Annotated in this window: 46 protein-coding genes (2 of these 46 running past the window's edge); 22 read left to right on the top strand and 24 right to left on the bottom strand. The window is 39.8% G+C overall.

What is annotated here, in order from left to right; genetic code table 11:
* The 3 genes in view from ftsH to PREBIDRAFT_RS07425 are tightly spaced (at most 56 nt apart) and all read left to right on the top strand, a layout consistent with a single transcriptional unit that may run on beyond the window.
* A protein-coding gene (gene ftsH / locus PREBIDRAFT_RS07435) for an ATP-dependent zinc metalloprotease FtsH (RefSeq protein WP_004337102.1) crosses the window boundary here: on the top strand, positions 1-1229 show its 3' portion. The gene continues 895 nt to the left of window position 1, outside the view; only the last 1229 of its 2124 coding nucleotides appear in the window; its start codon lies off the left edge, out of view; its stop codon occupies positions 1227-1229.
* 5 nt (positions 1230-1234) lie between these two features.
* On the top strand, positions 1235-2101 hold the full coding sequence (locus tag PREBIDRAFT_RS07430; protein WP_036875652.1) for a phosphatidate cytidylyltransferase: 867 nt from the start codon (positions 1235-1237) through the stop codon (positions 2099-2101).
* A 56-nt stretch (positions 2102-2157) separates the two neighbouring features.
* On the top strand, positions 2158-2805 hold the full coding sequence (locus PREBIDRAFT_RS07425; RefSeq protein ID WP_004339577.1) for a SprT-like domain-containing protein: 648 nt from the start codon (positions 2158-2160) through the stop codon (positions 2803-2805).
* 175 nt (positions 2806-2980) lie between these two features.
* Here the strand turns inward: PREBIDRAFT_RS07425 and alaS are convergent, their stop codons facing one another.
* Complete coding sequence (alaS, locus tag PREBIDRAFT_RS07420) at positions 2981-5638, bottom strand: alanine--tRNA ligase (protein WP_004337105.1); 2658 nt, start codon at positions 5636-5638, stop codon at positions 2981-2983.
* Positions 5639-5820: 182 nt separating this feature from the next.
* Between alaS and PREBIDRAFT_RS07415 the strand changes: the two genes are divergently transcribed.
* Entirely contained in the window at positions 5821-6159 is a 339-nt protein-coding gene (locus tag PREBIDRAFT_RS07415) for a MerR family transcriptional regulator (protein ID WP_004337106.1), read from the top strand.
* Between the two features lie 94 nt (positions 6160-6253).
* On the opposite strand, the gene rsmD is transcribed toward PREBIDRAFT_RS07415, so the two are convergent.
* Together rsmD and PREBIDRAFT_RS07405 are read right to left on the bottom strand one after the other, a co-directional pair.
* Positions 6254-6784: a 16S rRNA (guanine(966)-N(2))-methyltransferase RsmD gene (gene rsmD, locus PREBIDRAFT_RS07410; protein WP_004337107.1), complete on the bottom strand. Its 531-nt coding sequence runs from the start codon at positions 6782-6784 to the stop codon at positions 6254-6256.
* Between the two features lie 18 nt (positions 6785-6802).
* Positions 6803-7618, bottom strand: a complete 816-nt coding sequence (locus PREBIDRAFT_RS07405) for a DUF3822 family protein (protein WP_004337108.1) — start codon at positions 7616-7618, stop codon at positions 6803-6805.
* A 173-nt stretch (positions 7619-7791) separates the two neighbouring features.
* Here PREBIDRAFT_RS07405 and PREBIDRAFT_RS07400 point away from each other — a divergent pair, with 173 nt between their 5' ends.
* From PREBIDRAFT_RS07400 to PREBIDRAFT_RS07385, 4 genes are read left to right on the top strand one after another with little or no spacing between them, the layout of a single operon-like run.
* Positions 7792-8280, top strand: coding sequence for a CidA/LrgA family protein (locus tag PREBIDRAFT_RS07400; RefSeq protein WP_004337109.1), 489 nt, complete (start codon positions 7792-7794; stop codon positions 8278-8280).
* 21 nt (positions 8281-8301) lie between these two features.
* Positions 8302-9003, top strand: a complete 702-nt coding sequence (locus PREBIDRAFT_RS07395; protein ID WP_004337110.1) for an LrgB family protein — start codon at positions 8302-8304, stop codon at positions 9001-9003.
* A 14-nt stretch (positions 9004-9017) separates the two neighbouring features.
* Positions 9018-9875 carry a DNA/RNA non-specific endonuclease gene (locus tag PREBIDRAFT_RS07390; RefSeq protein WP_004337111.1) on the top strand — a complete coding sequence of 286 codons (858 nt, stop codon included), beginning with the start codon at positions 9018-9020 and terminating at the stop codon, positions 9873-9875.
* A 13-nt stretch (positions 9876-9888) separates the two neighbouring features.
* On the top strand, positions 9889-11340 hold the full coding sequence (locus tag PREBIDRAFT_RS07385) for an ATP-dependent DNA helicase (protein ID WP_004337112.1): 1452 nt from the start codon (positions 9889-9891) through the stop codon (positions 11338-11340).
* A gap of 341 nt (positions 11341-11681) precedes the next feature.
* On the opposite strand, the gene mfd is transcribed toward PREBIDRAFT_RS07385, so the two are convergent.
* The 6 genes from mfd to surE form a co-directional block, all read right to left on the bottom strand.
* Positions 11682-15191 (bottom strand): transcription-repair coupling factor, encoded by a 3510-nt coding sequence (gene mfd / locus PREBIDRAFT_RS07380; protein ID WP_004337113.1) that lies wholly within the window; start codon positions 15189-15191, stop codon positions 11682-11684.
* A 141-nt stretch (positions 15192-15332) separates the two neighbouring features.
* On the bottom strand, positions 15333-16076 hold the full coding sequence (locus PREBIDRAFT_RS07375) for a polyprenol monophosphomannose synthase (protein ID WP_004337114.1): 744 nt from the start codon (positions 16074-16076) through the stop codon (positions 15333-15335).
* Between the two features lie 58 nt (positions 16077-16134).
* On the bottom strand, positions 16135-17556 hold the full coding sequence (gene cls, locus PREBIDRAFT_RS07370; RefSeq protein ID WP_004337115.1) for a cardiolipin synthase: 1422 nt from the start codon (positions 17554-17556) through the stop codon (positions 16135-16137).
* Between the two features lie 13 nt (positions 17557-17569).
* The gene (gene dnaG / locus PREBIDRAFT_RS07365; protein ID WP_004337116.1) at positions 17570-19579 is read right to left on the bottom strand and encodes a DNA primase; all 2010 of its coding nucleotides are present in this window, start codon (positions 19577-19579) and stop codon (positions 17570-17572) included.
* A 153-nt stretch (positions 19580-19732) separates the two neighbouring features.
* On the bottom strand, positions 19733-20881 hold the full coding sequence (gene lpxB / locus PREBIDRAFT_RS07360) for a lipid-A-disaccharide synthase (RefSeq protein ID WP_004339574.1): 1149 nt from the start codon (positions 20879-20881) through the stop codon (positions 19733-19735).
* A gap of 56 nt (positions 20882-20937) precedes the next feature.
* Positions 20938-21708: a 5'/3'-nucleotidase SurE gene (gene surE / locus PREBIDRAFT_RS07355; protein WP_004337118.1), complete on the bottom strand. Its 771-nt coding sequence runs from the start codon at positions 21706-21708 to the stop codon at positions 20938-20940.
* 113 nt (positions 21709-21821) lie between these two features.
* On the opposite strand from surE, the gene PREBIDRAFT_RS07350 reads away from it, so the two are divergent.
* The 7 genes from PREBIDRAFT_RS07350 (at position 21822) to PREBIDRAFT_RS07320 (ending at position 32162) form a co-directional block, all read left to right on the top strand.
* The gene (locus tag PREBIDRAFT_RS07350; protein WP_004337119.1) at positions 21822-22586 is read left to right on the top strand and encodes a ParA family protein; all 765 of its coding nucleotides are present in this window, start codon (positions 21822-21824) and stop codon (positions 22584-22586) included.
* A 26-nt stretch (positions 22587-22612) separates the two neighbouring features.
* Complete coding sequence (locus PREBIDRAFT_RS07345) at positions 22613-23524, top strand: ParB/RepB/Spo0J family partition protein (protein WP_004337120.1); 912 nt, start codon at positions 22613-22615, stop codon at positions 23522-23524.
* Between the two features lie 59 nt (positions 23525-23583).
* Positions 23584-24405, top strand: coding sequence for a DUF5683 domain-containing protein (locus PREBIDRAFT_RS07340; protein WP_394330215.1), 822 nt, complete (start codon positions 23584-23586; stop codon positions 24403-24405).
* 47 nt (positions 24406-24452) lie between these two features.
* Positions 24453-26750 carry a RelA/SpoT family protein gene (locus PREBIDRAFT_RS07335; protein ID WP_004337122.1) on the top strand — a complete coding sequence of 766 codons (2298 nt, stop codon included), beginning with the start codon at positions 24453-24455 and terminating at the stop codon, positions 26748-26750.
* Positions 26751-27408: 658 nt separating this feature from the next.
* Positions 27409-29352: a 1-deoxy-D-xylulose-5-phosphate synthase gene (gene dxs / locus PREBIDRAFT_RS07330; protein ID WP_004337123.1), complete on the top strand. Its 1944-nt coding sequence runs from the start codon at positions 27409-27411 to the stop codon at positions 29350-29352.
* An 8-nt stretch (positions 29353-29360) separates the two neighbouring features.
* A complete protein-coding gene (trkA, locus tag PREBIDRAFT_RS07325) occupies positions 29361-30701 on the top strand; it encodes a Trk system potassium transporter TrkA (RefSeq protein ID WP_004337124.1) in 1341 nt (446 codons plus the stop codon).
* Positions 30702-30704: 3 nt separating this feature from the next.
* Positions 30705-32162, top strand: a complete 1458-nt coding sequence (locus PREBIDRAFT_RS07320) for a TrkH family potassium uptake protein (protein WP_004337126.1) — start codon at positions 30705-30707, stop codon at positions 32160-32162.
* Between the two features lie 173 nt (positions 32163-32335).
* On the opposite strand, the gene PREBIDRAFT_RS07315 is transcribed toward PREBIDRAFT_RS07320, so the two are convergent.
* Positions 32336-34123 (bottom strand): DNA polymerase III subunit gamma/tau, encoded by a 1788-nt coding sequence (locus PREBIDRAFT_RS07315; RefSeq protein ID WP_004337127.1) that lies wholly within the window; start codon positions 34121-34123, stop codon positions 32336-32338.
* 233 nt (positions 34124-34356) lie between these two features.
* Here PREBIDRAFT_RS07315 and PREBIDRAFT_RS07310 point away from each other — a divergent pair, with 233 nt between their 5' ends.
* From PREBIDRAFT_RS07310 to PREBIDRAFT_RS07285, 6 genes are all read left to right on the top strand, one after another.
* On the top strand, positions 34357-34686 hold the full coding sequence (locus tag PREBIDRAFT_RS07310; protein WP_004337128.1) for an FtsB family cell division protein: 330 nt from the start codon (positions 34357-34359) through the stop codon (positions 34684-34686).
* Positions 34687-34691: 5 nt separating this feature from the next.
* Entirely contained in the window at positions 34692-35114 is a 423-nt protein-coding gene (locus PREBIDRAFT_RS07305; RefSeq protein WP_004337130.1) for a hypothetical protein, read from the top strand.
* Positions 35115-35211: 97 nt separating this feature from the next.
* Positions 35212-36063, top strand: a complete 852-nt coding sequence (locus tag PREBIDRAFT_RS07300) for a DUF4369 domain-containing protein (RefSeq protein ID WP_004337131.1) — start codon at positions 35212-35214, stop codon at positions 36061-36063.
* A gap of 34 nt (positions 36064-36097) precedes the next feature.
* The gene (locus PREBIDRAFT_RS07295; RefSeq protein ID WP_004337132.1) at positions 36098-37441 is read left to right on the top strand and encodes a dihydroorotase; all 1344 of its coding nucleotides are present in this window, start codon (positions 36098-36100) and stop codon (positions 37439-37441) included.
* Positions 37442-37538: 97 nt separating this feature from the next.
* Positions 37539-38747: a metallophosphoesterase gene (locus PREBIDRAFT_RS07290; RefSeq protein WP_004337134.1), complete on the top strand. Its 1209-nt coding sequence runs from the start codon at positions 37539-37541 to the stop codon at positions 38745-38747.
* Between the two features lie 16 nt (positions 38748-38763).
* Positions 38764-39528, top strand: a complete 765-nt coding sequence (locus PREBIDRAFT_RS07285) for a lysophospholipid acyltransferase family protein (protein ID WP_004337136.1) — start codon at positions 38764-38766, stop codon at positions 39526-39528.
* 163 nt (positions 39529-39691) lie between these two features.
* Here the strand turns inward: PREBIDRAFT_RS07285 and PREBIDRAFT_RS07280 are convergent, their stop codons facing one another.
* From PREBIDRAFT_RS07280 to PREBIDRAFT_RS07230, 12 genes are all read right to left on the bottom strand, one after another.
* On the bottom strand, positions 39692-41959 hold the full coding sequence (locus PREBIDRAFT_RS07280) for a hypothetical protein (protein ID WP_004337137.1): 2268 nt from the start codon (positions 41957-41959) through the stop codon (positions 39692-39694).
* A 54-nt stretch (positions 41960-42013) separates the two neighbouring features.
* Positions 42014-42169 carry a hypothetical protein gene (locus tag PREBIDRAFT_RS11455; protein ID WP_155114392.1) on the bottom strand — a complete coding sequence of 52 codons (156 nt, stop codon included), beginning with the start codon at positions 42167-42169 and terminating at the stop codon, positions 42014-42016.
* Positions 42170-42974: 805 nt separating this feature from the next.
* Entirely contained in the window at positions 42975-44387 is a 1413-nt protein-coding gene (locus PREBIDRAFT_RS07275) for a tetratricopeptide repeat protein (RefSeq protein WP_004337139.1), read from the bottom strand.
* A gap of 80 nt (positions 44388-44467) precedes the next feature.
* A complete protein-coding gene (locus tag PREBIDRAFT_RS07270; RefSeq protein ID WP_004339570.1) occupies positions 44468-45436 on the bottom strand; it encodes a PstS family phosphate ABC transporter substrate-binding protein in 969 nt (322 codons plus the stop codon).
* A gap of 399 nt (positions 45437-45835) precedes the next feature.
* Complete coding sequence (locus tag PREBIDRAFT_RS07265) at positions 45836-46717, bottom strand: energy transducer TonB (protein WP_004337143.1); 882 nt, start codon at positions 46715-46717, stop codon at positions 45836-45838.
* A 35-nt stretch (positions 46718-46752) separates the two neighbouring features.
* Positions 46753-47445: an ExbD/TolR family protein gene (locus tag PREBIDRAFT_RS07260; protein ID WP_004337145.1), complete on the bottom strand. Its 693-nt coding sequence runs from the start codon at positions 47443-47445 to the stop codon at positions 46753-46755.
* 1 nt (position 47446) lies between these two features.
* Positions 47447-48100 (bottom strand): ExbD/TolR family protein, encoded by a 654-nt coding sequence (locus tag PREBIDRAFT_RS07255; RefSeq protein WP_004337147.1) that lies wholly within the window; start codon positions 48098-48100, stop codon positions 47447-47449.
* A 30-nt stretch (positions 48101-48130) separates the two neighbouring features.
* A complete protein-coding gene (locus PREBIDRAFT_RS07250) occupies positions 48131-48970 on the bottom strand; it encodes a MotA/TolQ/ExbB proton channel family protein (protein WP_004337149.1) in 840 nt (279 codons plus the stop codon).
* A gap of 1223 nt (positions 48971-50193) precedes the next feature.
* A complete protein-coding gene (locus PREBIDRAFT_RS07245) occupies positions 50194-54234 on the bottom strand; it encodes a glycoside hydrolase family 2 TIM barrel-domain containing protein (protein ID WP_004337154.1) in 4041 nt (1346 codons plus the stop codon).
* Positions 54235-54442: 208 nt separating this feature from the next.
* Positions 54443-54610 carry a DUF362 domain-containing protein gene (locus tag PREBIDRAFT_RS07240; RefSeq protein WP_004337156.1) on the bottom strand — a complete coding sequence of 56 codons (168 nt, stop codon included), beginning with the start codon at positions 54608-54610 and terminating at the stop codon, positions 54443-54445.
* Between the two features lie 283 nt (positions 54611-54893).
* On the bottom strand, positions 54894-55730 hold the full coding sequence (locus PREBIDRAFT_RS07235) for a bifunctional metallophosphatase/5'-nucleotidase (protein WP_004337158.1): 837 nt from the start codon (positions 55728-55730) through the stop codon (positions 54894-54896).
* A gap of 105 nt (positions 55731-55835) precedes the next feature.
* Positions 55836-56606, bottom strand: coding sequence for a 5'-nucleotidase C-terminal domain-containing protein (locus PREBIDRAFT_RS07230; RefSeq protein ID WP_004339567.1), 771 nt, complete (start codon positions 56604-56606; stop codon positions 55836-55838).
* Between the two features lie 220 nt (positions 56607-56826).
* On the opposite strand from PREBIDRAFT_RS07230, the gene rplS reads away from it, so the two are divergent.
* A complete protein-coding gene (gene rplS / locus PREBIDRAFT_RS07225; protein WP_004337162.1) occupies positions 56827-57186 on the top strand; it encodes a 50S ribosomal protein L19 in 360 nt (119 codons plus the stop codon).
* A gap of 57 nt (positions 57187-57243) precedes the next feature.
* Here the strand turns inward: rplS and PREBIDRAFT_RS07220 are convergent, their stop codons facing one another.
* On the bottom strand, positions 57244-57528 hold the full coding sequence (locus PREBIDRAFT_RS07220; protein WP_004337165.1) for a hypothetical protein: 285 nt from the start codon (positions 57526-57528) through the stop codon (positions 57244-57246).
* Positions 57529-57636: 108 nt separating this feature from the next.
* On the bottom strand, positions 57637-57671 hold the final stretch of the coding sequence (locus PREBIDRAFT_RS07215; RefSeq protein ID WP_004337167.1) for a RidA family protein. The gene runs 340 nt beyond the window's last position; only the last 35 of its 375 coding nucleotides appear in the window; its start codon lies beyond the right edge, outside the window — the gene reads right to left on this strand; the stop codon is at positions 57637-57639.

The raw sequence follows: 57671 nt of genomic DNA, 5'->3' as shown, positions 1-57671 counted from the left end.
CTGTGGGGCGCGCTCGCTCGAAAAACCCTTCTATGGGTGGTAATGACGAGCGTGAGAACACCTTGAACGCATTGCTAACAGAAATGGACGGCTTTGGGACTAACTCTGGTGTCATCGTTATGGCAGCTACCAACCGTGTAGATATGCTGGATAAAGCCTTGTTGCGTGCTGGCCGTTTCGATCGTCAGATCCATGTCGATTTACCCGACTTGCCAGAACGTAAGGCTATCTTTAAGGTACACATGGCTAAGCTGAAGCTAGATACAACAGTGGATATCGACTTGCTTTCTCGCCAAACACCGGGCTTCTCTGGTGCTGATATTGCCAACGTATGTAACGAAGCTGCGCTGATAGCAGCACGCCATAGTAGCAAGCAAATAGGCAAGCAAGATTTCCTTGATGCTATTGACCGTATCATTGGTGGATTAGAGAAGAAAACTAAGGTAATGACCGCTGCCGAAAAGCGTACAATTGCGTTACACGAAGCTGGTCATGCCACCATTAGCTGGTTCTGCGAACATGCGCATCCATTGATTAAGGTGAGCATTGTCCCTCGTGGTCAAGCATTGGGAGCTGCATGGTATTTACCAGAAGAGCGTCCTATCACCACCAAAGAGCAGATGTTAGACGAAATGTGTTCGTTGCTTGGTGGTCGTGCAGCCGAGGAATTGTTCACGGGACATATCTCTACTGGTGCTATAAACGACCTTGAACGTGCCACTAAGAGTGCTTTTGGTATGATAGCATACGCAGGTATGAGCGATCGTTTACCAAACGTTTGCTATTATAACAATGACGAATATGGCTTCCAAAAACCTTACTCAGAAACCACAGCAAAGGTGATTGATGAAGAGGTTTTGAAGATGGTAAATAGTCAGTACGAGCGTGCAAAGCAGATATTGACTGAACACAAAGAAGGTCATAACCGTCTAGCACAGGTGCTAATAGAGCGTGAGGTTATTATGGTAGAGGACGTGGAAGAGATCTTTGGAAAGCGTCCTTGGATAAGCCGTTCGCAAGAAATTATGGATGCCGAAGATATGCGCCAACCTAAGTTAGAGGATATGCCAGAGGCTGTTAAGCTAGCACAGGCAGAACACGAGGCTGCAAAGAGAGCAGAGCTAGAAAGCAAAGTGGAAGATATTAATAACACTGCTGCTAACGAAGCGGCTTCACAAACACCAACTTCGGATACTCAAGCTACCGAAAACAACAATAAAACGGAATAAAGATGATGACTGAGAAACAAAGCAACTTTATCACACGTGCTATCTTTGGTATATTGTTCGTGGTGGTAATGGTGGGTAGTTTCACCCGTCCCGACTTTATGGTAGGACTCTTTGCTATCATTACGGGGCTTACAATATGGGAATATACAGGACTAGTAAATAGCATTAAAGGGGTGAGCGTGAACCGCCTTATTTCTACCATAGCAGGCATCTACTTCTTTTTGGCAGTAGCGGGTATAGAGTTAGGTATGGTTCGTGGGTTTGTAATCTTTGTGCCTTATATACTTTGTGTGGTCTATCTTTTAGTGGCAGAGCTATATCTCAAAAATGAAAATCCAATTCATTCATGGGCTTACACGATGTTGGGTCAGATGTATATCACGCTTCCTTTGTCATTGATCAATATCCTTGCCTTCGGAAGTGGAGACTCAGAAGCAATGGCGGAACCTAATATGCTTTTGCCCTTGAGTATTTTCATCTTGCTTTGGACAAATGATACTGGAGCATACTGCACAGGATCATTGTTTGGAAAACATAAACTTTTTCCACGTATCAGCCCTGGGAAGAGCTGGGAAGGCAGCATAGGTGGAGGTGTTTTAAGTCTTATCGTTGCTGGCTTAATAGGCTATTGGGCTAATAACAATGGAGAGGTGCAAAGTCTTAATATTCCTGTATGGATAGGTTTAGGTTTGGTTGTGGTAGTGTTTGGTACATGGGGCGACCTAGTGGAAAGTCTTTTTAAACGTACCATAGGCGTAAAAGACAGTGGTAAGATATTGCCGGGACATGGTGGAATGCTTGATCGTTTCGACTCTTCTCTACTAGCTATCCCAGCCGCAGTAGTATATATTTACACATTAAGTCAGTTCTAAAATAAAATTTTTAAAATAGCCATGCAGGAGAATACTTGCATGGCTATTTTCTTTATATGATCGTTACGCTACCCTATTTACAAGCAGCTTTTAAGCAATATAATCATCAAATTTTTGAAGATAAGTTGCCTACTCCCACATTAAAATTGTCGAGAGCTAGAACAAGGCTTGGGCAAATGGCTTACAAAAGAAAAACGAGTTGGGGACAAACAAAATACTACGACTTCACGATAGGTATCTCAACAGCTTTTGATCTATCACAAAAAGAGTTGGACGATGTGATTATTCATGAAATGATACACTACTATATTGCTTATACAGGATTAAAAGATAGCTCTGCGCACGGCAATATTTTTCGTAGTATGATGGAGACTATCAACCGACGACATAGCAGGAATATCACTATAACGGCTAAGCGAAAAGGCTTACAACAACCTTCAAACGATACTTCACCCTATCTAGTCCTTGCCCTCATCATGGAGGATGGGAAACATTTTCTTTCATCAGTAACCCCAGGGTCGGCACATAAAATAGCTAGTCAACTTGCAAAGGTGAAAGGAATAAAACAAAAGCAATGGTTTATCACTAATGATAATTTCTTCGCTAATATGCCTCGTGTTCGTACCTTACGAGGCAGGCTTGTTGAAAAAGAAGAATATCAAGAGATAACGAGTAAGCTAGAGCCTCTTACTGAATGCTTATAGCATTGCATTGTAAACGTATAACTCTAAGTTTTTACTGTATACACTTTGCAAAACTATCTATTACAGAAATGTTGTTAAACGAGTAAGCCCATTACTTTTAACAAGTAACGGGCTTATTATTATCTACAAAAACTTGTATAACATTCTCCTCATTGGAGAAGTTAAAGCATTGTTGTTATTTCAAAAGTTCGAGTGCTTTATCAACAGCAGCACTAAGGTTTGAAGCATCTTTACCACCTGCTTGCGCATAGTGGGGCTGACCTCCACCACCACCCTTGATGAGCTGTGCAGCCTCGCGAATTATCTTTCCTGCATTCTTTCCGCCTTCTTTCACCATATCATCACTAAGCATGATAGAAAGCTGAGGACGATTATCATTTACAGAACCGAGTACACAAACGAGCTTTTCGGTGATTGCTTCACGTACTTTAAAGACAATATCCTTAGCCGAAGCAGCATCAACATTGAGCACAGCTTTTACTATATTCAAGCCATCCACTTGTTCTACACCCTCTATTAAAGCCTTAGCATGACGCGCAACACCCTGCTGACGGGAGCTTTCCATTTCCTTTTTCATAGCCTCATGCTCATCAATATACTTCTGAACAACAGCCTTTAAGTCCTTTGGATTATTGAACATTGCCTTCAATTCGGTCAAAGTATCTTCTTGGTCATAGATAGCCTCTTCGCTATTAGCACCTGTAAGTGCTTCAATACGACGAATGCCAGCAGCAACACTGCTCTCTGATACGATCTTGAAAAAACCGATGCGACCTGTTGATGTAGCATGAATACCACCACAGAACTCACAACTTGGACCAAATTTCACTACTCGAACCTTATCACCATACTTCTCACCAAAGAGGGCAACTGCTCCCATCTTCTTTGCTTCATCTATTGGAGTATTGCGATGCTCATCAAGAATATAATCTTCACGAATAAGCTCATTCACAAGACGCTCTACCTGACGAAGTTCTTCATCGGTAATCTTTTGAAAGTGAGACACATCAAAACGAAGCGTTGTAGGACTTACATACGAACCCTTTTGCTCTGCATGCTCACCAAGAACCTGCTTTAAAGCATAGTCAAGTAAGTGAGTTGCAGTGTGATTTGCAGCACTAGCATTACGCTTATCGGTATCAACACATGCCATAAAATCTGCCTCAATATCCTTTGGCATCTCCTTAACGATGTGTACACTTTGATTGTTTTCGCGTTTTGTATCAATCACTTCTATAGTCTCATCCTCACTAACCAAAACACCTTGGTCGCCTACCTGACCTCCCATCTCTCCATAGAAAGGTGTATAATCAAGCACTATCTCATAGAAACTATTTTTCTTTTGTGTTACCTTACGATAGCGAAGAATGTGGCATTCGTATTCCGTATAATCGTAACCAACGAACTCCTGCTCGCCATCTTTTACGATCATCCAATCGCCATTCTCAACAACAGCAGCATTACGAGCACGTGCTTTTTGTTGTGCCATTTCTTCATCAAACTGCTTTTCATCAACGGTGTAACCATTTTCACGACAGATAAGCTCTGTCAAGTCAAGTGGGAAACCGTATGTATCAAATAAACGAAAAGCCTCTTTGCCGTCAAGTTCAGTCTGGTTATGTGCCTTTAACTCATCCATAGCACCACTAAGAAGAGAAATACCCTTCTCTAAAGTGCGGAGGAATGAGTCTTCTTCTTCCTTAATAACACGCCCAATCAACTCCTGCTGAGCAGGTAATTCTGGGTAAGCACCACCCATTTCGCGTACCAATGTTGGCAAAAGCTTAAACATAAAAGCCTCACGCTGGTTTAAGAAAGTATAAGCATAGCGTACTGCACGACGCAAAATGCGGCGGATAACATAACCAGCCTTGGCATTGCTTGGTAACTGTCCATCGGCAATAGAGAAGGCAACGGCACGCAAATGGTCGGCAATAACACGCATAGCCACATCCACTTTTTCCTGATCATTAGCACATTCGCCATCCTTTCCTGAAGGAGTTGTAAAGCCATACTTAAAGTTGCTTATTGCTTCTATTTCTTTAATGATAGGCTGGAAAATATCGGTATCATAGTTAGAGTGTTTGCCTTGCAACATACGCACCAAACGTTCGAAGCCCATACCCGTATCAATTACGTTCATAGCAAGTGGTTCCAATGAACCATCAGCTTTACGATTGAACTGCATAAATACGTTATTCCATATCTCAATTACCTGTGGATCGTCTTTATTCACCAACTCACGCCCAGGAATACCGTTACGCTCGTTCTCAGGACGAGAGTCGATATGGATCTCTGTACATGGTCCGCAAGGTCCAATATCACCCATTTCCCAAAAATTATCGTGCTTGTTACCATCGATAATATGATCGGCTGGCAAGTGCTTTAGCCAATATTGAGCAGCTTCATCATCACGAGGAATGTTCTCTTCAGGACTACCTTCAAACACTGTAACATAAAGGTCTTTAGGATCAAGGTGGAGAACATCTACCAAATACTCCCACGCATAATCAATTGCCCCTTCTTTAAAATAGTCGCCAAAGCTCCAGTTGCCGAGCATTTCAAACATAGTATGGTGGTATGTATCATGCCCAACTTCCTCTAAGTCGTTATGCTTACCACTAACACGAAGACACTTCTGCGAGTCAGTACGGCGACGAGGCTCTGGATCTTTTGTACCAAGAATAATGTCTTTCCACTGATTCATACCCGCATTGGTAAACATCAGTGTAGGGTCGTCCTTAATTACCATCGGCGCAGATGGTACGATAACATGTCCTTTCGACTCAAAGAACTTTTTATACGAGTCGCGGATTTCATTAGCTGTCATCATCTTATTTTATGTTTTAAATCTATATTTTCAATCAAAAGTATTGCAAAGATACTGACTTTTCAGTATTTTTGCAAACAAATAAGAAGTCGAATACACAAAAACTTATCCCCCTTTCTACAGGCTAGTTTTTATTATATTCGATAACCTAACTTAGAATATTCTTGACAAAATAACATTCTGACATGGCAGAGAACTCACGCAAACTATATTATTCCATCAAAGAAGTGGCTCAACAACTTAATGTTTCCGAAAGCCTATTGCGCTATTGGGAAACAGAATTTCCACATCTTCGCCCTAAAACAACAGGCAATCGAGTTCGCCAATACACAGAAAAAGATATTGATCAAATAAAGGTTATCTACAACCTCGTGAAGGTGCGTGGTTTCAAAATAGCAGCCGCTCGCAAGTTCTTGAATGAGAATAGGACAGGAGCGGAAAAGAGTCAGCAGATTATGGAAACACTTACTTCTGTTCGAGACCAACTGAAAGAGCTGAAAAGAAAACTAGAGGGACTTGTTTAATCGAATATTATGGGGTGAAAATAGGAAACTTATAATGTACAAAAGAAAAAAATATAGCACTATAAATTTCCCATTTTCACCTCATATTTTTTTATTATCTAAACAACGAAAAGTTTACACTTCCATAGCTTCTATGCTCTACAAAGCGTGGATGTTGTGAGAAATCGTTTTGTTTACCATGCTCAAACACTAGCAAACCACCTTCTTTCAGCAGATCATTTGATAGAATAAGATCAGGAATAGTACCAAGTTCTTTCAACGCATAAGGAGGATCGGCAAAAATAAAGTCGAACTTTCGCTTACATGTTTTAATAAAGCGAAACACATCTCCACGTATCAAAATATCATTCTCAGCCTTTATTTTCTCGATACATTGTGCTATAAAGCGCGCATGATCACGATCCATTTCCACCGAAACAACCTCTGCGCAACCACGTGAAAGTAATTCCAAAGAAATACTTCCAGTACCTGCAAAAAGGTCAAGAGCCATAGTATCTTCCAGATCTATATACCCATTCACCACGTTAAAGATATTTTCTTTCGCAAAATCGGTCGTTGGACGTGCTTTGAAAGAGCGTGGAACATCGAAGTGTCTGCCCTTATACAATCCTGTAATAATTCGCATCTAATTTCTATTAAAGTGTTACACTTTGCTTAAATATAAAGCTTTCAAGTCGTAAGGAATATTTTTATGAAGTGCTACCTCCCCATTTCTAAATTCCTTCTCTGGTATTTCTACATATATTCTGTGTAGAAATTTCTTTAATTCCCCCTCTAACCATTCTTGCTCTACAGCTTTTCCCACAAGATGTAACTCATCTTTCTCAACATTCATACCTAGCTCTCTCCACACAAAGAGAAGATAATATAGCGCATCTTGAGCATGGGTGGCATCGAAGGCATTATTATATTTAAATCGGTTTTGCTGAAAACTTACCACTTCCATAGTATGTTCATGGAAATAAGCAAAGAGTTTTCGTCTTGGGTTTTGATACGAACGTTGATGCAAATGCACCCAAACTGGTTGCATCAATGGTTCTATGCGCACCTCTTTAAAATGATCATCTATTACTAACTTCAAGTCTTTACTAATCGTCATCACTGCCACCGCATTCAAATCGGGCAACACAGTTGTAACCACTTCTTCATTACCTTTTAGTGTAAATGACGATTTGTAAAGCACCTTAGCTTCATTTTCTTGAAACTCCTCGGTAGGAATAAGCATAACAGGGGTATCCACCAATATCAGTGTTCGTTTGTATCCGCTCTGTAACAACTCCGATACCGCAAAGGCTTTTCTCAGATTGGCAGCTATCGAAATGCCCTTATTCGTATTATAAGGTTCATAAACGATTTGGGCATTCTCCGTTGCCGAACCCACAGAGAAGCTTAAATCGTTCTGACTAACACGAATTGTCAGTCGAAGACGCATATCTATCACATTATTATCTGCTCCCATCTTAAAGTTATTACATTTAGCAATTTGCAAACTTACAATATTTTTTTTGATTACAATTTATTACGATTGACAAATATCATTAAACCGCTCTTTCTCACCAATTTCTAGTTTGCCAATTAATATAATTCAATTATTAGCCGTAACTTTGTCTGTAAGAATACAAAAATAATTGCATGGCAAGAGCTTTTTTTATTATCTTCGGGTGCTTAGGACTTGGAGAATTTATTGTTTGGGCAACAGGCGTGAAGTTGCCTTCTAGTATTATCGGTATGCTATTGCTTACCCTTTTTCTAAAGCTAGGATGGGTTAAGCTCAATTGGATTGAACGCATGTCGAAGTTTTTAATTGCAAATCTTGGATTCTTTTTCGTGCCGCCTGGTGTAGCTATTATGCTCTATCTTGATATTATCAAAGCACAATGGCTTCCCATCACCGTTGCTACACTCGTGAGTACCATTTTGGTTTTGATCGTTACAGGACACATGCACCAGTTTGTTATCAAGTGTGAACGTAAGATTGGTGGAATGGATTTGCTCCGTCGCCATTTAGATGACGAGGCGTTTTATGCTAATCGGCATCACCCCGACAAGCCTCAACATCTTAAAGAACAAGCTTCTACAACACAAACAGAGGAGATGTCTAACGAAGAAATTGATTATTAAAACCAGCTATAGAAAAGAACTATGATAGAAATTTTTGCTAATCAATATGTCATACTTGCCCTTACCTTCGGCATTTATTTCTTATGCAGATACATACAAGCACGTATGGGCTGGCTATTGCTCAATCCCATTTTGATCTCTATTATTTCGCTTATCATTTATTTAAAGGTTACCCAAGTTCCCTTTGCCGTATATAAACACAACTCCGAACTTATCGACTTTTGGTTGAAACCAGCCGTTGTAGCCCTCGGTGTTCCACTATACCTTCAACTCGATGCTATTAAGAAGCTATGGTTTCCTATCGTAATGTCCCAACTCGTTGGCTGCCTTGTTGGTATAGTTAGTGCCGTTGTGGTGGCAAAAGTGCTAGGTGCTCCCGAAGCTATTATTCTTTCTTTAGCTAGTAAGTCGGTTACTACCCCTATAGCTATGGAGGTTACTCAGAGCGTAGGTGGTATCCCATCGCTAACTGCAGCAGTCGTTGTGGTAACAGGAATACTTGGTGCATTGATTGGATTTAAAACTCTTGCAGTGGGCAGAATTAGCAGTCCGATAGCACAAGGCTTATCTATGGGAACGGCTTCCCATGCCGTTGGTGCTTCCACCGCTATGGGATATGGCACAAAATATGGTGCTTTTGCTAGCCTTGGTATCACATTGAATGGCATTTTTACTGCTCTTCTCACCCCGACCATTATACACTTAATAGAGGCACTCATCTAAAACATTATAAGAAGATGAAGCTTCCTAAACTACTCGTCCTCTCTATTCTCTTCCTATCGTTCTGTGCTTGCAATGCGGGCAAGGATAGACGAAGTCTTACAAAGCCTATTTTACAGAGCGAATATACAGATAATAAGGAAGAAACTGATGCGCCTATTGCCTATAATGACTATGAGCAGCAACATTCTGACGACTTCAATTATCTTCCCAAAGATGCTCAAGGCACGCCTGCTATTATCCTAAAACGAGAAGGGTATACAGCTTCTTACAACCCTACTACAAAACAACCCAATTGGGTGGCATGGCAACTATCACGAGAGCATACCACTGGTCCTGTAAAACGTAATGGGGTAAAGTTCCAACCCGACAATGAGGTAGATAACCCTGTAGATACCTACGACTATATGCAATCGGGCTTCGACCGAGGACACATGTGTCCAGCCGCTGATAACAAATGGAGTGAAACTGCTATGGAACAATGTTTCTTAATGACAAATATCTGTCCACAGCTCCACACGCTCAATAGTGGTTTATGGAATAGTCTTGAAAATCAATGCCGCAATTGGGCACGCAAGTATGGCAAAATATACATTGTTTCAGGTCCTATCTTTACACGTGGGCAACATCGTACCATAGGTAAACACAAAGTAATAGTACCCATAGCTTTCTTCAAAGTGGTGCTTTGTATGGAGGATACACCACGTGCCATTGGGTGGGTGGTAAAGAATACTGTTGAAAAAGGACATAAAAAAACAGAGTTTGTGAATACGATCGACCAAGTGGAACGTATCACGGGCATTGATTTCTTTCCTGAATTGCCTGACAATATAGAAAATAAAGTAGAGGGAGAAGCTAACTTCTCGCAATTTTAAAGACCCAAGAGCTATGCTGAAAGACGAATTTCTTTACCACCTAAAGAGCAATTTTCCCTTTCCTCCCACCACCGATCAAAATCACGCCCTGAATACTTTTTCCCATTTTGCTTTCTCCCAAGAAGAGCAATCGGTTATGGTAATACGTGGTAGTGCTGGTACAGGTAAAACCTTCTTAGCATCGGTCATTGTGAAAACGTTGCGCCAAATGAGGTACAACATCACACTCCTTGCACCCACAGGTAGAGCTGCAAAAGTGCTATCGGCTTACGCAGAGAGTCCTGCCTCTACGATCCACCGCTTCATTTATCGTGAACGTGCCTTTGTGGGAACCGATGGCGAGTTTAATCTTAATAACAACCTCTACCGAGATCGTTTCTTCCTCGTGGACGAAGCCTCTATGATCAATTATGCTGTGGGTAATAGTTCTTTCGGTAGTGGAAGCCTACTACAAGACCTTATCCGCTATGTTTACAATGGTAATAATTGCCGCTTGATCCTTATCGGGGATAATGCGCAGCTTCCTCCTGTAGGTGAGCAAGAGAGTGCTGCTTTGCGCAATGATGTACTAGAAAGTATGGGGCTGAAGGTTTTTGATGTGGATATTTTGGAAGTTCTCCGACAAAGCCTCGAGTCTGGCATCCTCTATAATGCTAACACTATTCGAGAAATGCTTTACAATAATATGGGAAGCGAATTGCCAAAGATTAGCCTTGCCCACTTTGCCGATGTTACCATAGTGCCAGGCGATGAACTCATTGATACGCTAGGATCGTCTTATTCCCAACAAGGACTAGACGAAACCATTATCATCACCCGATCGAATAAACGTGCCAACATCTTTAATCAAGGTGTGCGCAACATGATTCTTGATCGTGAGGAAGAACTTACCACAGGCGATCAACTCATGATCGTGCGCAATAAATATCTCAACCAAAGTAATAAAAGAGCGCAAGAAGAAAGTGGCAAGACTAGAAAATTAAACTTTATTGCCAATGGCGATCGTGCAGAGGTACGCCGCGTGCGTAACACTCGAGAATTGTTTGGTTTCCGTTTTGCCGATGTTATTTTGCGCTTCCCCGACTTCGATAACTATGAACTAGAAACCACCATTATCTTAGATGTACTTACGAGCGAAACACCCAACCTCACACGAGAGCAGAGCGAACTATTATTTAATAATGTAATGGCAGACTATGCCGACATTCCGCTCAAAGCCGATCGCATGAAACATCTGCGTGAGGATGCTTACTTCAATGCCCTTCAAGTAAAGTTTGGTTATGCCATCACCTGTCATAAGGCACAAGGTGGACAATGGGAAAATGTATTTATTGATCAAGGATATATGACAAAAGATATGCTCACGCCCGACTATTACCATTGGCTCTACACTGCTTTCACTCGTGCCACCAAACATTTATATTTGGTAAATTGGCCTCAAGAGCAAGTAACAGAAGAAGAATAATATCAAAAGATAGATAGAACACTATTACTGATATACTTCATTCATTCTAATTTTTCGTTTATCCAAAAATAGGCTTCCTATCATTTTTCAAAGTAAAAATAATTAACACAAAGCTAAAACATAACCTTTTACAACGTAATAGGTTATGTTTTACCTCGCAAAAGGTTACCTTTTACACGACAAAAGGTCATCTTTTGCTATGGAAAAGATGACCTTTTATTTATAACATTATAAGCTACTGATTTTCTTACTGTTACAAATATTATATTTCAGAAAAACAAACTTATAGTGTTGTGAAATATTTATACAAATAAAAAACTTCTTATAGTGAACACTTATGATTAACCTTCTATCTCTCGAAGGATGGCTATGGCATCAATACTCGATTTTACATGGCTAATAATCATCTGTCGTTTACCTTTTTTCTCTTTAAGATTGCAACGCCGAGGATTATTTCCAATGTAATTGAGCATTTTGTTGAACGTCTCGCTTTGGTAATAATAACTCTTAGGATTTGACACAAATTGTAGGTACATATTACCCTGTTTAAGCATAATTTTCTCACATCCTAAACGTTTACCAATGCGGCGGAGTGCCACTACGTGCATGAGTTCTTCGCCTTGTTGTGGCACTGGTCCGAAGCGATCCTCTAAGCGTTTGCGGTACTTATCAAGATCGTCCACTTCTTCAATACTATCTAGCTCTCGATAAAGTAACATACGCTCTGATGAGCCCGGCACATAATCATCGGGGAAATACATCTCAAGATCGCTATCAATAGCACAATCATCTACAAAGTCATCGCCTGAAAGTACCACTCCTTCTTCGGCTTGTTCGGCATAAAGATCTTGAAACTCGTCGTTTTTTAGTTCAGAAACAGCTTGCGAAAGAATCTTCTGATAAGTCTCATAACCTAGATCTTCCATAAACCCACTCTGCTCTGATCCTAACAAGTTGCCTGCTCCACGAATATCAAGATCTTGCATAGCAAGGCTGAAACCACTCCCTAGATCGGAGAAGGTTTCCAAGGCTTCTAGTCGGCGGCGTGCTTCGGTGGTGAGCGAAGCAAGCGGTGGTGCTACTAGATAGCAAAAAGCTTTCTTATTCGATCTGCCCACACGACCACGCATTTGATGCAAGTCGCTCAAGCCAAAACGATGGGCATCATTGATGATAATGGTGTTAGCATTTGAGATGTCAATACCATTTTCTACGATGGTGGTAGAGAGAAGTACATCGTAATCATAATTCATAAAACCTAGGAGGATTTCTTCTAGTTCTTCGGGCTTCATTTGTCCATGCCCTATTGCTACCCGACAATCGGGTACATACCTGCGAATCATTGCGGCTAGGTCTTGCAAATTGCCTATACGATCGTTTACAAAGAACACCTGACCGTTGCGACTCATCTCAAAATTAATGGCATCTGCGATAATTTCATGACTGAAATCTACTATTTCGGTCTGTATAGGATAGCGGTTAGGAGGAGGTGTTCGCATAATACTCATGTCGCGCGCTCCCATTAAAGAGAATTGCAAAGTGCGCGGAATAGGGGTTGCCGACATGGTTAGCGTGTCTACATTGGTTTTTATTTGTCTTAATTTCTCTTTCGTTGACACGCCAAATTTCTGCTCCTCGTCAATGATTAATAAGCCCAAATCTTGCCATTTTACCGACTTTCCAAGCAACTTGTGCGTACCCACTAGGATATTTATTTTACCCTCCGCAAGATCCTCCAATATCTGTTTTGTTTGTTTCGTAGATCGGGCACGCGAAAGATAGTCCACCCTCACTGGCATGTCTTTCAATCGACTTTGGAAAGACTTGTAGTGCTGGAAAGCCAAAACGGTGGTAGGAACGAGTACTGCCACCTGTTTATTATCGACAGCCGCTTTGAAGGCTGCACGTATAGCAACTTCCGTTTTACCAAAGCCCACATCGCCACATACAAGGCGATCCATAGGTCGTGCGCTCTCCATGTCTTGCTTTAAGTCCTGTGTTGCCTTGAGCTGGTCGGGTGTGTCCTCATAAAGGAACGAAGCCTCTAGCTCGTGCTGCATAAACGAGTCGGGCGAGAAAGCAAATCCTTTCTCATGACGACGCTTAGCATAGAGCTTTATTAAGTCGCGGGCAATATCCTTAATGCGTTTTTTAGCTTTCTCTTTAAGTCGATCCCATGCACCAGAGCCAAGCACGGAAAGGCGAGGCGGCTCGCCTGTGTCGGCACGTCGATATTTGCTTATCTTGTAAAGAGAATGGATAGAAACATCAACGATCACATTATTTTGATATATAAGGCGGATCATTTCTTGGTATGAATTCTGCATAGGAACACGCACGAGACCTGCAAACTTTCCGATACCAAAATCTACGTGAACGAGGAAGTCGCCAGGCTCCATTTCCTGTAATTCTTTCATAGTTAGCGCCATTTTCCCCTTTCGCGCCTTGTCCGATTTTAGGTTGTATTTGTGGAAACGATCGAATATTTGGTGATCAGTAAAGAAACAAACTTTCTTATTTTCGTCCACAAAACCTTCATGAAGCGTGTGGTTAACAGGCGTAAACATAATATGGCTAGCCACCGAAAGATTTTCGTTGTTAGCCGAAACGGTAAGTTCTGCTTCTTCCTCTGCTTTGCTATCGAATATATCTTTTAGACGAACTGTTTGCTTTTCACTATCGGCAAATATATAGAGTTTGTACCCCTTTAGGAGATAATCCTTTAAGGAAGTAATAAGTAAGTCGAAATTCTTGTGAAAAAGCGGTTGAGGGGTAGTGTGAAAAACTATCGTAGAGCGTTGTCGCTTATCAGCACTGATCATAGCCTCAGTGGTGCGAGATGCTCCAAATTCTATGCGCGGAAAATTGAGTGCATCTGTCATAAAAGCGCCTGTAGCAATGAGTTGCGACTCTCGCATATAGCGTTGTTGTATCTCGTATTGTTCTACTTCGGTTTTACCTTCGAGCTGCTCTGTAAGTACTTGTTGTGTGAAACCTTCTTTGTAAATTTGATCGATGGCATCACGAACGAAGAGGAAATCTTTAAAAACAAGCGTGGTATCTTGGGGTAAAAACTGAAGAAACGATACCTTTTCTTCAGTTAATGTGGCAAGTTCTGGTACAATATCCACCGATTTTTTTTTATCTACCGATAGCTGTGTCTCCACCTCAAAGGTGCGAATGGTATCTATGTCATCACCAAAAAAGTCGATACGATAGGGCATCTCACTAGAGAAGGAATACACATCAATGATACTTCCACGAATAGCAAATTGCCCCGGTTCATAGACATAATCGGTTTCTGAAAAACCAAATTCACGGAGTTTTTTGCCCACTTCTACAATATTGATATGCTGATCGACGGTCAGCGTAAGGCGTCGCTCGTCTAATTGACGTTGAGATACCACGAGTTCGGCAATAGCAGAGGGTTCGGAAACTATGAAAAGAGGTGTGAGTGGTTTTCCTTTCTCAAGATTAGTGCGGATAGCTGCTAGCTTTGTAAGCACCTCTGTTCGTAATATTTCATTGCCCGCATCGCATTGTCCATACTTGATAGCACGGCGGTAAGATGAGGGAAAGAAAAGCACATCGGCAAGTGGTTCGGCATCGTCTTCGGGGGCAAGCATTGTCTTTAGGTCGTTATAGAAATAACCTGCCTCGTCGTTATCGTTCATAACAAAGAGGAAAGAATGTGCTTGTTTATATGCCAATGCGGCAAAGAGCATCGGTGTAGCCGATGCTGTTAAGCCTTGTAGAAAGATATTTTTTGATTTTCCATCTTCTAATAATTTTAGTAAAGCCTTTACTTGTGGAAGTGTGGAAAAAATATGGGTTGTCTCGTTTATTGTCATTGTTCTTACAAGAGTAATCACTCACTTTCGTTCGTTAGCGTATAAAGCCATTACCCTACTTTCTATGTTAAGCGTTAAAAATATCTGATTTTAACTTCTAGCTAGGCAATGTAAAGCAATAAGTGCTTAGCTCCTTTATCTCTAAAAGATCTTTGGATATTTTCTAAACCAACCATCGAAACGCAAGCGCATCACACCGAAGAAGGCTTCAGAGAATATTCCTCCACTCATCTTACTTGTGCCTTCACGACGATTAACGAAGATAACAGGTACTTCTTTTATCTTAAATCCGATGCGATGAGCTGTGTATTTCATCTCTATTTGAAAAGCATATCCCTTGAAACGGATTTTATCTAAAGGAATAGTTTCTAACACCTTACGACGATAGCAAACGAAGCCAGCAGTAGTATCGTGGACATGAAAGCCTGTAACAATCTGTACATATTTGCTAGCAAAATAGCTCATCAGTACACGCCCGATGGGCCAATTTACCACGTTTACACCACTAACATAGCGCGATCCTACTGCTACATCATAGCCTTCCTTACTCGTTGCTTCATAGAGACGTGGCAAGTCATTAGGGTCATGACTAAAGTCGGCATCCATTTCGAAGATATATTCATAACCTTTCTCTATCGCCCACTTAAAGCCAGTGATATAGGCAGTGCCTAAACCAAGCTTTCCTGAACGCTCAATGATAAAGAGACGTGAAGCAAACTCATCAGTCATCAAGCGATGAACAATCTGCGCCGTACCATCAGGACTACCATCATCAATGACCAATACATTGAAGGATTTCTCCAATCCAAGTACGGCTCTGATAATCTTCTCAATATTTTCTTTCTCGTTATAAGTAGGAATGATAACTATACTATCGCTTGTCATAGGCTTATTTTTTATGCAAAAGTAGGGAATATAATTTAGAAAAGCAAAAAATTATCAATTACATTAGTGGGCTTAATAGCCTCACTACCGACTCCCATAACCTTTGAAAAAATGGTAATCGAAAGTGATTGAGAAGATCGTCAATGCTTGAACTTTGATCTTGATCGTGTAAAAATATATCTTTTACTTGCTTAGCAATGGCTTCGTTATAGAAGAATGCGTTCGACTCGAAATTGTTTTCAAAGCTTCGGAAATCAATATTCGTAGAACCAATAGTGGCTAAACAGTCATCGGTAACAAGGAGTTTGGAGTGATTGAAGCCTGCTTTGTAAAAGAATACTTTGACTCCAGCTTTCACTGTGTCTAGTACATACGAGCGTGAAGCCCATTCCACCACTTTCGTATCGGTATCGAATGGTATCATCAAACGCACATCAACGCCTGACACAGCAGCTGTCCGCATAGCAAAAAGAATAGGTTCTGTGGGGAGAAAATAAGGGGTTTCCATATAAACATACTTCTTTGCATCAAGCAAAATGCGCACATATCCTTGCTCCATTTCTGGCCATTGGCTGGTAGGATTGCTTGTAACAATCTGTACAAGGGTATCGTTTTCATTGATTTGTATGGGTGGATAATATTTGTGATCGGTCATCAATGTGTGGCAAACAAAGAACCAATCGACAAAGAATGCCCTTTGTAAACCATATACTGCTGTACCCTCAATACGCACTTGGGTATCGCGCCATGCTTGTTTTTTAGTACCTTTTATATAGCGATGGGCTATGTTCATACCTCCAATGAAGCCCACCTTACCATCAAAAACATATATCTTGCGATGGTTACGATAGTTAACACGACTAGTAAGTAAAGGGTAACGCACTGGCATAAAGGGATAAACCTCAATACCAGCTCTCTTCATACGCGTAAAAAACTTATTTTTCGTTCGCCAAGACCCTACATCATCATACACTATACGCACTTCAACCCCCTCTTGAACCTTATCTATCAGTGCATCAGCAATAAGGTACCCCAATGCATCATCTCTAAAAATAAACGAATCTATATGAATGTGTTCTTTCGCTTTACCTATTTCCCGAAGCATAGCAAGGAAAAAGTCGGAACCGTGAGTGTAAATTTCCACTTCGTTATTCTTGAACGGAAGCGAAAGACTTTGGTTCATAAAAAGATGAATGAGCGTATGATATTTCTCGTCGATAAAAAGATTTTTCTGCTCCACAAACTCCAACATTGATCGCTTCGTGAGTTGGTTAAGGGTGTGTTGCCATATCTTTCGCTCTTTACGTGTCTTTTGCCCAAAGAAGAAGAAAAGAATAATACCCACTACAGGAAGAAATCCTAACACCATCACCCATGCCATTGTAATAGCTGGTTGGCGATGCTCCATCAGTACGCGAATGATAGCTGCAATGGCTATCACTGAGTAAATGACTATGAATATCCAGTGAGCATATTCCATCTTGTTTCTTTTCCTAAATTATAATGTCATTACCTAACTTCTGAGCTAAAATATTTCTAAGTTGCTGCATCTTTTGAAGTTCTACCAATGCTTTTATCTTCCCTTCGTTGCTAACAGCCTGTTTTATCTGTTCTTTCAATTCCTTGAGACGTTTTTCTACATAATTACGACGGAAGTCGAGTATGAGATGCTTCACATTCTCAAAGAGATAAGCCTCATCTTGTCTTAGTTGTAAGCTCTCGGAGAGTTGGAATTTATCAACACTTAGCGCTGTAGCAACCTCCGAAATATGAAGGTCTCGGTGGTGTATGAAATAGTTTTCAGCCACAAAATCCTCATTAGTTGAGTGTTCTACAGCTTCAGAAAGGATCTGATTATAAAGTGGGTGAGTGAATGAAAGGTTGTCCAATCCCAAGTCGTAGGCTATATATTGTGCCACGTTCAGATTGAGGAGCTTTCCCGAGACTTCATCTTTTACATTCTTCAATATCACACGTTCGCCATAACGAATAATAGCTTGAATGAGCCAAGTTTCAACATTGGAGAATTGAGAATTGAGAATTGAGAATTGAGAATTGCTGTTAATTGTAGGATTTTTCGTTGCGCTTTCATTACTATTATTTGGATTTTCAACACTTGCAAGATTTGTATCAGCATTATGGAGGTGGTTTTCTCGTGTTCGCTGGTTCTCCGCTTCTCTTTTCTCACGCTCTCTACCATTATATATAAAGCGGTTCATTTGGGCTATAAGCGTTTGTTCTGCCATCCCTGTGCGTGCCATACATTCATGTAAATAAGTATCACGGAGAATGGGATCTTTAATCACAGAGATACTTTCTACTATTGAATTGATGGCTTCCGAGCGCTTGATAGGGTCGGTAACACCTTTGAGTAAAAGGTTAATCTTGAATACGATAAAGTCGGTCTGGTTATCTTCGATATACTTCACAAGATCCTCCGCACTATACATTTTAGCAAATTCGTCAGGATCTTTACCATCAGGAAGGAGCAAGACCTTTACATTCATACCTTCCGATAATAACATATCTGTACCTCGAAGGGCGGCATGCTGACCAGCTGCATCACCATCATAAAGCAAAACGATGTTGGAGGTGAAGCGATGAAGCAAACGAATTTGATAAACCGAAAGTGCAGTTCCGCTGTTTGCCACCACGTTTTCAATGCCACATTGGTGCATAGAAATAACATCAGTATAGCCTTCCACCATGTAAACAAGATCATACTTTGCAATGGCTTTCTTAGCTTGGAAGATACCGTATAGTTCGCGTTCCTTATGATAGATCTCGCTGTCGGGGGAGTTGACATACTTCTGCATAACACCCTTAGTGCGTGAGTCGAGCAATCTACCACCAAAAGCCGTTACCTTACCACTTACGCTAATCCACGGAAACATCACACGCCCATTAAATCTATCTACCAATTCGCCTGTTTGTCGCTCAAAACACAAGCCCGTTTTCAATAAAAATTCCTTCTTATAGCCCGCTTCTAATGCTGCTTTTGCAAAGCTATCGCGAGGCGAAAGACAAAAGCCTAGCTGAAACTTCTTAATGATGTCATCGCGAAAACCACGACTACGAAAGTATTGCAAACCAATAGCTCTACCGTCGGGATTGGTGGCAAGAATATTCTGAAAGTAATTGCTAGCCCATTCGTTCACAATGAGCATCGACTCGCGTTCGCTGGCTTGCAACTTCTCTTCGCTCGTCATTTCGCGTTCTTTAACTTCTATATTATACTTCTTACCCAGCCATTTCAAGGCTTCCCAATAGGTCATTTGCTCATATTGCATCACAAATTTTACGGCATTACCAGCCGCACCACATGAGAAACATTTATAGACACCTTTTATAGGACTTACAGAGAACGAAGGAGTGGAGTCGTCATGAAAAGGGCATAAGCCTTTATAGTTCGTGCCAGCCTTACGCAGAGAGATAAAATCGCTCACCACATCAACGATATTCGTTGCATCAATGATCTTGTCTACCGTCTGTTTATCTATCATGATCGTCCTTCGTATCTATGTTTTTATTTTGGTTATGCAAATATAGGGAAAAGGCTGCATATCGCAAAATTATCCGTTCAGAGATTAAATCATAAAACTTTTCGTATGTAAACTTGCTTTATTTCTGTAGAAAAAGCAAGTTTGCTTATTACATTAAACAGACGGATGCCTTTTCAATATTTGCACGATAATGCCAGCAGCATTCTCGGGTGCCACCTCATTACCTAGCTGTTGGCGCATCACCTCATACTCTGCCAACATGCGTTCACGCCCAGACTGTGAAGGTAAAAGGCGATAAAGTTCGTTGGCAATATTATACACCCGAAAACGCTCAGCAAAGAGTTCTTGCACTACTTCTTTATTGGCAATAAGATTTACCAAAGATATATACTTCACCTTTAGGATATGATTAAAGGCAAAACGAATGAGCTTGGGCAATGGTGTTTTATAACAAACTACCTGTGGAACATTGAAAAGTGCCGTTTCTAGCGTTGCCGTTCCACTTGTAACGAGTGCCACTGTGGCATGCGTAAGCAGTTCGTAAGTTTGCTTCCTCACCACTTTCACATTCTCATTTTTGATATATTCAGCATAAAAAGCCTCATCAATAGACGGTGCGCCAGCCACCACCATTTGGTAGTCCTCAAAATGGCGAGCCGCCTCTATCATAGCAGGTAAATTGTCTTTGATCTCTTGTTTTCTGCTCCCTGCTAATAAAGCCAAGATAGGTTTCGTAGAAAGACCATTCTGCTCGCAAAACTCTTCCTTACTGGCACTATAAAATCGCCTAAAGTTTTCCACTTCTTCTACAGTAGGATTGCCCACGTAATGAATGGGATAATGATGCTTCTTCTCATAAAAAGGCACCTCGAAGGGCAAGATAGAAAACATCTCATTGACATCGCGCTTAATGGCTTTGATGCGCCATTCCTTCCAAGCCCATATCTTTGGTGAAATATAATAATAAACAGGTATCTTCGTATGCTTGTGGATATACTTTGCAATATTAAGATTGAAGCCTGGATAATCGACGAGAATCAAGCAGTCGGGCTTCCACTGCACAATATCTTCCTTGCATACTCTCATCATTCTAAAGATTGTAGGAAGATGTAGTAAAACAGGCACAAACCCCATGTAAGCCAAGTGCTTATAATGTTTTAAGCACGATCCACCCACTTGCTTCATCATATCGCCACCTATGAAACGAAACTCAGCCATAGGGTCTTTCTCTTGCAAAGAGCGCATAAGGCGCGAAGCATGTAGATCACCAGAAGCTTCGCCTACAATGAGATAATACTTCATTTGAGTTGAGAGTTGAGAGAGATAAGAATTGAAAGTTGACATTTACTAGGAGTGTATCACCCATTAAGCATAGAGAGTTGCTCCATCGCCTCATACCCTGTAACATCAAGATTGACAGGTGTTACAGCAACATAATTATGGTGCAAAGCCCATTGATCATTATCGGTTGCTAGTGGTTCATCGTTGCGATATTCACCCGCCACCCAATAATAGTTATAGCCATGAGGGTGCTGACGTTCGTCTATCTCGTTTACCCAACTCCCCTGCCCCATGCGACAAAGTTTAATTCCTTTGAAGATATGGGCTTTTGGGAAGTTAACATTTAGGCAAATACCCTTTGGCAGTCCATTTGCTAACACATGCTTAACGATGAAGCGAACGTTATCGCGTAATGGAGTAAGATCAGCATTTACATTATAATCGCAACTAGAGAAAGCAATAGAAGGTATATACTTCATACAACCTTCGCGGGCAATACCCATCGTGCCACTGTAATGATTATTCACAGAAGAGTTATCACCATGATTAATTCCACCAAGAATAAGATCAGGCTTTCTACCTTTTAGCACAACAGAAAGAGCTATCTTCACACAGTCGACAGGGGTACCAGAGCATGCCCATACCTCACAATCGGGGATATTATGATGCTGCTTTAAACGTATTGGAGCAGAAGCAGTAAAGGCACATGAAAAGCCTGACCGACCATCTTCTGGCGCACAAATCACCACCTCGGCAAAATCGGTTAAAAAAGAAGCTAATGTGCAAATACCATTAGAGCGGTAACCATCGTCGTTAGATATAAGAATTAATGGTTTCTTAATTTTCATAATTTTCGCTTTGATTTGCCTGCAAATGTACGAAAAAAGCTTTATAATACGTTTTCATTCACCCTTTTTATGTATCTTTGTAGCCTAAATACACTTATACGAAAAGGATAAAAATGGGAAAAATTATAGCACTAGCAAACCAAAAAGGTGGCGTAGGAAAGACTACGACAACTATTAATTTGGCTGCATCTTTAGCCACACTAGAAAAGACTGTGTTGGTCATTGATGCCGATCCACAAGCTAATGCCTCAAGCGGCTTGGGCGTGGATATAAAGGAAGTGGACTGTTCCCTATACGAATGTATTATCAATCATGCCGATATTCGCGATGCTATCTACACTACCGACATTGAAGGTTTGGATATCGTGCCTAGCCATATCGACCTTGTGGGAGCAGAAATAGAAATGCTAAAGCTTGAAGGCAGAGAGCGTGTAGTGAGCCAACTATTAGCTCCCATTCGCAATGAATACGATTTTATATTGATAGATTGTAGTCCTTCGCTCGGATTGATCACCGTAAACGCACTTACAGCAGCCGACGCTGTCGTCATTCCTGTGCAATGCGAATACTTCGCTTTGGAAGGTATCAGCAAATTGCTGAATACCATTAAGATTATCAAAAGCAAACTCAACCCGAAACTAGAGATAGAAGGCTTCTTACTAACAATGTATGATAGCCGCTTACGCTTAGCTAGACAGATTTACGATGAAGTGAAGCGACACTTCCAAGAGTTGGTTTTCAAAGCAGTTATTCAGCGTAACGTAAAACTATCAGAGAGCCCTAGCCATGGCTTACCTGTCATCCTTTACGATGCCGACTCTACTGGAGCGAAGAACCATCTAGCCTTGGCTAAAGAGATAATTGAGAAAAATAAGTAAACGAAGAAAAGCGACATAAAAGAAAAATGGCGGTTCATAAGAAATATAACAGAAATGGCAAGACCAATGCTTTGGGAAGAGGATTAGACGCACTCATCTCTACCGAGTCGGTAAGCACACAAGGAAGTTCAACAATCAATGAAGTAGCAATTGATCAAATAGAGGCTAATCCCAATCAGCCTCGTCGTGAATTTGATCCCATTGCATTACAAGAATTAGCAAACAGCATTAAGGAATTGGGACTCGTTCAGCCTATTACCCTTCGTCAAATAGCCGAGGAGAAGTTCCAAATCATTGCTGGCGAGCGTCGTTGGCGAGCTTCTCAAATAGCTGGACTTACCGCAATCCCTGCTTATATTCGCACCATCAAGGACGAAAACGTAATGGAACTAGCCCTCGTTGAAAACATTCAACGCGAGGACTTAAACGCCATCGAAATAGCATTAGCCTACGAACATTTGCTTGAAAAGAGCGGTATGACACAGGAACGTGTCTCAGAGCGTGTAGGAAAAAGTCGTGCTGCTATTGCAAACTATCTTCGTTTGCTCAAGCTTCCAGCACAAGTGCAGATGTCTTTACAGAAAAAAGAGATCGACATGGGGCATGCCCGCGCCTTACTTTCTATCGACTCGCCTTCGCTTCAACTAAAACTTTTCCGTGAGATACAGAAGAATGGATATAGTGTTCGCAAGGTAGAAGAGCTTTGCCAACAACTAAAAAATGGGGAAGACTTACAAACTGCAAAGAAGCAAATTGCTAAAAAGTCGCGCCTTCCAGAAGAGTTTAATATCTTAAAACAACGACTTTCATCATTCTTCGATGCTAAAGTGCAGATGAGTTACAATGCTAATGGCAAAGGAAAGATTAGTATTCCTTTCGCTTCTGAGGAAGAACTTGAGCATCTCATGGCTGTAATGGACAAGATAAAGAAGGACTAATCGCTACCGATGCGCAACAACTATCCACAAAGGATACTATAGAGAGAAAATTTAAAAAGATGGTTTCTATCAACAAGAAAATAAAGCAAATAATGGTGAAGAAAGTTCTCACACTCATGAGCATTCTTACCTTTTCGGCGAGTATGTATGCGCAAGTGCAGAAAGACACCATAAAGGTGTTGTATCCTGATGAAACCACACACGTGGAAAAGATTATAGAGCCAAATCAATATGAGACCATCGATTCCACTTTATTTACCCCCGATGATCTTCAAAGTCGTAAAGCTTTGGAAAAAGATAGCAAAGCCTTACAAAAGCAAGTTGCTACTAACGACAAAACTACAAAGCAAGGCAGAGATTGGACAAAGTGGAAACCCAATCCTAAACGAGCATTATGGCTAGCACTCGTATTACCTGGTGCAGGACAAATATACAACCGAAAATATTGGAAACTGCCTATTTTCTACGGAGGATTCGTGGGCTGTATCTATGCTTTAACGTGGAATAACCAGATGTATCACGACTATGCCCAAGCATATAAAGACATCATGGACGACGATCCTAACACACATAGCTACGACCAGTTTTTACATCTCGGGGCAAAGATTGATGCTAGCAACATCAAACAATATCAAACAGTTTTCAAGAAAAGAAAGGATAAATATCGTCGTTGGCGCGATCTAAGTATTTTTGTTACCATAGGTGTTTATGCGCTTTCGGTCATTGATGCTTATGTAGATGCATCACTATCCGACTTTGATATTTCAGACGACTTATCCCTGCATATAGCTCCTGCCGTAATCAATGACAACTCATGGGTTACCCCAAACAATCCTATGAAATCGTCGGCAATAGGTGTTAGCTGTGCATTAAAATTCTAGAAACAAATAAAACTTACTACCTAAACCTCTATCACTCATTATAGACTATGGATACAGAGAATACCAATATTGACACTAAAGATAAGCTGGAAGCAAAACTTGTAGACGATGCTTTCAAAGAACTACTAGATATTTACCTCGCTTCACGCCACCGTAAGAAGGTAGATATTATCACAAAAGCCTACAACTTTGCACGCCAAGCACACAAGGGAGTACGCCGTCTTTCAGGTGAACCGTATATCCTCCACCCCATTGCCGTAGCTCGCATTGCAGCAGAAGAGATAGGGCTAGGCTCCACAAGTATCTGTGCTGCCCTCCTCCATGATGTGGTAGAAGATACCGATTACACCGTTGAGGACATCGAAAACATGTTTGGAAAGAAGATAGCCCAAATAGTAGATGGACTTACAAAACTCTCTGGCGGCATCTTCGGCGAGCATGCTTCAGCTCAAACCGAAAACTTTAAAAAGCTTCTTATCACTATGAGCGATGACATTCGCGTTATCCTTATTAAGATATGCGACCGTCTTCACAATATGCGAACACTTGCCTCGCAACCTGCTAACAAACAATATAAAATAGCTGGCGAGACGCTCTATATTTATGCTCCACTTGCTAACCGACTAGGCTTAAACAAGATAAAAACAGAGCTAGAGGATCTTAGCTTCCGTTACGAACATCCCGAAGAGTACGCTTCTATACAAGAGAAGATAGCCTCAACACAGGAGCAACGCGATGAATTGTTTTCACAATTTACTACCCCTATTAAGGCTGAACTTGATAAGATGGGCTTCGAATATGAAATAAAAGCACGTGTAAAAAGCCCATACTCCATTTGGAACAAGATGCAGAGCAAGCATGTTTCGTTCGATGAAATCTACGATATTCTAGCTGTACGCATCATCTATACACCAAAGAACAAAGCAGAAGAAATTAACAATTGCTTCCAAATATACGTAGCAATTAGCCAACTTTACAAGAGCCATCCCGACCGTTTACGCGACTGGGTAAACCATCCAAAGGCGAATGGGTACCAAGCTTTGCACGTTACACTGATGTCGAACCAAGGCAGATGGATAGAGGTGCAAATCCGATCGGAGCGTATGAACGATATAGCCGAACAAGGTTTTGCAGCACATTGGACCTATAAAGACGGCACTGAAATTACCGAAGAAGATGGAGAGTTAAACGATTGGCTCCGCACGATTAAGGAAATTCTTGATGACCCACAACCCGATGCTATGGACTTCCTCGATGTGGTGAAACTCAATCTTTTTGCCTCTGAAATCTTTGTTTTCACCCCAAAAGGAGAGATTAAGACGATGCCAGCAGGCTGCACTGCGCTCGACTTTGCTTTCCAGATACATACTTTCCTTGGAAGCCATTGTATAGGAGCTAAGGTAAATCATAAGCTCGTACCACTAAGCCACAAGCTACAAAGTGGCGATCAAGTGGAAATCCTCACTTCTATGTCGCAACGCATTGATCCGTCATGGACTAATATTGTGTCGACAGCAAAGGCAAAGGGAAAGATACAAGCCTTACTGCGCCGCGAGGGACGTGAAATTCAAAAACAAGGAGAAACGATACTAGAAGAATGGTTGCAAGCAAATGGCTTTGAACTTACTACTTCGGTGCTTGACAAACTTACCGAATTTCATAGCTATAAAAAGCACAACCAATTATTTGAAGCTATTGGTAGGAAGAAGCTTGTGCTAGGCGATGCCGATATTAACGAACTCGAAGGAAAAAACAAATCAGAAGGAAAGAAGCTCAAGAGCAATTGGCGCAAGTATGTTCCTTTTTGGCATCCAGATGCAAAAAGAGAGCAAGACACCGCAGAAAGCTTGAATAGCAATTCCAAAGGGCTTATTGTTGTGCAGAAAGATTTCAATAAAAAGAAACCTATCTACATCAATGAAACAAACATCCACCAATACATCTTCCCTACTTGCTGCCGCACTATTCCGGGCGATGACGCCCTTGGGTATATTGACAATAACAACCACATAGAGATACACAAACGTGCATGCCCAGTAGCAGCAAAATTAAAGGCGGGATATGGATCACGCATATTAGATGTGAAATGGGATATGCACGATCAGCTCTTCTTCGATGCTACTATTGAGATTAGTGGTATCGACCGTCCGCGTATGCTACATGATGTTTCAGATGTTATTTCCGACCAGCTCAATATCAATATCCACAAACTCACTATCACTAGCGATGACGGTATCTTTGATGGAAAAATAGAGCTAAAGGTACATAACCGAAAGCAGGTTATAATGATCATAGAGAAGCTCCAGATGATCAATAATATGCAAGAAGTAAGGCAAATATTATAACTGTAAACGTTTACCCTGATAGTATAGGTACTCTCCAACACAAAGGAGAGTACTTTTTTTTGCCTCTTTCCATAAGCAAGAATGTAAGTTTTATTCATAACCTCATCGCCATCTATGACCTATTACGTCGTAAAACATAACCTTTTAAAGGGCAATAGGTCATCGTTTACCAAGCAAAAGATCATCTTTTAGCACCCAAAAGATAACCTTTTTATAACCACCTTAATATCAGACTATTACAATATACAAAACAAACAAAAATGCTTCTTTAGGGTGTTAAAATATTTCACACCATAAAAGAGAACAAACAGAACTATCATTGCCCTCGTTTTCTTTCTTCTAGGTGTTGACTGGTTACTTATTATTATGGTAGCTTGGGGATACGGATGCAGCCCCATATCTTTATAAATTTGATATTAATTGCGTGGCAGGAAAGATTTATGATGTGTGCCATAGGTTAATACAAGATTTTGCTCAATACCATAGTGGTGAGTAATCACCACATAGCAACAAGATATAAGGTAAATATTTAAGGCGAGAGGAGGTGTCTTAATAAGTATGCCCTCACTTGTGCTATTAATGAATTACTCCTTAAAACGCTTTGCTTTTTAAGCTAATTAGCGTATCTTTGCATTCATAGTCATTTTACATTATGATAATGTTAAGCGAAAATAAGTATAAGCATTTAGAACAAATAAAATATCCTTCTGATTTAAGGAAAATGTCAGTAGAGCAACTTCCTGAAGTTTGTAAGGAACTACGAGATAAGATCATAGAAGAAGTTGCTGTAAACCCCGGGCATCTTGCCTCTAGCTTGGGTGCTACAGAAATTACTATAGCGTGCCACTATGTCTTTAATACTCCTGATGATCGTATTGTTTGGGATGTTGGTCATCAAGCATACGGACATAAGATTATTACAGGGCGTCGTGATGTCTTCTGTAATAACCGCAAATTGAACGGACTTATGCCTTTCCCCTCTCCTAAGGAAAGCGAATATGATACTTTTGCGTGTGGGCATGCCTCCAATTCTATTTCGGCTGCATTGGGAATGGCTGTTGCTGCTAAATTGCAGAAGAAAGAGCGCCATGTTGTGGCTATTATAGGCGACGGAGCTATGAGCGGAGGCTTGGCTTATGAAGGCTTGAACAATGTTTCTAGCCAGCCTAACGATTTGCTAATTATCCTCAATGATAACGAAATGTCGATCGATCGTGCTGTAGGTGGTATGGAGCAATACCTCATAGGACTTAATACCAACGAAACTTATAACAAAATTCGTTATCGAGCTTCTACATGGTTTGAAAAGAAAGGCTTGTTAACAGAGGAACGCAAGAAGGGTATTATTCGCTTAACCAACTCCTTAAAATCGGTTCTTGCACGCCAACAGAATATCTTTGAGGGTATGAATATTCGTTATTTTGGCCCTTTTGATGGAAACAATGTAACCGAACTTGTGCGTATTCTTGAGCAATTAAAAAATATGAAAGGACCAAAGCTTTTGCATCTTCGTACCATAAAGGGTAAGGGGTATGAGCCTGCTGAGAAAAGTGCCACTGTTTGGCATGCACCCGGTAAGTTTGATCCTGCTACAGGAGAACGCCTTGTGCCAACATCTTTTGGCATTCAACCACCTAAATATCAAGATGTTTTTGGAAAAACCTTATTAGAACTTGCACGCCAAAACGAGGCAATAGTGGGTGTTACGCCAGCTATGCCTTCGGGATGTTCTATGAATATTGTTATGGAGGCAATCCCTGAACGTTGTTTTGATGTGGGCATTGCCGAGGGGCATGCTGTAACATTCTCTGCAGGAATGGCTAAAGATGGACTTCTTCCTTTTTGCAATATCTATAGTTCTTTCATACAGCGTGCATACGATAATATTATTCATGATGCAGCTTTATTAAATCTTCCTGTAGTGCTTTGTCTCGACCGTGCAGGGTTAGTGGGCGAAGATGGAGCTACCCATCATGGAGCTTTCGATTTGGCTTTTCTCCGTCCTATTCCAAATCTTACTATTTCTGCCCCAATGAATGAGCATGAGCTGCGTAAACTAATGTATACAGCTCAATTACCCAATAAAGGTTGCTTTGTTATTCGCTACCCACGTGGTAATGGTGTGTTAACCGATTGGGAATGTCCTTTCGAGGAAATCCCCGTAGGCACTGGTCGTAAGCTTCGTGAAGGCGAAAGTATTGCCGTTTTAAGTATTGGCACAATTGGGAATGAGGTGGAAAGTGCTATAAATAACCTTATGAATAAAGATAAAGCTAATAATATAGGTAATACACAAGTTCCCGCTATTGCGCACTATGATATGCGCTTTTTGAAACCCTTAGATGAAACTATTCTGCAAGAAGTGGCACAGAAGTTTAGCTATATTATTACAGTTGAAGATGGTGTGAAGAATGGTGGCTTAGGTTCGGCAGTGTCTGAATGGATGAATGATCACAACTTTACTCCTCATATTGTGCGTTTAGGATTACCCGATACTTTCGTTGAGCAAGGCACTGTTAGCGAGCTAAAACATCTCTGTGGTATAGATGTAGAAGGAATAGAGAAAGAAATCATAAAAGGATTGCATGTTATCGTAAAATAAGGACTTATATGAAAATTGTTATAGCAGGTGCATACGCCATAGGAACTTATCTTGCAAAATTATTGGCACGCGATAAGCACGACATCACGTTGATAAGTGGTAACTCTGAAAACCTAGAGAAGCTAAGCAGAGAGTATGATATATTAACGATGGACGCATCGCCTTCAAGCATAAAGATACAGAAAGAAGCTGGAGTAGAAGAAGCCGACCTATTTGTAGCAGTAACCCCAGATGAGCATGTAAATCTTACCTCATGCCTGATAGCTCACCGACTTGGAGCAAAGAAAACAGTTGCCAAGGTAGATAATCCAGAATATGTTGAAGCTAACAATTTAGAGGAATTTAATGCTATGGGAATTGATAGTATCGTTCTTCCCGACTTGTTAGCAGCAAAGGATATTGTTAATGGGCTAAAAATGTCTTGGGTGCGTCAGAGATGGGATGTACACGATGGAGCTTTGGTCATGCTTGGCATCAAGCTTCGCAGTACTTGTACCATTCTTGATAAACCACTGAAAGAAATAGCAGGACCAGAAGAGCCTTACCATATATTGGCTATCAAACGCCATGATGAGACAATTACTCCTCATGGTAATAGCGTATTGAAGAAGCATGACCTAGCTTATTTTATGACGACTAAAAACTACATACCTTATATTCGTAAAGTAGTAGGTAAGGAGCATTATGTCGATGTAAAAAACGTGATGATTATGGGCGGTGGCAGTACCGCCGTAAGAGCGGTAGAAATGTTGCCCGACTATATGAATGTTAAGGTAATAGAGCAAGATTTCGACCGTTGTGAGTATCTTAATGAGATTTTAAAAGAAGATACTCTGGTAATTAATGGTGATGGTCGCGACTTGAGTTTATTAACAGAGGAAGGCATTCTTAGTACACAAGCTTTTGTGTCTTTAGCATCGAATGCAGAAACAAATATCTTGGCATGTCTTACTGCCAAAGAAAAGGGCGTACGCAAGACCGTAGCTATGGTTGAAAATGAAGACTACTATTATATGGCAGAAAGTCTTGATATAGGTACGCTTGTTAATAAAAAAGCTGTAGCTGCTAGCCATATCTATCAAATGATGTTGGATGCTAATGTTAAAAATGTAAAGTTTTTAATGTCTGTTAATGCAGATGTTGCCGAATTTATTCCAATAGAAGGCTCTAAGATTACTCAGAAGAAAGTAAAAGACCTTCATCTTCCACAAGGAACTATTATTGGCGGCTTAGTACGCAATAAAGAAGGTATCCTTGTTTCTGGTAATACGCAGATAGAGGCAGGCGACTCAGTAGTGATGTTCTGCCACAATGTTGATTTGAAAAAGGTAGAAAACTTGTTTTTATAAGTAATGCTAAATATTAAACTGATAAGTAAGATCATTGGTGCTTTGCTAGGCATAGAAGCCATGTTAATGTTGGTTTGTCTAGTTGTTGCTATAGGCTATCATAGTGCAGATATTTACCCTTTTGTTTGGAGTGTTCTTATAACGACAGTAGCGGGAATCGTTTTTCGCTTGTATGGCGTTAATGCAGATAATAACCTAAGTAGAAAGGATGCTTACTTTGTTGTTTCTATTATTTGGGTGCTTTTCTCCACTTTTGCAACCCTCCCTTTTCTGATTAGTGGTTATTTACATAGTTTTACGGATGCCTTTTTTGAGATGATGTCGGGCTTCACCACTACTGGTGCAACGATTATTGATTACCCCGAGAAGTTTCCACAGGGATTGTTATTTTGGCGTTCTTTAACCCATTGGATAGGTGGCTTGGGCATTGTTTTCTTTACAGTTGCTATTCTACCGTCATTAGTAGGAGGATCAGTAAAGGTTTTTGCGGCAGAGGCTACAGGCCCTATTAAGAGTAAGCTCCACCCTCGATTAACAACAAGTTCAAAATGGATTTGGATAGTATATCTAGTACTTACCGTAACTTGTGTTCTATCTTATAAAATATGTGGTATGGGATGGTTTGATGCCTGCAATTATTCGATGGCAACCACTGCTACTGGAGGTTTCGGAACATCGAGTACTTCTATAATGGGCTTTAATAAGCCAGCACTCGACTATACCGCTGCATTATTTTGCTTTCTTTCAGGTATAAACTTTAGTATCCTTTACGCTTCTATTACAGGATTAGATATTAAGGTTCTCATAAAAAATAGTGAGATTAAGTTTTATACCGTTGTCGTATTGAGCTTCTCTTGCTTTATAGCTTACCAGCTTGTACATGTCAATCAATATGATGTGGAACATGCCATTCGTAGTGCGCTCTTTCATGTATGTTCTATTATTACAACGACAGGAAGCTTTAATGATGATGCAGGACTTTGGCCACATATTACGTGGGTAGTCCTTGCTACTTGTATGGTGATAGGTGGTTGTTCGGGTTCTACAAGTGGAGGCGTAAAAAGCATCCGTATAGTGATGCTATTTAAAGTAATACGTAATGAATTTAGGCAAATTCTTCATCCTAATGCAGTGTTACCTTTGAAGGTTAATGGGGTGAATATTTCTATGAAGCAACGTGTAACCTTAGTTTCTTTTATCGGAATTTATATAGGAATAGTTCTTATAAGTTCATTTATCATGATATTGATAGGTTTGGACAATACCAATGCTATAACCATCACACTAAGCAGTATAGGTAATGTGGGACCTACTTTTGGTAGAGAGATAGGGCCAACACAGTCGTGGGCAATACTCCCTGACGCTGTTAAGTGGATGTGTTCTATCCTTATGCTTTTAGGACGCTTAGAATTGTTTAGTGTTTTAGTACTCTTTACTCCTGATTTTTGGAAAAATAATTAAAAGCGCATATCCATATTATTTGTTATAAGTTTCTTTCGTCTTTCAAGAACTAGTTTTTATACAATAAAAACGTAAGTACATTTTATATAAAAGTACATATACTTTCCAAGAAAAATATACTTACATTTTTCTTGGAAACTTGTTTTTAGAGTTTTTATCTCTGACTTTCCTTGTTAAGCTAGATCTAGCTTGAAAGCCTCGATGAGTTTTGTAAGTGCTTTATTTTCTTTTTTAAGTTTTTCAAGTGTTTCGTAGGGCGAAAGAGCAGGAACAATTTCCTCTTGTTTTGCTAATCTTATTGCCACCGTAATCTTACCATTCTTTAGCTCTTTAGCCATAGTAGAACGTATTCTTGCTTTGATAGCTAATAGCTCGTTGAGTTGAATTTTGTTCTCGGCTAAGACCTGAATTTCAGGAAAAGTGGTAATTGTTGGTGTTATATTCTTCATTCTTGACGCTAATGCTTGCATACTATTAGGCATTCGGGAACACATAGCACGCCATTGAATGAGCAAGTCTTCTGCAGAGAAAGTCTCATTTTCTTCCTTGTTAGTTATCTCTACTTCCTCTTCGACTGTATTGGTAGCTCTATCTTTCTTGAGGAGGTGATCGAATGAAAGACCAATACTACTCAATTGCAAGTTAACCTTTGCAGGTTCTGGTATAGACTTCTGAAGGGTTTGAGCAGAAGCATTGGCTCTCGAACTTGGGATTGAGGTCGCTACTGCCTCTTCTCTATATACAATATGCTTAGTACTCCCAGCTACCTGCTGAGCTGTTTTCTGTTGAGTACTAATCACTAAGTTTTTGAACAGGCTTTTTAATCTCTTAGGGCTACGCCCCGATGCTGGCATATCCGTATCCTCTGGTTGCGTTATTTGTGCAACCTCTATAAGCGTAAGCTCAGCTAGCAAACGTTTGTTTGAGCTTTGGCGATAGTTCACATCACATTGGTTCATCTGCTGTAATGCTTTATAGAGGAATGAGGTAGGACATTTGGCTGCCTGCTCTTGATACCGAGTTTTTTGTTGTTCGCTTGCTTCAAGCAATGGAAGCGTAGCGACATCTTTAGCCATTAAAACATTACGCACATGCGAAGCCAAGCCATTGATAAGTCTACCAGCATCGAACCCCTTATTTATAGCGTTATTCATTACAACCATAATGTCGCTTACTTTGTTCTGAAGAGCGAGGTCAATAATGTTAAAGTAATTATCCTCATCGAGCACATTTAAGTCCTCTATCACCTTTTGGTAAGTAATGTTTCCTTGCGAGAAGCTTGCCACTTGATCGAAGACAGAAAGGGCATCGCGCATACCGCCATCTGCTTTCTCTGCAATAATATTGAGTGCCTTTTCTTCATACGTGATATTCTCCTTTGCTGCTACTCGTTTAAGATGTTCGATGATATCGGGTACCGACATACGTTCAAAGTCATAAATCTGGCATCGAGAAAGGATTGTAGGCAATATTTTATGTTTCTCGGTGGTTGCTAGAATAAAAATAACCTGAGCTGGTGGTTCTTCCAAAGTTTTGAGGAAAGCATTAAAAGCCTGCGATGAAAGCATGTGTACCTCATCAATGATGAATACCTTATACTTGCCAATCTGAGGTGGTATGCGCGTCTGTTCCATCAAGTCCTTGATGTTTTCTACCGAGTTATTACTAGCCGCATCTAGCTCGAATATATTATAGCTTCTGCCTTCATTAAAGGCTTTACAGCTCTCACATTCGTTACAAGCTTCGCCTTCTGAAGTGGGATGTTCGCAGTTGATAGCTTTCGCAAAGATGCGTGCGGTAGTGGTTTTTCCTACTCCTCGTGGCCCACAAAAGAGGTAAGCATGTGCAAGTTTTCCACTCTTAACAGCATTCTTCAGTGTTGTTGTTAAAGCTGCCTGTCCTACAACCGAGTCGAATGTCGCAGGTCTGTACTTGCGTGCCGATACAATGTATTCGCTCATATTTATCTGTCTTTCTTGAAAAATTCTTTACTACGAGTGCAATATAAAATGACTTGCACAGAAAAGCATATCTACTATTGTTATACTTGACTTTTGCAAAGGTAATAAAAAGTTAGAAGAATATATCTTTGTAGGACATTGCTTTTTATTTGTTAATTAGCCCAAAAACGGAATAATGTATAGAATAGTGTGAAAAGTTTTGCTTACTTTTGCAGAAAAGAAATAACTAAATAGTGAGCAAGGTTACACGAAACATATTAGGTTTCCTAAGTAGGTTTAAGTTTGCAATTACCATTTTCCTAGGGTTATTGCTAGTAGGTGTCGTTGATGAGAATAGTTTCATCAAGCTCATCAGCTATCATTACCAAATAGAAGACTTAAAGACTAATATTAAGCAATATGACGCTCAGTATAAGGATGATACTAATAAGCTACGTGCAATGAAGTGCGATCCTAAAGCCATTGCTCGTATCGCTAGAGAACGTTACTTTATGAAAGCAGACAATGAAGACATCTTTGTATTGAGTGATGATGAGGCTCCTATTGAAGATACACAAAAGTAAATATAATGAAAGAACTCAATCAATCACAACGTATCATATTTATTTTAGGTGGTGTACTAATGGTTATAGGAGCAGTGCTATTTGCAATGTTCCTCTTTCAACGAATAAGTTGCTGGATAATGCTTGTTGGTGCCATTCTTTTTGCTGCAATGCAATACGAACAAAAGTACTTAGGCTCGGATATTGTAGTGCGCCGTCTGCGTCACATTATGATGGTTTCGGCAGTTTGTTTGGTAGCAGCAGGATTGTTTATGGTGGAAGATGCCTACCATTTCTTGAAGCCTGTTGTAACTTCAAATCTCAACAACAATCAGCTTTATCTGAAAGTATTTCACCATAACTGGGTAGTGTTACTATTGATAGGAGCAATCTTAGAAATATATTCCACACAAAGACTAAATAGTGAATTAAAGCAAATTAATCCTTAAAAAAAAGCCTAAAATACAATGGAATAGATTAAATCCGTTCTTTTTTTTCGATGCGTGGGATAAAGATTGTATATTTGTCAAATAAAAAAAATAGACTATGTATAAAATACTCTTTGCTATATTAACTGTCGCTTGTTTTGCATCATGTGCAACTTCATACGATATTAAAGGAACATCAAATATTTCAAGTATTGATGGCAGAAAACTTTATCTAAAGATTGATAAAGCAGATACTTTATTAAGTATAGACTCTTGCGATGTCATTCATGGTCAGTTTGCTTTTACAGGAGCTATGGATACTGTACGAATTGCCCAAATTTATATGGATGACATCAATCTTCAGTTCCCTATCGTACTTGAGCAAGGCGATATTACTATTTGCTTAGACAATATTCAGCAGCGTGTTAGTGGTACTCCCTTAAATGAGCAACTGAACGCATTTTGGACGAAGTTCAATCAAATTCGTAATCAATATGCAGAAATCGACCATGAGGAAAGTGCTGCGATATTAAATGGGCAAGACGAAGATGCAGTAAATGCACGCCTGATTAGAAAGGCTTTAGGAGTATATGCAAAGAGTGATAAGCTATTCACAAAGTATGTTGTAGACAACTTTGATAACATTCTAGGTCCATGGATTTTTCTAACACGCATTAGCTATGACAGTATGCCTAATGCTTATCCTGTATGGATGGATGAAATAATGTATACCAATGCTATCAATCAGCTTCCTGCTTGGGTGGAATATATCATGTCGAAGGCTACAAAGCATTTTAAGAATAATAAGCAAGTAAAAGAGTTTTATAGTCGTTTCCAACAAGCACAAAAGGAAATGAATGGCACTGCCGAACCTCCTGTTGCTGCTGATCCTAATATGGGTACTGCGCCTAATGTTGCAGTGCCAACCCCGATGGAAATGGCTGGCGACTCTACGAATACTAGTAAATAAGCATCTCTATCAGGACATTTAAAAGGCGTTACTCGTGGCTAGAACATTAATACAAGGTGGTACTATCGTGAATGAAGGTTTCTCCTTTGTGGGTAATCTAGTGATAGAAAACGATCAGATAGTAGCAATACAAAAAGAAGAAATTCAGGCAACCCGTGGTAAATATGATGAAGTCATAGATGCCACGGGGTGTTTCGTGTTACCCGGTGTGATTGATGACCACGTCCATTTCCGTGAGCCAGGACTTACCGAAAAAGCAGATATCGAAAGCGAAACACGGGCGGCTGCTTTCGGAGGCGTTACCTCTTTTATGGAAATGCCTAATACCAATCCTCCCACAACCTCTATTGCCGCCCTAGAAGATAAGTGGCAAAGAGCCGCTCTGTCGAGCCATATTAACTATAGCTTCTTCTTTGGTGCAAGCAATGATAACTATCTTGTTTTCGACCAGTTAGACAGACATACTATACCGGGAATTAAGCTTTTTATGGGCGCTTCAACGGGTAATATGCTCGTGGATAAAGAAGAACAGCTTAATAATATTTTCCAAAAAGCTCATCAGCTCGACCTCCCTGTGATGACACATTGTGAGGATTCTAAGGTCATTTCACAGAATATGGCAGCCTATAAAGCTAAGTATGGCGACGATCCTGCTATCGAATTCCATGATAAAATTCGTAGTCGGGAGGCATGTATTGCTTCTTCACAATTGGCTATAGCATTGGCTAAACGTTATCAAACTCATCTACATATAGCTCATGTCTCTACAGCTGAAGAGCTTAATCTTGTTTCTCCAGCGGATAATCTTATCACGTTTGAAGCATGTATTGCGCACTTAATGTTTACCAACGAGGATTACACTACGAAGCACGCACTTATAAAATGTAATCCTTCAGTGAAAGCATCTACAGATAGAAAGGCTTTAAGAGAAGCTTTGCTCAATGGCAAGATCTATATAGTAGGTACTGATCATGCTCCTCATTTGTTATCACAAAAGCAATGTGGTTGCTCAAAAGCAGCATCGGGAATGCCGATGCTCCAATTCTCTTTAATATCAATGCTGACACTAGTAGATGAGGGTTACTTAACGATAGAACACCTAGTAGAGCTAATGGCTCATCATCCTGCCCAGCTTTTCCATATAACGAAACGAGGCTTTTTGCGTGAAGGCTATAAGGCAGATATTGCGATTGTTCATCGTTCAGTTCCTTGGACACTTACAAATGATATTGTTCAGAGCAAATGTGGTTGGTCGCCACTAGAGGGAACTATCTTTTCTTGGAAAGTGGTTCACACCATTTGCAATGGACAGCATATTTATAATAATGGCGTATTTGATGTAGGAAGCCAAGGAGAAAAGCTCTTGTTTAGGCATTAAAAGATAAGTAAGTTGTTAAAGCTGTAAGTGTTATCCCTAGGTATGCAATAGCAAAGGATACTTCCATTTTGCTTTAACTTCTTAAAAGAAAAAGTATATGATCGCTAAAATAGTAATACCTTTATTAATACTCATCGTGCTATCCGACTTCTATATCGATTGGCACTTCTTCCGAAATCGTTACCATATTAAACAGTGGCAACGTATGTTGTGGTGGGTGCCTACAACGCTTATGATTATCTATACCATAGGCATGGCCTCACTACCAAGTTTTACTCCAGAGAACCTTACATGGCAAAACACCTATCTCATTCTTCTAGGTTTGTTTGTTTTTCCAAAGGTCATCTTTGCCATTCTTTCGCTCGTGGGAAATTTTGTATTGCGTTATGTAATACATACTAAGCGCAATTGGGGACATTATCTAGGAGTTTTGCTTGCCATTGTTATGACAGGAACATACTTGTATGGATTTGTCTTTGGCATCAAAAAGGTTGTAACACGCCATATTGACCTTACCTTTCAGCACCTGCCACCAGCTTTCGATGGTTATAAAATAGTGCAAATATCCGATATGCATATCGGTACCTTTGATGGCTGGAGAAAGAAAATACTCCTTAAAGAGCTCGATTCTATAGAAGCTGCTAAACCCGATCTTATTTGTTTTGTAGGCGATTTAGAGAATGTTCGAGCCGAAGAGTTAAAACCTTTTATATCGCTTTTAAACAAGCGTTTACCCCACGTGGTAGCAGTACGAGGCAACCATGATTATGGCGACTACCTGCTTCATGCTTCGAAAGCCGAAAAACAAGTGCAAATAGCAAAATTACAAACCCTTATAGAGGATAGTCTTCACTGGCGGTTACTCAAGAATGAACATATCGTTTTGCGCAAAAAATATATGCGAGAAGGTATCACTACGACCGACTCTATTTATCTTGTTGGTACTGAAAACGATCCTAAGAATGAAAGTATTTTGAATATTTCCGATTATAATAAGGCTACTAAAGGAATACCGCACGGTGCTTTCTCCATTATGCTTCAGCACGACCCTTCTGCTTGGAAGCGTTCTGTTTTACCAAAGACAACAACTGCCTTAACATTGAGCGGACATACACATGGGGGACAAATGCAGTTCTTGGGCATTCGCCCTACTAACCTATTGGGCAGAGAAGATAAGGGGTTGTACGATCAAGAGGGGCGTTATCTTTATGTTACAGCAGGTTTGGGCGGTGTAGTTCCTATGCGTATTAATATGCCAAGTGAGATAACAGTTATTACGCTTCATACCGTAAATTCTAGTAAATAATAAAACGATTTTCACCATGATACCACGTTTGTTATATCGAGTTTATGCGCTTTTTGTTTTTCTCCCTTTGTTTTTGATAGTCTCCCTCATTACTGCTATTGTAACCATTGTGGGGTGTAAGTTAGGCAATGGACACTTTTGGGGGTATTACCCCGGAAAACTTTGGTCGTGCTTTACGCTCCGTATGCTCTTTCTTCCTGTGAAAGTAGAGGGTAGAGAAAACCTTGTTTCAGGTCAGAGTTATGTTTTTGTGAGCAATCACCAAGGTTCGTTCGACATCTTTTTAATCTACGGATTTCTAGGTAGAAACTTTAAGTGGATGATGAAAAAGGGTATTCGTAAGATTGCCTTTGTGGGCGAAGCCTGTGCTAGTGCGCACCATATCTTTGTGGATAAGAGCGGTGCAAGCAAGATAAAAGAAACCTACGATCATGCGCGCGAAGTGCTTCAAGAAGAAATGTCGCTTGTGGTTTTCCCTGAGGGTGCACGCTCTTTTACGGGGCACATGGGCATTTTCCGTCGTGGTGCCTTTATGCTAGCCGACGAATTGCAGCTTCCTGTTTGTCCACTCACCATTAACGGATCTTTTGATGTTATGCCTCGCACAAAGGATTGGCATTTCCCTCGTTGGCACCGTCTCCGTCTCACCATTCATAAGCCTATACTGCCTAAAGGCAAAGGCATTGAGTTTGAAAAGCAAACTATGAATGAAGCTTACGAGGTAATTATGAGTGGACTCACAAAAGAGTATCAAGGCTTTGTGGAAAATCCTGATCAATAACTCACAGTGGGCTTCTTTTACGCTGTCCTGCACCAGTACTTTTATATTTTGTTATTTTACAAGTACTGCTAAATGCACATTTTAGTCATTTTGTAAAATGATCTATACACAAAAAAAATGCACCCTATTCTAAGGTGCATTTTTCTTAATGTTCTATGTCAGCTTATGGCTTGTACTGGAAAGCCGTAAACTTCGTATTGATAGGACGTATGTAGCCAACAGTATTACCTGATCGAGTTGTATAGTTTGAGTAATTAGCATTATGAGACTTCGAGTAACCATCATAAACAACACCACCTCTAAATGAATATTCATAAGCAGTGCTATTTGTAGGAAATTTATCTGCAGGCCCTATAAAATATCCCGCAGTAAATGAAGTTGATGGAGTAGTATTTACAGCCGTTGCAGCGTATTTATAGCTATTAAAATTCGCATTTCTCAAAGTCATAGTGCGAGAAACCATCGTGCTTGCATAATTATAAAACATGCTTTCGTGTGTACCATTATCATTTAGTCCTATCTCTTTTAAAAGTTCTTGGGTAGAATTATACATACCAGCATAAAGCTTCATAAACAAAGGACCTAAATAAATAGTGTTAATCGTCATTGCATCCTCATCTGTCTTAGTCTTACTATACTCGTATTTCATCAAACAGAAATGCTTTGAGCCTATTTTTTGATCCACATCTTGGAAGAAACGTAAAGCATATATATACTTATTGTTAGGATATTGTTCGTTTGACTCTTGGGTACCACCAGGGAAACGTTGGTATACACTATAGTAGGTATAAGGTATTCCATCACCCATTTGTATGCTTTCCTTTGCCTTTGCTTTAACAGCAGCATCGTTAGAGCCACCTTCCGTCCAATCATAAAATTGTGCCCCATTACTATTAAAGTTCTTTGCATGGTCTGGATTCTGATCGTTTGCTAAGAACATACCCGTCCATTGTTCCTTATTAGGAAGTGTCCAAATGCTACCGCTAGCCACGCTTTTCTGTGCAAATTCTTTTGCGTAGGCACCAGTTTGTGCATAATCATAATAGTTCTTTGGTGTACTCCATTTTAATGTTTTATAATCATAGAGATTATATTGTGCCATTTGCTCTGCTGGTAACACTTCACGGTTTTTAATTTTGATAGGGCAGGTAATATATGTCCCCACAGCACTAGCAAGACCTTTACCTCCGTTTACATCAGTCTCCTGCAATACCTTAGACAACACCCAGTTCATATTAGGAGCAGGGGTTAAGCCTTGTTGTACCAAAGCATCAAAGTCCTTATCAGAGGTATAAACATATTTATAGCCAGAACCAGATGTTGCTCCTAGCGGTTTTGCCTCTGTATTCTCCATCTCTAGGTAGAAGCCTGTACGTTCGGGAAGATTATTGTTTACAACATTGCCCCACACCAAGACCGTTTGAAAAGAATTATCAGCTTTGTCCTGCATGGTCTTTCCTGGATCTACTTTAATATAATAATCTATCTGATTGTTAACTAAACGACCGAATATATAGTTGCGTCTCATCCACTTACCTGTTTTATCTTTCGTGCCGTTATATGTCCACTTGAATGAGCTATACTCATTACTATCTAGGTTAGGCAAGCTAGCAGGACTTAAGTCGTAATCTGCCGAGGTAGCTAGTTTTGTAGACTGTAAAGCAGCGAGATGTAGGTTTAGTTTATACTGCGTATCATTCTTTACTAATATTTTCATTAGCATACCTTGAGCCTTAAAATGAACATATTCTTGGCTGCTAAAAGTAGTAGGATCGGTTATTGGTACCAACTTAGTCCATTTAGAAAGGAAAGGAATATCATAGCCCTCCGATGTGTCAAGGTTGCTACTAGTGTCAGCTCCATTCGATGTAAAGTTGGCTCCGAATCCAAAACATTTCATAGTCTTTTTGTCTTTATCAAAAACACCGCCTATCATACCCATCATATACCATTGGTCGCCAGCTTTAACCTGAAGATTTGGATCTACAGGAGTGAGTGTTATCTTACCATCACTAATGATCTTTAAATTATCTGTTATTGCTTGAGCTGTTTGTTTTGGATCTTGCTCAAATATAACTTTACCATACATTTCTGTGCCGTCTTCAAGCTTACCAGTTTCTTTATTATAACGCTTGAAAACACATGTAGCCTGAACCGTTTTTTTGCCAGTACCTTTATCTACGTTTGCCGTAAAGAATGGAATTTTTTGTGTATATTTCAGTTGCAATCCTCGTGTAGAAGGGTCGCCACTAGGCATCTCTTGCCCAGCACTAGCCTCTAAATGCACATTCATTATTATGGTTTTGCCTTGCTGCTGTTCTTGTTTTGGGGTAACAGTAGTAGCCAACTCATCGCTGCTACAGCTACCAAAAGTTAAAGCAGCGAGTACAACTGTAATGCTTATAACTAATGTTTTCTTAATTGCTTTCATCTTTTCTTTTCTTTATGTATTCTATCGTTATCTATCTTATGCTTCTATTAAGTTTTATTCACCCTCAGGGAAGTCATCTTCAGGACCAGCAACTCCACCATTTGTAAAACCTTCTACATCTCCGTTCACACTTCCTGCCAGTAAGTCGATTTCATGATTTACTAGCACCATTGTAACCTTTGGGGCTACATACTCTTTTTTTACCATCATAACTAATATTTATTTGTTCTTACTCAAAATATTTTTTCTCCACAACCGTGTACAATTTTTGTTGTAGTAGTTGTACTTTTAAAGTACGATTATTGTTCTGTCGATTAGTTTTTTTACCTATTTATATAACCTTTCCTCCTCTAAGAAAGAAAATAATATGCAAATATATTTGTTTTTTTTAATAAAAATAGGGGGGGTAACATTGTTTAACTATACGGTAGACGTATTTAGATTTTATTTAGCTTTATTGTGTTGATAAATATTTGATAAGTTACTGAATAAAATTAAAAAATAAAGGCAGAATGCTCTATTATAATTGCTAATGGTGTTATTCACAACTAGGCATATTGTGCCGTTGAAAAAGAACCAACAAGAAGAGGTCAAAGCCACGTAATATGTCAAGTGAGGCAAGTCGTATGTTGGATATTGGAGCAGTTATGGTGATAATGATTTATTTTGTCTTTGCAAAATTAAGACTTTTCTTGTTGAAGAAGAAACTCTGTACTATTTGTTTTCAAGGGAAAGAAAGCTATAGCGTGTGTATTCTATAGCTGTGGAACGAATGTAGTACCCCCCTTATTTGGCGATTGTGCAATCTTTGCAGATTGCCTTAGGGGTGCGAACATTACCGTAGGTTGCACTTCTACTGCGTTCCGTTTAACCTACGGCTAGGCACATTGAACCTTATCATGTTCTACCAATATAAGCTGAGGAGCGTAGAACAGAAGATGAGTAAGAATATAAAAGCGAGGATGTGCCGATTTTGCCACACCCTCGCTTTTTATTATTTAACTTATTATTAATATTACATGCCTAAAGCTTTCTTTGCATATTCGTTGTCAGGGTTTACCTTCAATACCTTATTATAGTATTCCTTAGCAACTTCTTCGTTACCCTTCTTAGAGTTGTAGTAACCTAAGCCGTAGTAAACATTCTCAAGATAGCTCTTTTGGTCTGCGTTAAGACTTGGTTTAGCCTCTTCAAACTCAACAACCTTTTGATAGATCTCTGCAACCTTGTCAGGATCGTTTAGCATATTAGCCACATTAGCTTGATTTAGCCAAATCCAGTCAGAGATAGATGGGAACTTCTCTATCATGCTCTCGTAAACATTCATAGCCTTTGTAAGAATAGCCTTTTTCTCTTCTCCTGTTAGCTTTTCAGCCTTTTGAACGTAAGTACTAGCAAGTGAAGCGAAATCGGCTGAGTTGGCATTCGGATTTTTCTGTAGATATTCCTGCTGCGCTTCTAGTGCTTTATCTTCATTGCCGTGTAGTACATATACATCAGCAAGTGCCTTTATTGCAGAAATGTTATTTGGATCTAATTCCTTAGCCTTGTCGATAGCTTGATAAGCTTGATCAAACTGCTTGTTACCTGCTAAAGCCTTAGCATATACGAGGTAGTCGTTAGCCACTTTCTTACTCTTGCCAGCAAATAGGGTATTTGCATAGTTTAGAGCATCGGTATATAGCTCTTTGCTAGTAGCTGCCATCATACCCACACGACTGATATACTCGCTACCTGGAAACTTCTGAATACCACTCTGAACAATATCAAGTGCTTTTGCATATTCTTGCAGTACATAAGCAGCAAAGCCATAGTTGTAGAAATTGCCTTCTGTTAGGTTGGCACGGTTAGCCTTGTCATACCATGAGAGAGCCTCGCCATACTTACCATCGCCCATTAGAATATCGGCAGCAGTTGCCTCTACAGGATAATTAGGTTCTACCTTGCGAAGTTCTTCAAGCTTTTCAACAGCAACCTTAGAGTTTACATGTCGATATACCTTTGCAAAGCGTTCGTAAGCCGAAATATTGTGAGCGTCGAGGCTGATAGCTGCTTGATACTGTGCGGCAGCATCACCAGCATTACCAATAGAGTCCTTTAGCGCAGCGATATCACCTAGCAACACGTATGCTTGGCTACCATTAAACCTTTTATTCGTTACGATGTCTTGAGCTATCGTTGTGGCAGCATCGTAATTACGCTGTGATAGGTAAAGATTACCTAGTGCAACAAGGGCTTTCTCGTCCTTTTTGAACGTCTTTTGGTATTTTTTTACTAGATCCTTACCTGCCTTAGGATCGTTAGGCGCAGCTTCAAATGCTGCTACAATTGACTTTAAGGCAGAATTGTAATCGACCTCTTGTGCCATTGAAGGAGTTGACATTCCCAACATCAAAGCTCCTACTAATACATATTTAATTTTCTTCATAACTTCAAACTTTTATGTTTATAACGCTCAGTTGTTAATTTGGATGTTGTACTATTCTGTTAGTTTAATAATCATCTCTATTATTTTCCACTATCCACCTTTACTTCACGGATATTAATGTTACCTCGGTAAGGTAATAGCCCTGCCTTCAAAACAATCATTTGCCCTACAGGTCCTGTAATGAAATTGGCAAAAGCCCATGGGAGCGCCTTATGAGGATCGGCTACAATGGCATAGATTGTTCTTACGAATGGATAGCGTCCATTGAGTAAGTATGCCTGATAAGGTTGCCAACTGTTTGAAGGAACTGCTTCAGTAGTTTGCGAAACAGCTACTACACGTATGCCTTTTTTAAAAGTCGTGTTAGTTGTATCTCGCTTATCATAGAGCCAATTTGAACCTAATACGCCAATGGCGTTAGGAGTGTTGTGAACGTATTCAATAACAGCAGAGGTATTTTTTGCTGCAACAATTTTCTTACTCATATTCTTTTGTCCACCAAGGATAGAGTCTGCCACAAAGTGGAGTGTAGCCGATGCCTTAGAGTCGAACACTACCGCTATGTCTTTAGCGCTATTCTCTTTGCTCACCTCATTCCATTTACTTACCTTTCCGCTAAGGATTTGCTTTAGCTGTGTAACTGTTAGCAATGAGTCGCGGTTTTCTTTATTCACAATAAAGGCAATACCATCATAGCCAATAGGGAATACAGAAGGGATAGGACCCTTTGTTTGAATGAGTGCTTCCTCGCTAGGTAGTAGCTTATGTGAAGTGAAGAAAAGATTGACTTTCTGATCTATCAATAGCTTCATTCCTTCATTGTCATCGGTATAAATAGGTAACAAATGGGTTTGAGGGAAGCGATACTGATAAGTTTGAAGTTCTTCTTCTATGATAGGAGCAAAACTTTCATCGGCAGCAAACTTAATCGTACCTGAAATGGGAGTATCTGTTCTGCCATCAGCAGCCTTTTTTTTGCCGCATGCGCTCAATACTAATGCGGCAATAGCAATAGTGCTAAACACTATATAATATGATGCTCTTCTCATTGGCTTTGTTGTAAAATTGGTTATTAATTTGCTGTAAAGTTATCATCTATTCTCAATATCTCGAAATTTATTAGAATTAATTCATACTTTTATAGATATTCTAAACTCTTTCCAATATGTCTTTCTTCTAAAGTATCGATTTACCTTAAATAGTACTTGATCCTTTATTTTAGATATGCAAAGATATAAAAAAAGTCATAGTTACAGCGCAAAGAAGTATGTAAATATGACTTTTGGATAGTGTAATTTACTTAATTACTTAAAATTCTTTTCTTTTGAAATTATTTTGTAGACTTATACCTTTAAAGTGAGACAAAAAAAAGGATATATCAAATGTGCTGATATATCCTTTTAATGTTATGGTAAAAACTTCTAAAGTTTTAGATGTTTTTGTTCAAATTATTGCAATCTGAAAGTAACTGGTAAGGTGAACCATACATTGGCTGCCTGACCATTGTTCATACCTGGGTTCCACTTAGGCATACTGTTAACTGCGCGGAGTGCTTCACGGTCAAGTGCTGGGTCTACACTACGTAAAACTTGTGCCTGACTAACACTACCATCACGTCCTACTACGAACTTAACAATTACCTTACCTTGGATACCATTTTCTGCTGCTACAGGAGGGTAATTAATGTGTGAAGCTAACCAGCTATTTACATCGCCCTTGAAAGTAGGCATCTGCTCTGCAACAGTGAAGACCTTAGTTGCAATGTCTTCTTCTACTACTTGCTTAGCTTCTACCTTAGGTGCCTCAATCTTTGGTGCAATCTGTTCAGGAGTTGCAACAGTACTCCTAGCAGCTACTTCAGTACGGTCGTTAGTACCTTCCTTAGTTTCGCTACCAACAGCCTTAGTCTCCTTGTTCATCTTGACCATAGGTGGCATTTCTTCCTTTACATCCTTATCATCTTTGATGACAGGGGCTGTAAACTTAACAGTAGCACGTGTTTCAGGAACAACCTTCTCAGGCTCAACTTTCTTTGGCTGAGCTTTAGGTTGTTGCTTCTTACGTTCAGCTTGTTCCTTCTTTGCTTGCTCAAGTGCAGCAGCTTCCATTTTTGCTTGGTATGCTGCTTGTGCTGCTAAATCATCATTGTGTTTCTTAATTTGGTAAGCCAAATAACCACCACCGAGAAATGCAGCAATAAGCAAGATAGCTAACGCCTTAATATTACGCTGAGATGTACCCTTACGCAATTGGTAAGCTCCATACTCTTTGTTTTTATTGGCGAATACCATGTCGACCCATTTAGGATCGTATAGATCTATTTTTGCCATTGTTATAATTTTCTTTAATTGTTACAATATATTGATTATAGCTGAATGCCCTTCTTTTCAAGAAGCGACTTGTCTTGATCGTTCAACTTATCAATAACGAATGTTCCAATGTATGAAATCTGCATTTCATCGAGGATATCTACTAGATGACGATATGCTGCCTTATCAGTAAGCTTAATCACTACTGTTAGCGTACCTATCTTCTTACCATTAATAACACCTGTCTTGATGTTCATTATTTCAGCCTGATAGATACTGTCAGGATAAGCTTTTGGATTAGCTTGCTTTTTCTTCTCAAGCTCTTGCATTGCAATATTAAGATCTTGATAAGGAATTGATGCTATTTCACCTGTATCACCACCACCGACTTGTTTGTGCTGTAATACGTAGCGAATACCAGTCTTTGTTCTAGTCCAATCAGCAGGCTTTAGCCATGAAGGATTATCATACTCTGGTTTACCTTCGCCGTAGAACATTTTGTCGCCATCGGCAATGTAAATAGTGATAGAGTGCGAATCCTTAGCTTCGTTCTTCTTAACATCTGGAGTATTCTTGTCATTACTTGGCATTGTTAGCTCCATTGTAGAAGGCTTGCTTAGAGATGTACAGAGCATGAAGAAAGTGATAAGCAACATCAACATATCCACCATCGGGGTGAAGTCGACACGAACAGTCATCTTCTTCTGCTTTCCGCCGCCTCCATTATTGTTAGAAACCATTTCTGCCATGTTACTTTACCTCCTCTCTAGCCTGTACGGCTTTCTTAGCATCCAACTGAGTGATCATATAGTAGTGGCTTTCGTCCATATCTTGGAGCTCGTTCATTACTTTCTTAACAGTGCTATAAGGAGAATCGGCATCAGACTTGATAGCCAATCTTACCTTAGGATTAACCTGACGTGCAGCGTTTACCCATTGCTGGAACTCTGTAAAGTCTTGTCCTTTGATACTGTCAAGAGGAATACCCATCTTTGGAAGTTCTGTAGTACGTTTTGCTGCAGGCAATGTCAAATATTCTGGTAGCTTATCTAAAGGAGTACCGAATGTAGACTCTGCAACAAATGTTTTCTTCTGTGCAGGTGTCAATGTTAACATGTTATCTACGATCTGACCCAATTCGTTTGAGTTGTCATAGCTCATGAACACCTGACCATTTCCTGTAGGTGTGCCGTTAGCTGTCTTTTCAGGACTAACGATAATTGTTAAGACACCGTTTTCTGGCACCTTTGTTTCTGACACAGACCCTGGCGTGTTTACCTTAACAGGCTCACTCTTTACGAATGTAGAGGTAAGCATGAAGAAGGTAAGTAGAAGGGTCATAACGTCAGACATAGGGGTCATGTCTATAAACGTGTCTGACTTCTTAATTTTTACTTTACCCATAGCGATAAATATTTAAAGGGTTAGCAAAAATTAAGCCTCTTCTGTGTGGTTTACTTCGTATGTCTGAGCAATAGAGTAACCAACCTCGTCAAGAGCGTATGTCAACTTGTCTACCTTGTTTGAGAAGTAGTTGTAAGAAACTACAGCGCACCAAGATGTAGCAATACCGAATGCGGTGTTGATCAAAGCCTCAGAAATACCAGCAGAAAGCGCAGCAGAGTCAGCACCACCACCTGAAGCCAAAGCAGAGAACGACTTGATCATACCTGTTACTGTACCAAGAAGACCGGTAAGAGTACCAAGCGTTACAAGTGTTGCAATGATAGGTAGGTTCATTGTCAAAGTAGGCATTTCAAGCTGTGTTGCCTCTTCGTGAGCCTGCTGGATCTTAGCCACCTTTACAGATTTCTTTAGGTTAGCATTAGCACCTGTTTCCATATCCTTGTAAGCATTCAAAGATGCCTTTACAACGTTAGCAACAGAGCCCTTCTGCTGATCGCAAAGCTGTGTAGCCTTTGCAAGATCGTTCTTGTTAAGTGCAGCCTTGATGTTTTCAACAAACTTTGGAAGCGCACCCTTACCGAAAGCGGTCTTTAGCGCTAACCAACGCTCAATAGACATTGCAAGTACGGTAAGCAACAATGTGTGGATCACTGGTACCACAACACCACCCTTGTAGATAGTACCCCAAACGTCAGCAGGAGTTTCTCTAGTTACACCATCTTGGAAGTGCATAGGGTTAGCGAACCATGTGAAGAACAATGCAAATGCTACGATAGCGCAAACGACGATGATCCAGAATGCACCTCTAACTCCTGTGAAGCCCTCAGACTTCTTAGCTGGGGCTGATTTTTGTTGTGTAGTTGCCATAATTAAATGAACTTTTTAATCTTTAGTTATTAATGAATTTATTTGTTATTATCTATTTGATTATTAGATGTGTTATTATCGCATCATGGCTTTTATTGACACTTTTGTGATGTTTAACAGCGCAAAGATAACAATTAATACTAAACTACGGCGGCAATTAGTAACTTTTAACAATGATATTTTGTTAATGTTTCGAGCCGCTTTATGCCATTTTGTGATATTTTTTATTTTAATTTTGAAATAGCTCCTTTGCCTGCTTTCTTGATATGCTTTGGCAATATGAAGCAGGGCGCACCTACATTTAGTATACTAATAACATCAATGGCAGCAGCTTTTATTTCACTACTTTCTTTGCGATATTACCAATGTTGCAGATGGGGCTAGCGATTTAAGCGTTCCGATTATTGTGTCATATCATATATTCTACATTTAAAATAATAGCTATTGCAAAAATAAAGAATATTGCTTAGATATAGAAACTTTCTATTATCTTTTTTTTTGTATAAAAGGTGCAAGTTTTATAGTTGTTTTCTCTGTAGCTTTATTGTTTATGTATGTTTGATGCTGGCAATCTGCCGCTAGGATAGCTTTCTTTGGGAATGGTGATTGGGGCAAATACTTTTGGAAAATATTTAACACCCTACCAATACATCATCTTTTCCACCTCAAAAGGTGATGTTTTGCCGTGTAAAAGGTGATCTTTTACTCGGTAAAAGGTGATGTTTTGCGTGTTAAAAGATCACCTTTTTATTTCGCACTTTTAAGTAACTGTTAATCAATAGCATACGCTGCCTGCTTATTATGGTTTCGCTCTATTGGTGTAAGTAAAAATAGTTTACGGCTTACTCTTTCCCATTAACCCTTTGCTTCTTATAACCATACTTGCTTTTTTTTTAGCTATAGGTGTAAATGTGGCAGCTTTTATGTAAATTTGCAGCTACTATCAGCATACATAATAATATGGCAAGCAAATATGCTGGAATAAAAAAAAATAACTAAAGCGGGAATGGAAATATGAAAATAATAGAGGAATTGTTGAAAGGGGAAAAGGTGGAATGTGCAAAGATTGCACAATCGCAAAACAAGGGGGCGGGGCATACTCAACTCTCATTTCTCATCTCCCAACTCCCTAGTTTGAGAAAGTGGGGGCTTTGTGCAAAAAAAGAGGATGTGCCTATTTTGACACACCCCCTTATTGTTAAAACTGACTGTCTATATTTATTTTACTCTGCTGCTAATCGGAAAGTATAAACGATAGGTTTTTCTGGAATACAATATTGCTTTAACGTACCTACATCATAGCCACAACTACCATTACCAACACCTCGATCCTCTGCATCAAGATGAAGAAAGACAAATGGACGTGGCTCAATCTGCCACAAATGCCCCGCTTTCATTAAGTCGGTATCCGTATAATGTAATGCCGAGAACGCCATAGGATCGCTTGTCTGAATGCTCAACATACGACCATCGGCACGCCTGAACACAACTTCTCGCATACCTCCACGACGCCCCATACTCTGTGGCTTCACATACTCTTCATTGAAGCCATCAATTGTCGTTGTATAGCGACCGAGATAAACTCCAGCTTTACGATCATTATGATTTTCCCAAGGACCTAAGCCATAGTATTCTGCCGTAACAAAGTCGTTAGAAAGTCGTGCCGACACCCCTGCTCGGCGCAAATCGGCAGTGTGTGGTGTGAGCTTCACTTGAACATCCATAGTCCCTTCCTTACCAAAGGTATAAACGATGGTCTGATCGGCAAGCGAACCCTCACGACTAGTGGTTACCGTTAATAATCCCTTACTATCAACATTCCATGTAACGACAGAAGCCTCGTCATTAAGACCGTTGCTAGTATTTTCAAAACGATCGTTCTCTATCCATCGATGATTATCGAATACGAAACCTGCACTATCACCCTTGATCACTTCTACGCCGCTGAGTGATAACATCACCAAAGCCCCATTCGTCTTATCAAATTTTGCTTCAACTCCATTGCCCGAGATATGTAATCGAGCCTCATCCTCCACGCTCTCAAAAGCTGTCTTAGGTGCTGCTAGAGTGGGCAAAGAAGTGCGGTTGGTTAAAACAAATTGCGCTTGAGAAACAAGGTGCCCAGCCTTTGCCCAAGTTGTATTGTCCGCCAAAGTAAACTTCAAATTGACTATAGCTTCTATATTCTTTTTTATATCCTTCAGCAGCTTTATCTTTGGCAAAGCTATGGTAATATCTATACTATCCCCACTCATCACATTAGGTAATAACTGCTTCGCCGTACCAACTACGTTGCCAGCCTCTAAAGTCTCTACAGAGAGATTGAACTTGTTGAGCGGAAGGAAAGTATATCCATTACGGATACGCACGGTGATAGCATTCTTCTTTGTATCAACATTCAACAATTTAGCCTTGATGTAACGGTAAGCCCCTTTTACTTCTGCCAATTTAGAAGATTCATTACGTGAAGGAGGAAGAATACCGTTACTACAGAAGTTGCCCTGATGAGGTCCGGGAAAATCGTATCCTGTGCGAATGCGTCCTTGCCATGTTCCATTCATAATTTCTTTTGGGTCATAAATGGCTTGATCCACCCAGTCCCAAATAGCTCCACCTATGCAAGAGGGGTTCTTCTCCATAGCTTCCATATACTCGGGTAAGTTTCCTATAGCATTACCCATAGCATGGGCAAATTCACAAACATAGAGCGGTTTGTCAAAACCAGCAGCATATTCATACATCCAAGACATACCCGGATACATCTTTGAATAGAAATCGCTAGAAGCGCCTCCTCCATAATCTTTCCCTCCACGTGTTCCTTCATAGTGGATAGGACGACTATCTATAGCATTTACATGATCATAACAAAAGGCAAAATTTTTACCATTACCCGACTCATTGCCAAGACTCCAAATAACAACAGAAGGGTGGTTACGATCGCGCTTTACCAAACGATCTACACGATCCACAAAAGCAGGTATCCATGACTCCATATCACTGATGCTTTGATTAGCATGATCTTCAAGATCGGCTTCATCAACGGTATATAAGCCATAATAGTCGAACATAGCATACATACGTGCAGCATTAGGATAATGTGAAGTTCTAATATTGTTAATATTATTCTGCTTCATCAACAATACATCTCTCAACATATCTTCCGTTGTTACGGCACGGCCACGGAGTGGATTTGTATCATGGCGGTTAGTACCTTTTAAGAAAAGACGCTTACCATTTATGTACATCATGTTACCACGGATTTGCAAATCGCGGAAACCATAATAGGTGCTGAAAGCCATATCCTCCCCTGCAGTTACATCACGCTGAACAATATGCACTTTATAAAGATTTGGAGTTTCTGCTGTCCATAGATTTATATCATTTACATCAATTGCAAAATTAAGTGTTACCAACGTATCAGTTGGATTAATAACCACAGTTTGCTCGGCTCTACCTAATATTCTACCTTCAATAGTGCGCAAATCAACTTTATAAGCCTTAGTAGCAGAAAGTTGATCACGATTATCAATCTCGAGCTGTACATTCATTTTACCATTACGATAGTTAGAAGCAGGATCAAGCGTTGAAGTGATATAATGGTCGCGAATAGCAATGCGTGGTATATTATATAAGGTAACATCGCGGAAGATACCGCTCATACGGAACATATCTTGGCATTCCAAATAGCTTCCATCGCTCCAGCGGAACACCTGCACAGCTATACGGTTCTTGCCAGAAGTATTTAAGTAAGGAGTAATATCAAACTCTGAAACATTATTAGCACCTTGGGTATAACCCACATACTTACCGTTCAAATATACGAAAGCAGCACTGTAGATACCTCCGAAATGGAGTATTGTTCTTCCAGTGTGCCAGTTGTTTGGAAGAGAGAATGTACGAATATACGATCCTACAGGGTTAATACCATAATTCTTTCCACCATCATTAAAACCTGCACGCGCACGGATAAACGGTGGCATATCTGCATGCGGAAACTCAACATTTGCATAGATAGGGTGATCATACCCCTGCATTTCCCAATTAGACGGTACAGGAATGGTATTCCATGAGGAGTAATCAAAATCGTCTTTATAAAAATTGAGTGGGCGTTCTGAAGGTTGGCTTACAAGATTGAAGTTCCAATCACCATTCAAGGTCATAAAGACTGTACTCTTAGTTACCTTCCAAGGCTGACGATAGTATGCCGTATCTGCCAACATTTCTGCTTCTGTGCGGTAAGGCTGATAAGTGGCTATCGCTTTTTCCTTATTTTCAGCAAAACGACTTTCATCTTCCCAATAGTTAGACGAAACCTTAGGCTTCATCACTTCACGGAAAGTAAACCATGAGTTGTCTCCTGCCTTAGACAGAGAAACACGTTCAAGCTTCCCATTCACAAGGGCATACACCTGATTATGCTTAGTGGGCGATGCTGAAGCTATCTGGAAAATACCTTTTTTACCTTTGACGGGTTTAAAAACAAAGCGAGTGTTATCCCACTTACCAGGCTGTGCTGCCCACTGGACAAGATAGTTAATCGACTTATTATTTCCACCATCGTAAAAGTTTAGTGAATTGAAAGCTCCTATTACAGCACGCTGGTTTACATCGATCATCTTGATATTCCAATATTGCCCCAAGTTTTCCTTGTCAGCTTTCTCTGGCACAATGACCGCATTGTTTCCTGCATTGTTTCCACTACCTAATACAAGACCTTTCTGCTTACCTGCCGTTACAATTTGGTAAGTAATATTCTCGTCAAATCCTTTCACTTCGCTTTCTTTAATAGCAAATTGGGCTTCTAGCTTATGGCTCCATGTTTTTTTATCTTTCAACACAATAGACCCATCGCTTTGACAGACAGCCACTAGTTCTGGACGATTACTAGGAATAAATAAGAAAGACTTACCATTAGGTTCGATCTTCCACAGTTGCGACTCGTCGCTACCGTTATTTTCTGCCGAAGCTATCTGATTATCACTGGTAGCGTTCAAGGCACGGTTAGTAAAAGGATTTATAATACGAAAACTGCCCGACAAACTCGTTATCGTCCATAGATTAGAGTCGTCTGAGAAATTCGGTTGTAAACTAATACTCCATGCTTTAGGAGCAAGAGTAATATTCTTAGTGGGCTGTCCCTGTGGCGAAACCATATAGAGACTGCCACGCCTAAATGTAGGCTGAGCTGCTAGTCCCAAAGCTATGAAACTAACTATCAGCAACAAGATTTGGCGAAAATTGCCTTTCAATAGGAGATTATTCATGATTTGTATTTTCTTTTCTACAAAGATAGCGCAAAAGAGTGAAAAGGCAAAATTCTACTATTAACCTTTGCTATATGAAGTATTTAGATCATCTATTTTAGAAAGAATTATGAATAGAAAGGTGTTATTTTGGGCAAAACCACATAAAAAAAGAGCAAGTTCTTTCGAACTCGCTCTAAATGAATTTTAAACAGTAACAGTGTGTACCTTATGGAAGGCTGATTGCTTCATTAGGACAAACACTAGCGCATGTACCGCACTCTGTGCAAGCATCAGCGTCAATTGAATAGATATCGCCCTCAGAGATAGCCTCTACTGGACACTCATCAATACATGTACCACAAGCGATACAATCGTTACCAATAACGTAAGCCATAATAATTTTATTTTAAAGTTGTTTTATTTCCTATCTCAATAGATATTTAATACCTATTTTTGATGATGCAAAGATATAAATAAAAAGTGTAATACCTAAATTTGATGAGTATAAATGGTAAAATTTAGACTTAATAAAAATAATTCCAAACTTAAAGTATTAGATATATCTTGTTTACACAAGAGTATATTGCGCATTTGTATATCCCATTACAAACAACAATAATAACAAACAGCCGCAAGTATTTCTACTTACGGCTGGTGTTCTCTTAATGATAGAAAAATTATTTTTTCTTCAAATTTACTTCTAGTTTACCTAGATAAATACCCGATTTTCCGTTTTGATCGTTACCAATAAGTCGCCCACTGAGATCCTTCACATATTCTATTTGTGTGAAAAAAGAATGTGAATGTCCGCCAAGCACAAGGTCTAAGCCCTTTGTTCCACGCATAACTTTTTGGTCATCATCACCCTCAATATTCCAACCGAGATGGGACAAACAAATGATTAAATCACATTTTTTTGCCTTTAAAGCATATACCATTTGTTGAGCAGTCTGCACTGGATCTAAGTACTTCAAACTTCCATAGTTTTCTTTTGCTACAAGCCCTTCAAGCTTCGGACTTAATCCAAAGACACCTATCTTCACACCATTGCGCTTTATAATAATGTAAGGTTTCACTATTTTTGCCAATTCAGTGCCAGTAAAGTCGTAATTAGCACAAACGACAGGGAAGTTTGCCATTTTAAACAAACGTGTCATATTGTCCAATCCAAAGTCAAACTCATGATTACCAATCGTTACGGCATCATAGTGCATTCTGTTCATCAATCCTATTTCCACATCCCCTTTGAACATAGTATAATAAGGTGAACCTTGTGAAAAATCGCCACTATCAAACAATAATAAATCTGGATTTTTAGCGCGCTCTTCCTTTAACAAGTTAATACGACGAAGAAAGCCTCCACGACCAGCACGTATTGTATCTGCCATATTAGGATTTAATTCATAAATCTGACTATGCGTATCATTAGTATGTAAGATTATCAACTTCTTGTTTTGTCCGAAAGCTATCATCGCTATTAAAAGCGAGCTAAACAGTAAAATACTTTTTTTCATACTGAATTATAATTGAGCCACTTACGAGGTGGCAAATTCATCTAAATACTATTTCTTAGGCTCAATAATATTAAGCCCTATATAGTTATAACTAAAATTTCTACATTATTTATCTATGCGAATTCTCCCTTCTACTTTAGCGTCTACCACCTTATGCTGAGCAGTCTGTTCCTTAAAGTAGTCCATAATGATAAAGCGAGTATTGTTACTGCTAGCAGTAGGTGCATTCACATTTGTTTTTGCCTTAAAGGCTTCTAGCTTATCATTTCCTTGAGCAAGATAGTCGAGCGTAGCAATACGATAAGATGCCTTAGGATTTATCTGCTTACCATTCAGCATAGCACTCTTTAGCGAATGGTCTCCCGTAAAGACTAACTCTACACCATGACTAACACCCTCGCCACCTGTATGTGCCATTTCATGAAATAATTGTAGCACCTTCTCACCCGACAAGGTTAAAAAGCAAATTTTGTTTTCAAATGGAGCAACATCAAGCACATCGCCATAGGTAACCTTACCACGTGTAAGTGCCGCACGAATACCGCCCATATTGTAAACACCAAAATCTACTTTCTCATCATAACGCTTTGCTCCCCATACCATAATATCGGCAAGCAAGTTTGACAGATCACTTTCAGGACGATGTACTGCCATATCATGCGCAACCTCACCCACAACGGGACCCATAACACTATCCACATGATGCTTATAATTTGCCATAAACAACTGAGCATCTACATCAGGACTTGCATCATATCGATGATCTACAACGAGTCTTGTTCTAGTAATAGTAGACAATTCGTAATGCGTATTAATACAACCAGTGCCCATAAAGAGTACCGACAATCCTAACAAATAAATATGTTTAGTCTTCATTATATTATTTATTTTTCTGTTATATGCAAAGATAAGGAATTTAAGTAAAAATTACAATCTAATTACCTAATAAATAATGGTATAAAGCATAAAAAAGAGATAAGACTTGTAAGGTTCAGAAAAAAACTCTAACTTTGCACCGATTTAGCGTAACCGCTGATTATGGAAGTGTCATGGATTATGTTGCGTTATACAACAAACAATTAAACATTCAATAAAAATGGATTTAATTAAAGTTGCTGAAGAAGCATTTGCTACTGGCAAGCAGTTTCCTGAGTTCAGAGCAGGTGATACTATCACTGTAGCTTACAAAATTATCGAGGGTAACAAGCAGCGTATTCAGCTTTACCGTGGTGTTGTTATCAAGATTTCAGGTCACGGTGAAAAGAAGCGTTTCACTGTTCGCAAGATGTCTGGTACTATAGGTGTAGAGCGTATCTTCCCTATCGAGTCTCCTAACATCGATTCTATCGAAGTGAACAAGCGTGGTAAGGTGCGTCGCGCTAAGCTTTATTATCTACGTAATCTTACAGGTAAGGCTGCACGTATCAAGGAGAAGAGAACTATTATTGCAGGTTAATTCTCCAAGACGCCAAAGAAATAAAAAGTCCGAAACTCCTACGAGCTTCGGACTTTTTTAATCTTTGTAGTTAAGATCGCCATCATTATCACCGTGTAAGGCTTTTACGAGGTCAGTCCAACTTTGGAAACCTGCTAATAAAGCAAGCCGGTCAAGTGTTTTCTGCGAGGGGCGCTCCATTGTAAAGCTCTTATCCCAAATTCTGCGAAGAGACTTCATACTAAGATTGATATTCAGTTTATCAAACTTAGACGACAACTCATTCAACTCACGTCTAACATGCAAGTTGTGAGATGCAAACTTACCAATTTGATCTGTTAGCGTATGAATATTAGCTTTCATATAACTTAAACGAAACGTATAATTTTACGCATACAAAGGTAGATAAAAACAAGGAGATTGAACAAGTATTCAACCTCCTTTTTTCTTCATCGCAAAAAGCTTTTCAAATTAACGAGTAGCTATACATTCTACCTCTACCAAAG

The organism is Prevotella bivia DSM 20514 (assembly GCF_000262545.1).
GTDB classification, from domain to species: domain Bacteria; phylum Bacteroidota; class Bacteroidia; order Bacteroidales; family Bacteroidaceae; genus Prevotella; species Prevotella bivia.
This window is presented reverse-complemented; position numbering and strand designations above follow the sequence as displayed.

Excerpts from the sequence above, each read along its gene's own strand:
- PREBIDRAFT_RS11455 (WP_155114392.1), bottom strand. The coding sequence starts at position 42,169 with ATGATGGTAAAAAAAGAGTATGTAGCCCCAAAGGTTACAATGGTGCTA.
- PREBIDRAFT_RS07385 (WP_004337112.1), top strand. The coding sequence starts at position 9,889 with ATGCTGAAAGACGAATTTCTTTACCACCTAAAGAGCAATTTTCCCTTT.
- PREBIDRAFT_RS07300 (WP_004337131.1), top strand. The coding sequence starts at position 35,212 with ATGTATAAAATACTCTTTGCTATATTAACTGTCGCTTGTTTTGCATCA.
- PREBIDRAFT_RS07285 (WP_004337136.1), top strand. The coding sequence starts at position 38,764 with ATGATACCACGTTTGTTATATCGAGTTTATGCGCTTTTTGTTTTTCTC.
- trkA (WP_004337124.1), top strand. The coding sequence starts at position 29,361 with ATGAAAATTGTTATAGCAGGTGCATACGCCATAGGAACTTATCTTGCA.
- PREBIDRAFT_RS07290 (WP_004337134.1), top strand. The coding sequence starts at position 37,539 with ATGATCGCTAAAATAGTAATACCTTTATTAATACTCATCGTGCTATCC.
- PREBIDRAFT_RS07250 (WP_004337149.1), bottom strand. The coding sequence starts at position 48,970 with ATGGCAACTACACAACAAAAATCAGCCCCAGCTAAGAAGTCTGAGGGC.
- PREBIDRAFT_RS07320 (WP_004337126.1), top strand. The coding sequence starts at position 30,705 with ATGCTAAATATTAAACTGATAAGTAAGATCATTGGTGCTTTGCTAGGC.
- PREBIDRAFT_RS07305 (WP_004337130.1), top strand. The coding sequence starts at position 34,692 with ATGAAAGAACTCAATCAATCACAACGTATCATATTTATTTTAGGTGGT.
- PREBIDRAFT_RS07405 (WP_004337108.1), bottom strand. The coding sequence starts at position 7,618 with ATGGGAGCAGATAATAATGTGATAGATATGCGTCTTCGACTGACAATT.
- PREBIDRAFT_RS07240 (WP_004337156.1), bottom strand. The coding sequence starts at position 54,610 with ATGGCTTACGTTATTGGTAACGATTGTATCGCTTGTGGTACATGTATT.
- PREBIDRAFT_RS07425 (WP_004339577.1), top strand. The coding sequence starts at position 2,158 with ATGATCGTTACGCTACCCTATTTACAAGCAGCTTTTAAGCAATATAAT.
- PREBIDRAFT_RS07265 (WP_004337143.1), bottom strand. The coding sequence starts at position 46,717 with ATGGCAAAAATAGATCTATACGATCCTAAATGGGTCGACATGGTATTC.
- PREBIDRAFT_RS07315 (WP_004337127.1), bottom strand. The coding sequence starts at position 34,123 with ATGAGCGAATACATTGTATCGGCACGCAAGTACAGACCTGCGACATTC.
- PREBIDRAFT_RS07430 (WP_036875652.1), top strand. The coding sequence starts at position 1,235 with ATGACTGAGAAACAAAGCAACTTTATCACACGTGCTATCTTTGGTATA.
- rplS (WP_004337162.1), top strand. The coding sequence starts at position 56,827 with ATGGATTTAATTAAAGTTGCTGAAGAAGCATTTGCTACTGGCAAGCAG.
- PREBIDRAFT_RS07260 (WP_004337145.1), bottom strand. The coding sequence starts at position 47,445 with ATGGCAGAAATGGTTTCTAACAATAATGGAGGCGGCGGAAAGCAGAAG.
- dxs (WP_004337123.1), top strand. The coding sequence starts at position 27,409 with ATGTTAAGCGAAAATAAGTATAAGCATTTAGAACAAATAAAATATCCT.
- mfd (WP_004337113.1), bottom strand. The coding sequence starts at position 15,191 with ATGACAATAAACGAGACAACCCATATTTTTTCCACACTTCCACAAGTA.
- PREBIDRAFT_RS07375 (WP_004337114.1), bottom strand. The coding sequence starts at position 16,076 with ATGACAAGCGATAGTATAGTTATCATTCCTACTTATAACGAGAAAGAA.
- PREBIDRAFT_RS07345 (WP_004337120.1), top strand. The coding sequence starts at position 22,613 with ATGGCGGTTCATAAGAAATATAACAGAAATGGCAAGACCAATGCTTTG.
- surE (WP_004337118.1), bottom strand. The coding sequence starts at position 21,708 with ATGAAAATTAAGAAACCATTAATTCTTATATCTAACGACGATGGTTAC.
- PREBIDRAFT_RS07415 (WP_004337106.1), top strand. The coding sequence starts at position 5,821 with ATGGCAGAGAACTCACGCAAACTATATTATTCCATCAAAGAAGTGGCT.
- PREBIDRAFT_RS07270 (WP_004339570.1), bottom strand. The coding sequence starts at position 45,436 with ATGAGAAGAGCATCATATTATATAGTGTTTAGCACTATTGCTATTGCC.
- PREBIDRAFT_RS07395 (WP_004337110.1), top strand. The coding sequence starts at position 8,302 with ATGATAGAAATTTTTGCTAATCAATATGTCATACTTGCCCTTACCTTC.
- PREBIDRAFT_RS07220 (WP_004337165.1), bottom strand. The coding sequence starts at position 57,528 with ATGAAAGCTAATATTCATACGCTAACAGATCAAATTGGTAAGTTTGCA.
- PREBIDRAFT_RS07335 (WP_004337122.1), top strand. The coding sequence starts at position 24,453 with ATGGATACAGAGAATACCAATATTGACACTAAAGATAAGCTGGAAGCA.
- alaS (WP_004337105.1), bottom strand. The coding sequence starts at position 5,638 with ATGATGACAGCTAATGAAATCCGCGACTCGTATAAAAAGTTCTTTGAG.
- PREBIDRAFT_RS07340 (WP_394330215.1), top strand. The coding sequence starts at position 23,584 with ATGGTTTCTATCAACAAGAAAATAAAGCAAATAATGGTGAAGAAAGTT.
- PREBIDRAFT_RS07275 (WP_004337139.1), bottom strand. The coding sequence starts at position 44,387 with ATGAAGAAAATTAAATATGTATTAGTAGGAGCTTTGATGTTGGGAATG.
- PREBIDRAFT_RS07280 (WP_004337137.1), bottom strand. The coding sequence starts at position 41,959 with ATGAAAGCAATTAAGAAAACATTAGTTATAAGCATTACAGTTGTACTC.
- PREBIDRAFT_RS07245 (WP_004337154.1), bottom strand. The coding sequence starts at position 54,234 with ATGAATAATCTCCTATTGAAAGGCAATTTTCGCCAAATCTTGTTGCTG.
- PREBIDRAFT_RS07400 (WP_004337109.1), top strand. The coding sequence starts at position 7,792 with ATGGCAAGAGCTTTTTTTATTATCTTCGGGTGCTTAGGACTTGGAGAA.
- cls (WP_004337115.1), bottom strand. The coding sequence starts at position 17,556 with ATGGAATATGCTCACTGGATATTCATAGTCATTTACTCAGTGATAGCC.
- PREBIDRAFT_RS07235 (WP_004337158.1), bottom strand. The coding sequence starts at position 55,730 with ATGAAAAAAAGTATTTTACTGTTTAGCTCGCTTTTAATAGCGATGATA.
- dnaG (WP_004337116.1), bottom strand. The coding sequence starts at position 19,579 with ATGATAGATAAACAGACGGTAGACAAGATCATTGATGCAACGAATATC.
- lpxB (WP_004339574.1), bottom strand. The coding sequence starts at position 20,881 with ATGAAGTATTATCTCATTGTAGGCGAAGCTTCTGGTGATCTACATGCT.
- PREBIDRAFT_RS07255 (WP_004337147.1), bottom strand. The coding sequence starts at position 48,100 with ATGGGTAAAGTAAAAATTAAGAAGTCAGACACGTTTATAGACATGACC.
- PREBIDRAFT_RS07350 (WP_004337119.1), top strand. The coding sequence starts at position 21,822 with ATGGGAAAAATTATAGCACTAGCAAACCAAAAAGGTGGCGTAGGAAAG.
- PREBIDRAFT_RS07390 (WP_004337111.1), top strand. The coding sequence starts at position 9,018 with ATGAAGCTTCCTAAACTACTCGTCCTCTCTATTCTCTTCCTATCGTTC.
- rsmD (WP_004337107.1), bottom strand. The coding sequence starts at position 6,784 with ATGCGAATTATTACAGGATTGTATAAGGGCAGACACTTCGATGTTCCA.
- PREBIDRAFT_RS07230 (WP_004339567.1), bottom strand. The coding sequence starts at position 56,606 with ATGAAGACTAAACATATTTATTTGTTAGGATTGTCGGTACTCTTTATG.